The 57671-nt window shown below is 43.3% G+C and carries 42 protein-coding genes, 1 tRNA gene and 1 pseudogene (1 of these 44 running past the window's edge); 25 read left to right on the top strand and 19 right to left on the bottom strand.

Going from position 1 to position 57671, the window contains the following annotated elements; translation table 11 throughout:
* From ACYPWY_RS07585 to ACYPWY_RS07545, 9 genes are all read right to left on the bottom strand, one after another.
* Positions 1–782, bottom strand: partial view of a glycosyltransferase family 4 protein gene (locus tag ACYPWY_RS07585; RefSeq protein WP_459684835.1) — the 5' portion only. The gene continues 379 nt to the left of window position 1, outside the view; only the first 782 of its 1161 coding nucleotides appear in the window; the start codon lies at positions 780–782; the stop codon falls past the left edge of the window.
* Entirely contained in the window at positions 733–1935 is a 1203-nt protein-coding gene (locus ACYPWY_RS07580; protein WP_459684834.1) for a glycosyltransferase, read from the bottom strand. The genes ACYPWY_RS07585 and ACYPWY_RS07580 overlap by 50 nt, the downstream gene beginning before the upstream one ends.
* Entirely contained in the window at positions 1910–2872 is a 963-nt protein-coding gene (locus tag ACYPWY_RS07575; RefSeq protein ID WP_459684833.1) for a hypothetical protein, read from the bottom strand. Before ACYPWY_RS07575 ends, ACYPWY_RS07580 begins: the two co-directional genes overlap by 26 nt.
* 491 nt (positions 2873–3363) lie before the next feature.
* Positions 3364–4479, bottom strand: a complete 1116-nt coding sequence (locus ACYPWY_RS07570) for a glycosyltransferase (RefSeq protein ID WP_459684832.1) — start codon at positions 4477–4479, stop codon at positions 3364–3366.
* Positions 4442–5680 (bottom strand): oligosaccharide flippase family protein, encoded by a 1239-nt coding sequence (locus ACYPWY_RS07565; protein ID WP_459684831.1) that lies wholly within the window; start codon positions 5678–5680, stop codon positions 4442–4444. The genes ACYPWY_RS07570 and ACYPWY_RS07565 overlap by 38 nt, the downstream gene beginning before the upstream one ends.
* Before the next feature lies 1 nt (position 5681).
* A complete protein-coding gene (locus ACYPWY_RS07560; RefSeq protein WP_459684830.1) occupies positions 5682–6911 on the bottom strand; it encodes a nucleotide sugar dehydrogenase in 1230 nt (409 codons plus the stop codon).
* Positions 6912–6914: 3 nt separating this feature from the next.
* Entirely contained in the window at positions 6915–7922 is a 1008-nt protein-coding gene (locus tag ACYPWY_RS07555; protein WP_459684891.1) for an SDR family oxidoreductase, read from the bottom strand.
* A complete protein-coding gene (locus tag ACYPWY_RS07550) occupies positions 7882–10224 on the bottom strand; it encodes a GumC family protein (protein ID WP_459684829.1) in 2343 nt (780 codons plus the stop codon). Before ACYPWY_RS07550 ends, ACYPWY_RS07555 begins: the two co-directional genes overlap by 41 nt.
* Before the next feature lies 1 nt (position 10225).
* Positions 10226–11062, bottom strand: coding sequence for a polysaccharide biosynthesis/export family protein (locus ACYPWY_RS07545; RefSeq protein WP_459684828.1), 837 nt, complete (start codon positions 11060–11062; stop codon positions 10226–10228).
* A 165-nt stretch (positions 11063–11227) separates the two neighbouring features.
* Between ACYPWY_RS07545 and ACYPWY_RS07540 the strand changes: the two genes are divergently transcribed.
* A complete protein-coding gene (locus ACYPWY_RS07540) occupies positions 11228–11473 on the top strand; it encodes a winged helix-turn-helix domain-containing protein (RefSeq protein ID WP_459684890.1) in 246 nt (81 codons plus the stop codon).
* Positions 11474–11662: 189 nt separating this feature from the next.
* Here the strand turns inward: ACYPWY_RS07540 and ACYPWY_RS07535 are convergent.
* A tRNA-Met gene (locus tag ACYPWY_RS07535) sits at positions 11663–11736 on the bottom strand.
* A 184-nt stretch (positions 11737–11920) separates the two neighbouring features.
* Between ACYPWY_RS07535 and pheS the strand changes: the two genes are divergently transcribed.
* A complete protein-coding gene (gene pheS / locus ACYPWY_RS07530; protein ID WP_459684827.1) occupies positions 11921–12940 on the top strand; it encodes a phenylalanine--tRNA ligase subunit alpha in 1020 nt (339 codons plus the stop codon).
* Between the two features lie 437 nt (positions 12941–13377).
* Here pheS and ACYPWY_RS07525 read toward each other — a convergent pair whose 3' ends face one another.
* From ACYPWY_RS07525 to ACYPWY_RS07515, 3 genes are all read right to left on the bottom strand, one after another.
* Positions 13378–15315, bottom strand: coding sequence for an NAD(+) synthase (locus ACYPWY_RS07525; RefSeq protein ID WP_459684826.1), 1938 nt, complete (start codon positions 15313–15315; stop codon positions 13378–13380).
* Positions 15316–15527: 212 nt separating this feature from the next.
* Complete coding sequence (locus tag ACYPWY_RS07520) at positions 15528–15983, bottom strand: hypothetical protein (RefSeq protein ID WP_459684825.1); 456 nt, start codon at positions 15981–15983, stop codon at positions 15528–15530.
* Between the two features lie 90 nt (positions 15984–16073).
* Positions 16074–18239, bottom strand: coding sequence for a hypothetical protein (locus ACYPWY_RS07515; protein WP_459684824.1), 2166 nt, complete (start codon positions 18237–18239; stop codon positions 16074–16076).
* A gap of 165 nt (positions 18240–18404) precedes the next feature.
* On the opposite strand from ACYPWY_RS07515, the gene nikR reads away from it, so the two are divergent.
* Positions 18405–18827: a nickel-responsive transcriptional regulator NikR gene (nikR, locus tag ACYPWY_RS07510; protein ID WP_459684823.1), complete on the top strand. Its 423-nt coding sequence runs from the start codon at positions 18405–18407 to the stop codon at positions 18825–18827.
* Between the two features lie 57 nt (positions 18828–18884).
* Positions 18885–20792, top strand: a complete 1908-nt coding sequence (locus ACYPWY_RS07505; RefSeq protein ID WP_459684822.1) for a TonB-dependent receptor plug domain-containing protein — start codon at positions 18885–18887, stop codon at positions 20790–20792.
* Between the two features lie 148 nt (positions 20793–20940).
* On the opposite strand, the gene ACYPWY_RS07500 is transcribed toward ACYPWY_RS07505, so the two are convergent.
* The gene (locus tag ACYPWY_RS07500; protein ID WP_459684821.1) at positions 20941–21144 is read right to left on the bottom strand and encodes a hypothetical protein; all 204 of its coding nucleotides are present in this window, start codon (positions 21142–21144) and stop codon (positions 20941–20943) included.
* 213 nt (positions 21145–21357) lie between these two features.
* Between ACYPWY_RS07500 and ACYPWY_RS07495 the strand changes: the two genes are divergently transcribed.
* The 9 genes from ACYPWY_RS07495 to rny all read left to right on the top strand — a co-directional run bounded on the left by ACYPWY_RS07495 (position 21358) and on the right by rny (position 30624).
* Positions 21358–23007: a rhamnogalacturonan acetylesterase gene (locus tag ACYPWY_RS07495; protein WP_459684820.1), complete on the top strand. Its 1650-nt coding sequence runs from the start codon at positions 21358–21360 to the stop codon at positions 23005–23007.
* A 352-nt stretch (positions 23008–23359) separates the two neighbouring features.
* Complete coding sequence (locus ACYPWY_RS07490) at positions 23360–24283, top strand: S66 peptidase family protein (protein WP_459684819.1); 924 nt, start codon at positions 23360–23362, stop codon at positions 24281–24283.
* Positions 24284–24315: 32 nt separating this feature from the next.
* Entirely contained in the window at positions 24316–25803 is a 1488-nt protein-coding gene (locus ACYPWY_RS07485; RefSeq protein ID WP_459684818.1) for a potassium/proton antiporter, read from the top strand.
* A 94-nt stretch (positions 25804–25897) separates the two neighbouring features.
* The gene (locus ACYPWY_RS07480; protein WP_459684817.1) at positions 25898–26050 is read left to right on the top strand and encodes a hypothetical protein; all 153 of its coding nucleotides are present in this window, start codon (positions 25898–25900) and stop codon (positions 26048–26050) included.
* Complete coding sequence (locus tag ACYPWY_RS07475) at positions 26047–26472, top strand: type II toxin-antitoxin system VapC family toxin (RefSeq protein WP_459684816.1); 426 nt, start codon at positions 26047–26049, stop codon at positions 26470–26472. The genes ACYPWY_RS07480 and ACYPWY_RS07475 overlap by 4 nt, the downstream gene beginning before the upstream one ends.
* A gap of 405 nt (positions 26473–26877) precedes the next feature.
* A complete protein-coding gene (locus ACYPWY_RS07470; RefSeq protein WP_459684888.1) occupies positions 26878–27453 on the top strand; it encodes a superoxide dismutase in 576 nt (191 codons plus the stop codon).
* Positions 27454–28280: 827 nt separating this feature from the next.
* A complete protein-coding gene (locus ACYPWY_RS07465) occupies positions 28281–28598 on the top strand; it encodes a hypothetical protein (RefSeq protein WP_459684815.1) in 318 nt (105 codons plus the stop codon).
* Between the two features lie 15 nt (positions 28599–28613).
* Positions 28614–28916 (top strand): cell division protein ZapA, encoded by a 303-nt coding sequence (locus ACYPWY_RS07460; RefSeq protein ID WP_459684814.1) that lies wholly within the window; start codon positions 28614–28616, stop codon positions 28914–28916.
* A gap of 169 nt (positions 28917–29085) precedes the next feature.
* Positions 29086–30624 carry a ribonuclease Y gene (gene rny / locus ACYPWY_RS07455; protein ID WP_459684813.1) on the top strand — a complete coding sequence of 513 codons (1539 nt, stop codon included), beginning with the start codon at positions 29086–29088 and terminating at the stop codon, positions 30622–30624.
* 399 nt (positions 30625–31023) lie between these two features.
* Here rny and ACYPWY_RS07450 read toward each other — a convergent pair whose 3' ends face one another.
* Entirely contained in the window at positions 31024–35271 is a 4248-nt protein-coding gene (locus ACYPWY_RS07450; protein ID WP_459684812.1) for an acyl-CoA dehydratase activase-related protein, read from the bottom strand.
* Positions 35272–35705: 434 nt separating this feature from the next.
* Between ACYPWY_RS07450 and ACYPWY_RS07445 the strand changes: the two genes are divergently transcribed.
* Together ACYPWY_RS07445 and pth are read left to right on the top strand one after the other, a co-directional pair.
* Positions 35706–36284 (top strand): 50S ribosomal protein L25/general stress protein Ctc, encoded by a 579-nt coding sequence (locus ACYPWY_RS07445; RefSeq protein WP_459684811.1) that lies wholly within the window; start codon positions 35706–35708, stop codon positions 36282–36284.
* 20 nt (positions 36285–36304) lie between these two features.
* Positions 36305–36868, top strand: coding sequence for an aminoacyl-tRNA hydrolase (gene pth / locus ACYPWY_RS07440; RefSeq protein WP_459684810.1), 564 nt, complete (start codon positions 36305–36307; stop codon positions 36866–36868).
* Between the two features lie 475 nt (positions 36869–37343).
* Here pth and ACYPWY_RS07435 read toward each other — a convergent pair whose 3' ends face one another.
* Positions 37344–39773, bottom strand: a complete 2430-nt coding sequence (locus ACYPWY_RS07435; protein WP_459684809.1) for a glycosyl hydrolase family 95 catalytic domain-containing protein — start codon at positions 39771–39773, stop codon at positions 37344–37346.
* Positions 39774–39775: 2 nt separating this feature from the next.
* A complete protein-coding gene (locus ACYPWY_RS07430) occupies positions 39776–43237 on the bottom strand; it encodes a glycosyl hydrolase 2 galactose-binding domain-containing protein (protein WP_459684808.1) in 3462 nt (1153 codons plus the stop codon).
* Between the two features lie 199 nt (positions 43238–43436).
* Here ACYPWY_RS07430 and ACYPWY_RS07425 point away from each other — a divergent pair, with 199 nt between their 5' ends.
* From ACYPWY_RS07425 to ACYPWY_RS07405, 5 genes are all read left to right on the top strand, one after another.
* Positions 43437–44075: a nitroreductase family protein gene (locus tag ACYPWY_RS07425; RefSeq protein ID WP_459684807.1), complete on the top strand. Its 639-nt coding sequence runs from the start codon at positions 43437–43439 to the stop codon at positions 44073–44075.
* A 25-nt stretch (positions 44076–44100) separates the two neighbouring features.
* Positions 44101–44841: a lipoyl(octanoyl) transferase LipB gene (gene lipB, locus ACYPWY_RS07420; RefSeq protein WP_459684806.1), complete on the top strand. Its 741-nt coding sequence runs from the start codon at positions 44101–44103 to the stop codon at positions 44839–44841.
* Complete coding sequence (locus ACYPWY_RS07415) at positions 44832–45134, top strand: putative signal transducing protein (RefSeq protein WP_459684805.1); 303 nt, start codon at positions 44832–44834, stop codon at positions 45132–45134. The genes lipB and ACYPWY_RS07415 overlap by 10 nt, the downstream gene beginning before the upstream one ends.
* Before the next feature lie 3 nt (positions 45135–45137).
* On the top strand, positions 45138–47816 hold the full coding sequence (locus ACYPWY_RS07410; RefSeq protein WP_459684804.1) for a 4-alpha-glucanotransferase: 2679 nt from the start codon (positions 45138–45140) through the stop codon (positions 47814–47816).
* Positions 47817–48060: 244 nt separating this feature from the next.
* The gene (locus tag ACYPWY_RS07405) at positions 48061–50064 is read left to right on the top strand and encodes an alpha amylase C-terminal domain-containing protein (RefSeq protein ID WP_459684803.1); all 2004 of its coding nucleotides are present in this window, start codon (positions 48061–48063) and stop codon (positions 50062–50064) included.
* A gap of 159 nt (positions 50065–50223) precedes the next feature.
* Here ACYPWY_RS07405 and ACYPWY_RS07400 read toward each other — a convergent pair whose 3' ends face one another.
* Entirely contained in the window at positions 50224–50532 is a 309-nt protein-coding gene (locus tag ACYPWY_RS07400) for a hypothetical protein (protein WP_459684802.1), read from the bottom strand.
* Positions 50533–50572: 40 nt separating this feature from the next.
* On the opposite strand from ACYPWY_RS07400, the gene ACYPWY_RS07395 reads away from it, so the two are divergent.
* From ACYPWY_RS07395 to ACYPWY_RS07385, 3 genes are all read left to right on the top strand, one after another.
* Entirely contained in the window at positions 50573–50746 is a 174-nt protein-coding gene (locus ACYPWY_RS07395; RefSeq protein WP_459684801.1) for a hypothetical protein, read from the top strand.
* A 90-nt stretch (positions 50747–50836) separates the two neighbouring features.
* Entirely contained in the window at positions 50837–52321 is a 1485-nt protein-coding gene (locus ACYPWY_RS07390; protein ID WP_459684800.1) for a TolC family protein, read from the top strand.
* A complete protein-coding gene (locus ACYPWY_RS07385; protein WP_459684799.1) occupies positions 52321–55545 on the top strand; it encodes an efflux RND transporter permease subunit in 3225 nt (1074 codons plus the stop codon). Before ACYPWY_RS07390 ends, ACYPWY_RS07385 begins: the two co-directional genes overlap by 1 nt.
* 82 nt (positions 55546–55627) lie before the next feature.
* Here the strand turns inward: ACYPWY_RS07385 and ACYPWY_RS07380 are convergent, their stop codons facing one another.
* Complete coding sequence (locus tag ACYPWY_RS07380) at positions 55628–56353, bottom strand: DUF1573 domain-containing protein (protein ID WP_459684798.1); 726 nt, start codon at positions 56351–56353, stop codon at positions 55628–55630.
* Between the two features lie 627 nt (positions 56354–56980).
* Between ACYPWY_RS07380 and ACYPWY_RS07375 the strand changes: the two genes are divergently transcribed.
* Both ACYPWY_RS07375 and ACYPWY_RS07370 read left to right on the top strand, forming a co-directional pair.
* Positions 56981–57340, top strand: a complete 360-nt coding sequence (locus ACYPWY_RS07375; protein ID WP_459684797.1) for a helix-turn-helix domain-containing protein — start codon at positions 56981–56983, stop codon at positions 57338–57340.
* Positions 57303–57671 (top strand): annotated as a pseudogene (locus ACYPWY_RS07370) (hypothetical protein); the annotation flags it as partial. The gene ACYPWY_RS07375 and the pseudogene ACYPWY_RS07370, both read left to right, overlap by 38 nt.

Raw genomic sequence — 57671 nt, 5'->3', positions numbered from 1 at the left:
TGAGCCATCGCCTTCAAGGTAGTCTCTTTCAACGGATCCAAATCCGATTCCTGAGGGCCAACAAGCAACAGCTTTACATGGCGGTTCTCCTCCGTAAGATTATCGAAAGCTTCAACCAGTTCATTTATCCCCTTATCCGAAACCAGACGCCCAACGAAGACAAAAGTAAAATCCTCACCGGTTATTCCCAATTCATTCTTCAAGTTTTGCTTTTGTTCGGGGGAGAACAAAGACGGGTCGAAACAGGATGTGTTTATGCCATTTGAGCTGCCATTGGCCAGAACCTTCAATTTCCTTTCGGGACACAATTTTTCTTCAACAATAATATCCTTCAATCCATTTGAATTGGGATATACATGCGTGGCACACTTGTAAGTCATTTTTTCGACAAAATTGAGCAAGACCCTTTTCTTCCCTGTGGCTTCCAACAAAGGCAGACCGGCCACAGTATGCAACCTGTTTGGCACATTAGCCAATCGGGCAGCCAGCATACCCACCGTTCCGGCTTTGGGAGTATGGGTGTGCACAAAAAGAGGTTTCTCCCTCCTGAAAAGGCGGTACAATTTCCATACAGCGCACAAGTCCTTGACAGGTGTGATTTTCCGTGTCATTTCCACACAGAAAGTATCCACGCCATCCTTCTCGCCCACTTTTTTTAAACAGGTTTCATCCGAAGAAACGGCAATAATCCTGTAATGACTTTTCATAAAAGCCATTTGCCCATCAAGGAGTTTATCCAATGAGATGGGGATTGTTGTTATGCGGATGAGGCGAGATTTCATTTATGTCATTAATTACAGATTGAAAGAACGTTAATCTTTTCTTATTTAAATTTTCTTTTAAATATGGCAATGCTTTTTCTAAATTCTCAGAAGATGCTTCTCTTAATAAATCTCGATTCTCATAAAAATATAATATTTGTTTTGAAAGAGCCTTAAAATCTTTGGCTTTATGAAGATATTGTTGATCTAGAATATCAGGTATACCACCTACAGACGAAGCTAAAACAGGACAACCCACACTCATAGCTTCTAACATAGCTCTTGGTAAACCTTCAGTGAAAGAGGGTTGAACGTATAATGACATATGTTTTAAAAACTCAAATATTTCATCTCTCGCCTTTGAACCTATAAATTCGATATTATCAATAATAAATAATTTTTTAGCTTCTTCAATAATCCAGTTGCAATTACCCTTACCTATTAAATATATTTTTATATTTTTTTTCACGTGAGTTGGTAATATAGATATGGATTTCAATAAAATATCTTGTCCTTTGTATCTGGTATCAAAACCACCAATTAAAGCAATGCTAATTTTATCATCATTAAATCGATTAATATTAACATCTTCTCTTCTTAAAATCAGAGGGAGGATAACATTTGATATTGACTCAGTTTGTCCATGAGATGGATAATCAATTTGTAACTTTCTTTCAGTAACATATATGACATATCGAGATCTGTTTACTATTTTTTTATTTAAATAATCAAATACTGGAGCTGCTATTTTACCTAATAAAGATCCATGGAGCACTAATGCCTCTCTGGCATTTCCAACCAGTTCAATTACAAAAGGAATTTTGTTTCTGATAGCGATATAACCTGCTATGACACCTAAAATACTCGGTAATCTAATAATAACTAAATTATTTAGTAAAATTAATTCTTTTATTTGCTGGTTTATTTTTCTGAAATTTAGAAACAAATCTTTAATTGAAGAGTACCTATGAATTAAATAAAAGCTGACACGATCGTCTCCGGAAGATAAAACTTTTTTATCTTTCATATCATTACTTTTTCTTCCGATTACCTTTATATTTTGAAATGAAGATAAATAATTATTCCAGACCTCTGCAGGAAAACTTCCTCCACTATATACATTAAGATAGTCTTCATAAAATGGGTGGTCATGTATAAATAAAAGATTCATCATATTCTTTTTTTATTGGGGGAGTATTAACAATCTTATCTCTTATGAATAAAACTACAAGGCATATGGGTATTATTCTTTTTATAAAGAAAAACATTGTATTATCCAAATCGGAATTAAATATAATTATACTAAAATTAATAAGTAGTGGAACCAAAAATAAACGAAGATCATACTCCGAGATGCCTTCATTAAATTTTTTTATTCGAGTTATGATTATTGCAAACAATATAAAAACAATAGGAGATAGTAAAATTCCAAAATTTAGTATAGATTCTCCTAAAAGTCCATAAACACGTGAAGACTTAGAAAAACTAATTTGGGCATTATTGCCATACATGAGTTCTGTTCCTACACTTACCTTATCTATTTTTCGAGACCATTCCTTATCGATAGAAATAAATTTTAAAATATCACCTATATATGTAGAACCTAATTTTAGATTGTAATCTGTGTTTTTCTCATACAAATATATTAAGTAGGCTTGTATACTGTATCTAGATAAATCTCCACCTAAGACATCAGTTCCTTTTATATCTTGCTCTAAAGTATAGTTATTATCAAGTACAAATGCTCCTCTTGTATTTTTATATATTTTTCCAACATAGATGAATCCAAATGCGAGTAAGGCTATTATAACAATTTGTTTTTTTTCAAACTTCCTAATTGAAAGATGTATTAATAAAATGGCATGTATTAATGTCCATAATGTATTACTTCTGCTACCACGTAATCCTCCAAAATACAGGCATGAAATAAATAATAGAAATATGAATAAATAAATTATAATCCATTTATGATAAAATATATTATCTCTAGATTTTATAAAGAAAATTAAAATGAATAATAAAGGAAATAATTCTGAAATGATAAAGAATGCTCCATAACCAGAGAATCCTTCTTCTCCATAATTTCTAATATATCCTAATATGCCACCCATTGATATATACATATAGGTTTGAAGTATAAAACTAATAAGCATTAATATATAAATATATTTTAGTTTATGTGGACTAGTAACATATATATAGCTTGAATTATGAATATATGAAGACTTTCGTTCTATGATATTTCTTATAGTGAATAATATTAGAATACACAGTAAATATATTTCTGATAATTTATTGGCAAAGGGTGTCCAATCTTCTGGAACCTGGGTTATATATATTAACCATGAGCCTGAATAAAAATGAAAGAATGGAGCAAATACTGTTGTAAAGAATAAGAAAACATCCAAATATAGAAAAGGATTTATGAGCCATTTGTTCTGTTTTAATATAGCCTGTATATCTATAAGTAGAATAACGCATGAAATGAATACACAGATAGTATATAATTCTAATTGAATGATATTAAAGATAAATAGGATAATAAAAATTGGTAGAGATATAGATATAGACTTACCAATTTCCAATTGATTTATACTGCAATTCATTTATTTACGCATTGATTATATATGTTTTCGAGAGAAGCTACAGAATTTGTAATATTAAAAGGACTGTTGTACATTTTATCAACGATAGAATTGTAATCAATATTATTTTTGTTATCCAACATTTCCATTAATGAATTTGCCCATTTCTGAGAATTGTCTTTCAAAGATAGATTCCTAATATTTTCTTTGATTATAATAGCATCATGCGGTATTACATCCGATATTATACATTTTAACCCAGCCATTTGGGCTTCAAGTAAAACGATACCCAATCCTTCATACAAAGAAGGAAAAAGAAAAATATCGAAAATTTCGCTCATAAATAAATTTACATCATTTCGCCCTCCTAAGAATAAAACATTTTTTAAATTTAATGATCCAACTTTCTTCTTGATATCTTCTTGTAGCTTACCTTCTCCTATAAGCAACAAGTAAATGTTTGGATTTCCTTTACTTATATGAAAATAAATATCAATTAAAAAGTCATGGTTTTTCTGTTCACTAAAACTTCCAACATGTCCGATAAAAAATGCATTTTCGGGTAAATTGAACTCTTTAAGTATCTTACTTCGTGTATTATCTTCCTTTTTTTTAAAATTAGATAGGTTTATCCCATATTGTATTATTTCATGAGATTTATTTTTGAAAAGAGCTTTGCCTGCAGGCTCAGAGCATGCAACCCTTTTGGTTGCAAAAATATTGATAAGCATACGTTGAATCTCAATATAACATTTTCTATAAAAAGAGTTGCTATCTATTTTTGATGTATCATTATGGCTATGACTAATGCGGCATGAAACTCCAGCTAAAAAAGCGATGAAACAAATATATCCACTAAAAAAATGAGAATGTGCGTGCACAATATTATATTGCTCTGCTTTTAAAAATTTGTAAAAAGCCCTTGAAAACTTCCATATACCTTTATCTAATAGAATGGGATTCAGTTTAGAACCCATTTCTACAATTATTTCATCATATACACCTTCTCCTGGCCTATTCGTAACAAAGTCCATTTGAAAATTTTCTCTATCATAATGGAGAATGACATCTTTGAGCCATGTTTCTATTCCTCCTCTATCTAATCGACCTAGAACGTGAACAACTTTTATCATAATTTTTATATATAAAACAAGATGTAATTATAATTTGCATTGAGAATGCTAATATTGACGCATACACAACTCCATAGATACCATATTTATTTAGTAGAAAATAACAACCAACTATATTTGTAATCATTACCATCCCATTTATGAATGGTTGTATTTTAAATATTCTCATTGAAGTTAAGGTATATCCTAGAGCAGAAGCTGTGTATAGAAAAATTCCAGAAAACATGACGAGTGAAAATAGACCTGAATAATTAGCAATAGAATCTGAAAACATAATTTTTAAAAAATGATAACCTCCAATTAATGACATAATAGATAGAATGATTCCTACTCCTAAATTAACTCCAACATACTTTATGCATAATTTTTTAAAATCAATTGTTTTGTTTTCTGCATAATATCTACTCATACGTGGAGAAAATGATTGACCAACTGCTGCATTTACAAAATTTCCTAAAACTAAACAATAAGCTATTGTAGAATATATACCTTGCTTTTCTGTTCCTAAAAAATATTCAGTCATATATTTAGATATATTTGTGTTTAAAGATATTATACACATGACAATTCCAAGGGGGAGTGATTTGATAAATAGCGATTTTAATCTTAGATTTCGAAAATTAAATAAACTTTCTTTTTCGTAGAGCCTTTTACAGTTCAAATAGTCATTATAATATAAAACGAATAAGTTCAAAAATATAGCAATAGCTAAACCAATAGGTAATGATTTGAAAAAAAAGACACCTATGAAGATAGCCGTTGTTGCAGATATCCCTTTTAGAATAAGAGATTTTGCAACATTATGCATCTTTTCCATAAGTTGCTGTTGTGCATTAAATATTTCTGCAAATCCTTCAACTATTTTAAGTACTGCAATTAAAAATAGTATTTTAAATTCACTTTCTCTTATTAGAATATATCCTATTATAAAAATGACTCCTATTCCTAAAGAGATGAACCTGAGCATAAAATAGCTGGAAAAATTCCATTCTTTCTTTGAATCAGTAACAATTAATGATCTTAATTGAAAACTTAGAAAGAGAAATATCGGAGCTGTTATAGCTAAAGCTAATGTATATGAACCTAAAACTATAGGAGAACATAGTTTTGCAATAATAGAAAGTTGTATCCATTGCATAAATGCGTATAGACTGTTGCCTATAAACATCCATATAACATTAGTTTTTAAACTATTCTTCAATCTATTTTAATTTGTATATTATACTTTTTATCTCCATCCCCTCAAACTCCCGATGCCCAACAGCCAAAACCACAGCATCAAACTTCCCGCCAGGCATTTCAGTCAGAATATCCAAGCCGTATTCATGCTTCACTTCGGCGGGGTTTGCCCAGGGGTCGTAGATGGTGATGTTGGTGTCGTATTCTTTTAGTTCGCGGATGACGTCCACTACTTTGGTGTTGCGTACATCGGGGCAGTTCTCTTTAAATGTTATACCTAACACCAGTATGTTCGAGCCTTTTACCTGGATGCTTTGCTTTATCATTTTCTTTACCACCTCGCTGGCTACATATTCGCCCATGCTGTCGTTCATGCGTCTGCCGGCAAGAATAATTTCGGGATGATAGCCGTATTCCTGCGCTTTTTGGGCGAGGTAATAGGGGTCAACGCCGATGCAATGCCCGCCTACAAGTCCCGGTTTGAAGTGGAGGAAGTTCCACTTTGTGCCTGCTGCCGCCAACACATCGTTGGTGTTGATGCTCATGCGGTCGAATATTTTCTTTAGTTCGTTTACAAAGGCAATGTTAATATCGCGTTGCGAATTTTCGATAACTTTTGCTGCTTCTGCCACCCTAATGGTCGGAGCCAGATGCGTTCCGGCTTTAATAATTGATGAATAGAGCGCATTCACTTTTTCGCCTGTCTCGGGGGTTGAACCGGAAGTTACTTTCTTGATTTTTTCTACGGTATGCTCCTTGTCGCCGGGGTTTATCCGTTCGGGAGAATAACCGGCGTAGAAATCAACATTGTATTTCAATCCCGATGTTTTTTCTACCACCGGAATGCAATCTTCTTCGGTAGCGCCAGGATATACCGTTGATTCATAGATAACGACGTCTCCTTTGCCGATTACTTTTCCTACTGTCTCGCTGGCTTTCACCAAGGGGGTCAGGTCGGGACGGTTATTTTTATCCACCGGCGTTGGGACGGTTACTATATAATAGTTGCAATCTTTAATATCGTCCAGGTTGCAAGTGCAGAATAATCCGGTGTTATCACCGGCTTCTTTTTTCAATACAGCCCGAAGTATGTCGGCCTCTACTTCCAAGGTATGGTCGTTACCCGACATCAACTCATTTACACGGGCTTTGTTTACATCAAAACCCACAACGGCGTACTTTGTTGCAAACAGCCGGGCAAGTGGCAATCCCACATAACCTAAGCCAACGATAGCAATCTTTATTTTATCCATTTTCTATTTTAAGTTATTCCAATACCAATTTACAGCCTCTTGCAATCCCTTCTTCATACTGTATTGAGGGTCATAATTCAACAAGGCTTTCGCTTTATCTACACTGGCCAACGAATGCGGAATATCCCCCACCCTGTTCGGCCCATGAATAATTTCTACCTTTCCAATCTCAGGGTCGTACGCGCTCAGGTATTCTTTCAAATAACCAACCAGTTGATTCAGTGTAGTCCGCTCACCAAAGGCTGTGTTATACACGGTGTTCAACGCCGCTTTGTTCGCTGTCGTAAGAGCGAGCAGATTCATCTGAACCACATTTTTTATATAGGTGAAATCCCTCGAATACTCCCCGTCTCCGTTTATGACGGGCGATTCGTGATTTATCAGTTTCTTCACAAACAAGGGGATGACGGCTGCATAAGCGCCATTGGGGTCTTGCCGCTGTCCGAATACATTGAAGTAGCGCAATCCTATACATTCCATCCCGTATGTGCGTGAAAATACGTCCGCATAAAGTTCATTTACATATTTTGTTATGGCATAGGGCGACAGCGGTTTCCCTATCACATCTTCCACTTTGGGCAAGGATGCCGAATCGCCGTAAGTGGAGGAACTGGCGGCATAGATAAAGCGTTTCACTTTTGCTTCTTTGGCTGCAACAAGCATGTTCAGGAAACCCGAAACATTGACATCATTGCTGGTTACCGGGTCTTTTATCGAACGGGGAACAGAGCCTAAAGCCGCTTCGTGCAAAACATAATCAATTCCTTCTACTGCTTTCAGGCAATCCTCGTAGTTGCGTATATCGCCAACAACCAATCGGAAGTTTTTGTGGCTGAGCAAAGGTATTATATTCTCTACTTTTCCGGTCGAGAAATTATCCAGACACACCACCTCGCAATTGTGCTTAAGCAATTCCTCGCAAAGATTAGAGCCGATAAATCCGGCGCCTCCCGTAACCAGTATTTTCGTATTATTTAGATTTATTTCCATAAACATATCCTCCATATCCATACTTTCCATAACCATACCCGCCGTATCCGTACTCATAGCCGCCTCCCGAACGGGAATCGTTGAGTACCAGATACATATTTATTAGTTTCCCTTCTTCTTTCTGTGCGTTTATAAAATCGACCGCCGCTTTGTTAGTAACACCCTCCCTCACTACATACAGGCTTACATCAGCCGATTCATCCATCAGGTAGGTGTCGGACACCAAACCTACGGGCGCCGTGTCAACTATTACAAAATCGTATTCATTTTTCGCTTCCTCCAGAAATTCTTTCAGGCGCGGACTCATCAATAATTCGTTTGGATTGGGAGGAATTGTTCCTGCTGTCATTAGTTGCAGGTTATCGTGCAAGTCCGAATTATTTACATAATTCTTCCAGCTATCTTCCGCTACTAAATAATCGCTCAAGCCCTTCACTGCAGTTGTTTTTATGTATTCAGCCAATCTCGGATTCCGTATATCGCCACCTATCAAAAGCGCTTTTTTCCCCGACAAGGCGAAGCTAACTGCCAAATTTATACTGATAAAGGTTTTCCCTTCGCCCGATGCCGAAGAGGTTACCAAAATCAGTTTATTCCCTTTGTTTTTTAATACCCAGTTGAGGCTGTTCCTCAACGAGCGAAATGCTTCTGCTATTCTCGATTTGCTATCCGTTTGAACAATCACCGGATCTTTATCTTCGTTTCTGGAAATCTGACCTATGACAGAAACATCGGACAAGGCCTCCAGTTCTTTTTTGTTTTTGATTTGTGTCTTGAACAAATTCATGACATAAATAACAACTATGGGCAACAAAAAGCCTAAAATCAGCGAAGCCAAAAGAATTACCTGGGATTTTGGCGCTATGGGTAAGGTTTTTTCTTGTGGCGAAACTATAATGCGCGCCTTATTTGCTGTTGATGCAATTGTGAGGTTTGTTTCCTCTCTTTTTTGCATCAGAAACAAAAACAGGTTTTGCTTGATGGCTTGTTCGCGTTCTTTTGCTATAAGTCCCCTTTCCAGTTCGGGCGCTGACGAAATCCGCGACTTGGTATGGGATGCCTGGGTCAACAAATCTTTTTTGGTTACATTGTACGTTTGCTTTACATTCTTTAGCGAGCTTGATATGCTGCTGTGTATATTGTTGAGGTCTTCGGTCAGCTTTATACGGATGGGGTTTTCCTCACCCATACCTTTCAGTTGCACTTCGGAGGCGAGCAGTTTAGTGTTGTACTCGTTTATTATCTGTATAAGGCCTGCATCCGATATGCCGATATTGGGTATAACTGCATACCTGTTTGCCGGATCGTTTACAAAGCGTTCAACCCACAAAATAATGTTCAGTTGGGTTTCAACATCCATCAATTTCTGTTCGTTCTCCCCGGCTTGTTGTATAAACATTTGACCCTCTACGCTCAGATTCGCAATTCGATTCTTTTGCTTAAAGCTTACTACATCGGCCTCAGCGCTACCCAGTTCTACGGATATATCTTTAAGCCGGTCGTTGATAAAAATGGCCGTATTGTAAGCTATCTCGTTTTTCACTTTAACGTCCAACTCGTTGTACTGCTTCACCAGTTCCCTGAGTACCGCCGCTCCTTTTCTCGTATTATTGCCGGTAATACTTACATTCAACACCGATGATGATTTAGTGGTTGGAGACACCAATAATTCACTGCACAGCGATAAAGCCGTTGAGTTTATGTTGTTTACCTGAACATGGTACTTTTCTCCGTCAATAACATTCTTTCCTGTCAATTGGATGTTGAGAATCACATCCTCATCCAATTTTAGTTCAGCAGGCAGGGACTGCAATTTTTCATCTATATCCTTGTTTTCGTATGTGCCTTTTACTTCATATTCGGTTCCTTCTTGCTGTATGTAGAAACCGGCATGACCAATTTTTGCTTTATCAGCCGATTCAAGACCGACATAAAACGGCGATTCGCCATAGAGTTCATATTTCCTGAACCGGTTTGTTACATAATAGGTCGTTTGCAGGTTCAACGAATCGGCTACCGACTGCATTAAATCGGGGGAAGACAGTATGGCAATCTCATTCTCTATATTGCTCGTAGTCGATTGTAATCCAAGCGCTTCCAAATCGAATGAGGCAATACCGCCACCTTTACTTTTATCTTCATTCAATAAAATTGACAGAGAGGTTTTGTATTGTTTTTGTGTTACAAGAATAATTGCTGCTCCAGCAAAAAGACATACGGCAACAGATACAATAAACCATTTCCAGTAACGCAAATAATCGAATACAATATCGGTTGCAGAGCTTGTATCATTCACTTTTTTCGGGTTGTTAACTTTTTCCATTTTAACGAGTTAAGATAGCTATTACAGAAATTACAATGGATATAGCCGACAGGCTTATCGATTCAAAAGTACCGAAGTTTGAGTTATTCCCCTTCGCTCTGTTTGTTTCTACATACAACTTATCATTTTGTTGCAGGTAAAAAAGTTCCTTATTTTGTAGCAGGTTTTCGTCCTGCATATCTATTCTATGTGTAGTTATTTCGCCATTCTCGAGCGTTCTGACCAATAACACGTTGTTTCTTTTACCATAAATGGTCATATCACCGGCCGCGGCCAAGGCATCCAATATAGTCATTTGTCCGTTTGCCGAGTTGTAAATACCAGGCCTGACAACCTCGCCCAAAACAGAAACTCCAAAATTAACGAAGCGAACATTCACAACAGGTTTTTCGGACAAGTAGCGCGGATAGATGAGTGAAACCAAATGTTCCTGAGCTTCTTTGGGTGTCATTCCGCTTAATTTCAGTTCGCCCAATACAGGGAAGTTTATTTTCCCGTCCTTATCTACCAAATAGTTCTGTAAACTTCCACTTCCGCCGCTAGATGAACTTACCGTAGTTTGGACTGCGGTATTTACGGCGCTGGGAACAAGCGGCAGATTGAAATCTGTTGCCGCCCCGGCAGCAGTAGAGTTGACCGTAATGCTCAATATATCATTGGGCATTATTTTGGCTTCATGCACCTGAGCTATTTCTGATAACGTTTCGGGAGAGGTTGTTGAAGCATTCTTAAGATATGGGAGTTGCTTATATCCGTTACACGAGCCAAATACAACAATCATAACCAAGGCTAGAAACACCTGTATAAGGATCTCTTGTGTAGTACTGTTAGATTTCATATAAATAAAAAAGGAATATATCTAGTTTCGCTACAAAAGTACTTATAAATGGCTTGTTAACTTTGTTAATAAAAATTAACTGGGGGGGGGGGGTACTAATATTCCTTAATTCGGCAATATTTAACTTAAAAGAGGAAGTTTTTACAAGAAAACCAGCCAGATAAAATAAAAATTCTTATCCGTGAGGGTGTAAATGGCGGTGTAAATGACGGTGTAAATGACATTGTTAATATCCTGCTAAATGTTTCTGGATTAAATGCAGTTGAAATTGCATCTCGAATTAATAAAAGCTTGAGAACTGTTGAACGCCATCTTCGGTTACTGCGAAAAAAGGAAATTGTTGAATTTCGAGGTGCATCGAAAACAGGCGGTTATCATTTGACCGATAAAGCCAAAGAAAAATTGAAATAACATGCCCCGCCGCCCTTGATTTGCTTCGGGAACACGGTTATCCGACTTCCAAAGCGAAGATGTACAAACTTACATCTTCCGGTAAAATTCCTTTTAAAACCTACGGAAAAAACTCGTCTTTTCATGCAAATTACATGCAAACAAAAAAACAAAAGGCTCGCAACATCTTGCAAGCCTCTTGTTTTCAAGTAGCGGGACCGGGACTTGAACCCGGGACCTCATGATTATGAATCATGCGCTCTAACCAGCTGAGCTATCCCGCCATCTCTCGTTTAGCGGTTGCAAAAGTAGAAGATTATTTTCTATAATCCAAATCTTAGTTAAACAAAAACAGGCATTAATTATCAAATAAACGGTATGTCTATTCATTTTTCGGGCATTGCATGTTATTTTAGGAAAGAAAAATGTATTTTTGCAGCTGAAAACAAATGATAAAGTATCGGTACGATGATTAATAGAATAAACAAGCTACTGGCCGAAATAGAGAGCCTCAAGGTTGAAAAAGCCGAAGATATAGAGGCTTTGCGCATCAAATACCTGAGTAAGAAAGGGGAGATTTCTTCTTTGATGAACGATTTCAGGGATGTTGCTTCCGAGCAGAAAAGGGAACTGGGGATAAAACTGAACCAGCTCAAGGAAAAAGCGCAGGAACGCATCAACGAACTGAAAGATGCATTCGAGAACACCAATTCCTCGGAAGATTTTATCGACCTGACCCGCACGGCATATCCTGTGCAGCTGGGTACTCGTCATCCCTTGTCGCTGGTGAAGAAGGAAATCTGCGATATTTTCCGCCGGCTCGGCTTCTCTATTGCCGAGGGGCCCGAAATAGAAGACGACTGGCACGTATTTTCGTCGCTCAACTTTGCCGAAGATCATCCGGCGCGAGATATGCAGGACACATTCTTCATCGCACGCAATCCCGAAATACTGTTGCGCACGCATACCTCATCGGTTCAAACCCGCATCATGGAAAAACAGCAGCCTCCGATACGCATCATTTGCCCCGGTCGCGTGTATCGCAACGAAGCCATTTCGTACCGCGCCCATTGTTTCTTCCATCAGGTAGAAGCGCTGTATATCGACAAAAACGTATCTTTTGCCGACCTGAAGCAAGTACTCATGTTTTTTGCCAAGGAACTTTTCGGCGCCGACACCAAAATACGCCTGCGCCCCTCCTACTTCCCATTTACCGAGCCTAGCGCCGAAATGGATATTTCGTGCAACATCTGCGGTGGCAAAGGTTGTCCGTTCTGCAAGCACACAGGTTGGGTCGAAATTCTGGGTTGCGGCATGGTTGACCCCAATGTGCTGGAAAACTGCGGCATCGACAGCAAAGTATATACCGGATACGCTCTGGGAATGGGAATTGAACGCATAACCAACCTCAAATACCGGGTAAAAGACCTGCGCATGTTCTCCGAAAACGATGTACGCTTCCTGAAGCAATTTGAGAATGCTCAGTGAAACAATGTGCTGATGTGTTGATGTGCTAATGTGCTGATGAGAATAATAAGGGGCTGTCTCAAAAGAACGCGAATTACGCAGATTACACAAATTTACGCAAATAAACCACTATATCTTTTTCTTATCTAATTGAATTTCAACAATAAATGAATTACGATAATTCGCGTAATCTGCGTAATTCGCGTTCAAAAATACTTTCGAGACAGCCCCTGTTTTGTACCCTTATTTTGTCATTGCGGGCTTGACCCGCAATCTCCCGAGTATGGAACAAAATTTAGGAGACTCTACTCGCGCTTGGGGGATTGCGGGTCAAGCCCGCAATGACAAAAATAAAAATGGTCGCGGCACGCCACGACCCTACATTATTCTCATTGGCACATTATTTTCATCAACACACCAGCACATCAGCACATTATTTTCATCAGCACATCAACACATCAGTCCAGTTGTTTCAACCAAAGCGCATAACATGCATCGCTTACCATCCGCCAATCGCCTCTTGGCGAGAGGTTTATTGAACCTACTTTGGGGCCGTCGGGCATACACGAGCGTTTGAATTGCTGGGTGAAAAACCTGCGGTAGAATACTTTCAGCCATTTCAGAATAACTTCATCCGAAAATTCGCCCCGGAAGGCGTGTTTGGCCAGATAATATACTTTCTTCGGTTCAAAGCCAAAACGCATTATATTGTATAGGAAAAAATCGTGCAGAATATAGGGGCCAACCGTATCTTCCGTCTTTTGTGCTATCTCCCCGTTTTCGGTGGCCGGTAGCAGTTCGGGACTGATGGGCGTATCAATTATATCCTGCAAAACGGCTTTGGAATTTTCATCCATTTGTGTGTCGGCAACCCACTTCACCAAGGTTTTTACCAAGGTTTTCGGTATGCCCGAATTGACGGCGTACATCGACATGTGATCGCCGTTGTAGGTGCACCATCCCAGTGCGAGTTCCGATAAATCGCCCGTACCGATGACTAAGCCGTTCACCTTATTGGCATAATCCATCAGTATCTGTGTCCGCTCGCGCGCCTGCGAATTTTCGTATGTAATATCGTGGATGGCGTCATCCTGTTCAATATCCTTGAAGTGCTGCGCCACCGCATCCCTTATCGGAATATCTTTGACCGTTACTCCCAACGAGCGCATCAAGGCAATGGCATTGTTGTAGGTGCGTCCGGTAGTACCGAATCCGGGCATGGTGATGCCTGTGATATTTTCCTTCGGAATACGCAGCTTATCGAATGTTTTGGCAAGCGCCAGCAGCGCCAAGGTAGAATCCAATCCGCCCGAAACGCCAATCACCGCCGAACAGCCATTGACATGCAACAAGCGTTTGGCCAAGCCCCCAACCTGAATAGCGAAAATCTCCGAGCAGCGTTCGTTCAATTCTTCAGGCGACGGGACAAAAGGCGTAGGGTTCACCCATCTGTTCAGCGGAAATTCATCCGGCTTTTTATCCTTTTCGGGCACAGCTAATTTAATAATCCGGTAGCTGGCCTTCCCCCATTTATCGTACTCGGAGGTGGTAAACGATTTGTTTTTTATCCGGTCGTTCCTCAACCGGTCAACGTCCACATCGGCAACAGTCAACTGGCTTTCAAACGAGAAGCGTTCTCCTTCGGCCAAAATCTGTCCATACTCCGCAATCAGGCTACTGCCCGAGAAAACAAGGTCGGTAGTCGATTCGCCATTACCGGCAGAGGCATAAACATAACCGGCTATACAGCGCGCCGATTGCTGGCTGACCAAATTTTTCCGATAGAGGTGCTTACCTGTCGTTTCGTTGCTGGCCGACAAGTTGAAAATAACTTCGGCGCCATAAAGCGAATGGATACCGGAGGGCGGAACAGGCGTCCAAAGGTCTTCGCACAATTCGATGGCAAACTTCAGGTCGGGAGTTTGAAAAATAATATCAATGCCCACCGGAACAGTTTGTCCGCACAATTCAACGGTATTCTGGTTGAGTTCCCTCGACGAACTAAACCAGCGTTTATCGTAAAACTCGCCGTAATTGGGCAGAAATGTTTTAGGCACAACACCTGCTATTTTACCCCCCTGAACAACAACCGCCACATTATACAGGTTACTGCCAATCTCGAGAGGCATACCCACCATTGCGACAATATCCCAAGCCGATGACTTTTGGCGTATCCTGTCCAGCGACAACAAGGCCTCATCAAGCAACAGGCGTTGATGAAACAAATCTTCGGCAGTATAGGAAGTGATACAAGTTTCGGGGAAAACAACGACTGAAACGTTTTTTTTCTCCGCTTCCGCTATAAGCTTTATTATCTCATCCGTATTGTAGTCGCAATCGGCCACCTTAACACGGGGTATTGCCGAGGCAACCCGTACAAATCCGTAATTATTCATTTTCCGGTTTTTATCAAAATAAGGAACTATCTAAATGATAGTGTAGCTAAAACCTTTTTTTTCTAAGTTTGTCATTGCGGGCTTGACCCGCAATCTCCTAACAAAGGCAGAATGTTTGAACCTCTGTTAGGAGATCCCGTGTCAAGCACGGGATGACACGTCTCTACACTCTCATTTAAACGGTTTTCTAGGACAAATGTAGGAAATTTTATTTATTCCTCAACATCAGCCTCCGTTGATGGAGCAACCGGAGCCGAACTGTTATACATTTCGGGAGTAACGGTTATTTCCGTAATCAGTTCGCCGGCTTTATTTTTATAGCTATGCACAATAGTCGGGTCCAGCAGCTTTAAAGCCTTTGACGATTCCTGATTCATCAACTGTTTCATCTGAGCGACAATCATGATTTCCAACTGTTCCTTAAATTCAGTCAAATCGCCCAAATCTGCTGCTTCCGTATCTACGGTATAATTGTACTTCAATGTTTTGTCGGGGACAAATTCGCAACTTGTAAGAGTTGTCATGTAATCCACCGACATGGGGCAGGCTTTGTTTACTTCCTCGGCTGTTTGCTTAATAAGTAGCGATTTTCCCTTATCACAACTTGTAAATAACAATGTCATTGAAACAATGAACAACGATAATGACGCTAATTTTAATACTTTCATGTCTTTTTGTATAATTGGTGAATAAATATAATTAAAAGCCCCTCCAACCTCCCCGTAGGGGAGGCTTTAGATCCCCCCTACGGGGATGGGTTACGGCATCGGACATAATCCTTCGGCGCGTACCACCCATTTGCCGTTCTTCGGGAAACCCGGGGCGGCGCCTTCGGGCGCTCCATCCCAACCTCCGGCCATCAATCCGATAGCGTTGAGGAATGAACTGTTTACCGGCATATAAGCCGGGCATCCATCGGGCTCTGCCGGACGCCGAACGTAACCTTGCGGCATAAAACGGGCTTTGGGCGCTGCGTTGGTAACAATATCCACCGCCGTTTCATTCTCGCCAAGACGGGCAGCCGTATTGGCAGCCTGTCCCATTGCCCAGCTCACCCAACGGTCGAGGCCGTTCGGACTGCGCCGGTTTACTTCGTCGAATGTTGCACGCATAATACCAACGTCTATCAGAGGCGTTTCAGGTACATAACCAAGCGCGTATATCATGGAAGAAGGAACGCCTCCCTGTTTTTTATAAATATCCGGTTCGGTTTCCAATTCAACGTACTTCCCTTCCACCACCGTGGGTTTGGAGAGTTTTTTCAGAATGTCCGCCCAACGTGCATCGGGTTCCATGCCAAGGCGAATGCGCCATTCCTGCGCTGTTTGCAAACCATAGTACCAAAGCGCCAGTTCAAAAGTCGGGTTCCATGTTTCACTCTCCGATGAATTTTCGGACGAAGCTTTGAGTGGAGGCCCCAGCACATAGCGGTCGTTCGCCTTATCATAAGTGGCATACGACGACAAAAACTTGCCCGATTCCAGCACCATGTCTTTGTATTGCGCCAATGTTTCTTTTGTGGGTTTTGCCCGGTAAACAAGTTCACAAAGATAAATAGGATTGGGAAAATTCCAAATAATAAAGGGATTGATTCCACCCGGTGTCGGTCGGCCATCAATACCGGCCATTTTTGGCCAGCGGGCGCCTTCCCAACCTGTACTCTTCGCATCGGCCAAGGCCAACGGAAGTATTTTTTGATACCACGAAAGTCCTTTCTCGAGCAATTCGGCATGTCCAAACTGGTAAAAATGAGCAGAGTGAATCAAGTAAACCTCGGCATTGTGCTTGCCATACCAGGTAGGCGTAACAAGTCCACACTCCGAAGGCGGAAAACTACCTGCGTAATTAACCTTGAGCAAGTATTGCGATTGAACAATACGGCGTTCCAACTCAAGCGCACGCGGATCGGCGCTGAGCGACAGGTCAACCACCCCACCCTTTGTCCAATAATCCTTCCAGCCCTCTATGCTGGCCGTGCGAGTGTCCTCAAAAGAGGGTAATTTGTCCTCAGCAACTGCTTCAGGCGAAAATTCGCAGGAAAAACTCAGCAACCGGGTTTTACCGGCTTCGGCACGCAAGCGAAAATCGTGAGGAGCCACCTTCAGCAAATTGGCATTCCCGTTCCAGCCAATGGATACACTGTAAGCCGACGAATCAATCCGGCGCGAAAGAATCGCCGAATTCTTCGTTTGTTTGGCAACAACAGTCGTATGCGCTTCCGGCTGATCCCAAATGAGCGGCGGCCGGTTTTTCACGCTGGCCTTGTAGGCATACGGAAAATGAAACCGAACCTCCAGCTTTCCCGTCAGAAGCAATTCGGAGCGAACGGCTACCGAAACCAGGCTGCGATTGGGATGGGCAACGGTTTTCACCTCAACAGGCGTTCCATCGAGCGCATAATAACTCGACACTATCCCCGTCCACATATCGAGGCTTTGGTCGATTTCCACAATATCGTCCGGGCCGAGTTCGCGTCCATCATAAATAAAGGACAATTGACCCAGTGCGGCAGGATGCGGATTAATCCGGTAATACTGTCCGGCAGGCGTTTTTTCCTGAGCGGCAAAAGGGATTTTCCGTCCGTGAAAATCGTACAACTTCATCGTTTCCTCGAAGCGGTATCCCTCGGTATTGGGGAACGAGTGCCAGGCCCAAGCCGAAAGCGTTTCGGTGGGAATTCCTTTTTCCCAATACAATTGTTCGAAACATTGCAGGCCGGTTGCGCCCACCGTAAAGGCAAAATCGCCGTTTCCCACAGTCAATGCGCTTTCGGGGTCGAGCGAGGTAACATGTACCGAATGACGGCGAACAAGCGCTTCCCTGTCGATAGGTTTATCGCCGGGAGCCCCCCAAAGTCCGCAAGATAAAGAACTGCAAGCCAGCAACAGAAGGGTTGCAGTTGTTGATAAAAAAAATTTACTCATAGTTTTTTTTCAAGATGTTAGATTAATGTACCTGTTTCAAAGGTTTCGCCCTATAAAAAAGCTAGCCACAATATTAAGGTTTTTGTGCGAGAAATACAACTAATAAGGCATTTAAAAATAAAATTATACCTATATTTGTGCACGATTTTGTAAAAAAGTAACACCATGCCTGTATCACGTTTTGGCGTATCGTTGGAGAATGACCTGTTGGAGGCCTTGGACAATTATGTGTTAGTGAACAACTTTCCGAATCGTTCGCAGGCTGTCAGGCAGCTGATAGAGCGCAACATTGTGGAAAAAAAGTGGCAGTGCAACAACATTGTTGCAGGCGCTATTATTTTGGTATATAACCCCAACAAGCGCGATTTAATTGCTAAAATTGCCGGTATCCAACAAGATTATTGCCAGGATATTTTATCGGTGCAGCACTTTTTTATCTCCGAAACAATATGCTTCGACATTGTTGCCGTAAGAGGGAAATCGTACCGGTTGACCGAATTATCGGATAAATTAATTACCCGGAAAGGAATGCTGCACGGCAAGTTGATTATGACCCGGGCCGATGACGAATACCTGAACAACCGGTAATTATTTTTTTAACCATACAGTAACATGATTTTATAAATTCATAACACGATAATTTTTATGCATAAGAAACATTTATCTACCGTTGCTCTTCTGTTTGCCTGTTCGTTAGTAGCTAATGCACAGAGAGATACCCTTATCCTGAACGAGGTAGTAGTTACAGGCGCACGCACCGGAGTGAACCGGAACAATGTGCCCATGACCATTTCGGTTGTCAGCCGCGCCGAGATAGAAGAAAGCAGCGAATCGGCCTTGCTGCCGGTTTTGTCGGAACGGATTCCCGGCATGTTTATTACCGAGCGTGGCGTAACCGGCTTCGGCGTATCGTCGGGCGCATCGGGCGGTATCAGTATGCGCGGAGTTGGCGGTTCTCCCACCACCGAGGTATTGGTTTTGATAGATGGGCATCCACAATACATGGGGCTTATGGGGCACCACCTGCCCGATGCCTACGTGGCTTCGGATGTGGAAAAAGTGGAGGTGATACGTGGCCCCGGGTCTATCTTGTACGGGAGCAATGCCATGGGCGGCGTTATCAACATTATTACCCGCAAACAAAATCGTGATGGTTGGAATGCCAACGGACGGCTGATGTACGGGTCGCACAACACGCAGAAATACATGGCCAATGCCGGTCTGAGAAAAGGCAAATACGATGGTTTTGTCTCTATCAACCACGACCAAACAGACGGACACCGCGACAATTCGGATTTCAAAATCACGAATGGCTATGCACGGTCGGGCTATAATTTTTCGGAGAATATCAGGCTGTGGGGCGATGTGAGCATTGCATCCTACAAAGCCCTGAATCCGGGAACAATCAGCGCACCGGTGATTGATAATATTGCCGACATTCTTCGAGGAGTTGCTTCCGCCACACTCGAAAACCGGTCTGGACAGAATGACGGCGCATTAAAACTGTTCTATAACTGGGGCGAACACAAAATAAATGAGGGCTATCTAAAAAATGGCGGTTCTCCGCTACCTACTCGCTTCCACTCAAATGACCGGAATTTTGGAGCGCTGCTGTACCAGAACTTCCGGCCTTTCGAGGGGAATATTATTACTGCCGGGGTTGATTTTAAAAGCTTCGGCGGACGAGTGCTGACTGAATTTGTGAACGGAAGTCCCGATTTAACGGTTGTCGATACCACAATTTATGAAATTGCCGGATACCTGATAGTGCAGCAAACTTTATTTGAAAAACTGACCCTGAACGGCGGTTTGCGCCTCGACCACAACGAAGTAGCCGGCAGCGAATGGATTCCGCAAATAGGATTTGCCTACCGCCCGTGCAGCAATACAGTCGTAAAAGGCTCGGTGGCAAAAGGATTCCGCAATCCAACCATCAAGGATTTGTATTTGTTTCCACCGCACAATCCCAATCTAAAATCCGAACGCATGGTTAATTATGAATTGTCGGTTGAACAGAAGTTTCTTGACGGACGCTTATCAGCCGAATTCACCGGATTTATTGCCGATGGCAGCAACCTGATTGTAGTACAACCACCGCAGCCTCCCACGATACTGCATCCGCTGAACGTCAACACCGGCGACTTTCTCAACCGCGGAATTGAATTGGCTGTTAATTGGCACGCGACAAAAAACCTTTACCTGCACGGCAATTATTCCTACCTCGATACGGACAAAGCCCTGCTGTATGCGCCCAAGCACAAGGCATTTTTTTCGGCAAGCTATCATTTGCAAAAATGGAATATGAGCGCCGGTTACCAATTCGTTGACGAGGTGTATTCGTCCATAACAGCCGCTACGCCCATAGCGCCCGCCACATCAACAAAGAGTACATACGGCTTGCTGAATGCCAAGGTTTCTTATCGCCCTGTCAACTACCTCGATTTCTTTGTAAAAGGCGAAAACCTGACTGATAAGAAATACGAAATCATGAGCGGATACCCCATGCCGGGCTTTACGGTGCTGGGCGGAGTTAATATATCGCTAGCCCGGTAAATTGTCTTAGTTTGAATCAGCACACGGAAAACGCGGAAATAACGGAATAACACGGAATTTAGCTTTTATATCAAAAAGTAGGGGCGCGGCGTGCCGCGACCACTCCTCACTCCCAACTACTGTTTTTTGCGGGCTTGACTGAAAAGTTTTACTGCTTATGCCTTTCGGTAAAGTTGCTGATATGGGCAGGAGATTCCTCCCTTTGGTCGGAATGACGGTCTCCTTTTGGGGAGAGGGGATGAGGAAGTGGCGGCTTTGCCGCCACTTCCTCATCCCTTAAACCACTAACAGGCGAGTCATTCCGACCAAAGGGAGGAATCTCATCCGTAATAGTGGTTCTAAAAATTTTCATGCGTTTGCCATGGGCTCCGACCCGCAATGACAGAAATAAAAATAGTCGCGGCACGCCACGACCCTACTTTTGAACCTGTTTGTAGGGGCGCGATTAATCGCGCCCCTACGAAACCTGAAACTTTTTTTCAAAAAAACTTTAGTAAGACAGATAAACTATTTACATTTGTACGACATACACTAATTATTGTTACTTTGTTTAATTTTACAGTACATGAAAAAAACTATTTTTTGTTTATTATTTGCATCTGCACTGATTTGCCCTGCTGCTGATGCACAGAACACAACCGGGCAAAAGAAACAAACACAGGTAGTACCTCGCCCGTTGGAAGACGAGAACAAGGTGGTGGACAACACGCTCGACAGTCTGAATATTGTGATGACTGCCCGACCGGTAGCCGGTTCGTCTCGAAAGGGCGATAATCCTGTTTTGTTTTTAGTCGGCAATTCGACCATGCGTACCGGAACGAAAGGCAATGGCGATAACGGCCAATGGGGATGGGGATATTATGCCGGCGATTTCTTCGATCAGGATAAAATTACGGTCGAAAATCACGCATTGGGCGGTTTGAGCAGCCGGACATTTTACGAAAGTTTTTGGCAACCTGTGCTTGAGGGCATTCGCCCGGGCGATTGGGTGATTGTGGAACTGGGACATAACGACAGCGGCCCATACGATACGGGTCGTGCGCGCGCTTCCATTCCCGGCATCAGCAAAGATTCGATTGTTGTTACCGTTCAGGAAACAGGCGTGAAGCGGATTGTGTTTTCTTATGGCGAATACATGCGCAAATTTATACGGGAAACAAAGGCGAAAGGCGCGCATCCCATACTGATGTCTATCACTCCGCGCAATTCGTTCAATGCCGAAACAAAGAAGTTTAACCGTTCGACTACTCACGGCGTTTGGGCGAAACAAATTGCCGATGAAATGGGCGTTCCGTTTATCGACCTCAACGATATTAGCGCCTCGAAGTATGACGTTTTTGGGCCGGAAAAGGTGAAATATATGTTCTACCTTGATGGCATTCATACCAGCGCTTTTGGTGCATACGTCAATGCCGAATCGGCTGCATCGGGCATCCGCAGTTACCAGGGATTGGCGCTGACCTCGTTCCTGAAACCGGCAAAAGCGCCTTATGACAGCCCGAAGAGGGTTGGGAACAAGCCCGTGCTTTTCACCATCGGCGATTCTACGGTACGAAATGCCGATAAAAACGATGACGACATGTGGGGATGGGGAAGTGTGATTCAACGCTTCTTCGACGAAAATAAAATAACGGTGGATAATCAGGCGATGGCCGGCAGAAGCACCCGCACTTTTTTGGATGAAGGTCGTTGGGATAAGGTATATGAAGCGCTTCGCCCGGGCGATTTTGTGCTGATTCAGTTTGGACACAACGATGGCGGCCCTGCCAATACCAAACCTGCACGCGGCGTACTGAACGGTACGGGCGAGGAAAGTGTGGTGCTGCGGATGGAAGCGACCGGCAAAAATCAGGTGATTTATACTTTTGGCTGGTATCTCCGCAAATTTATCAGGGATGCCAAGGAAAAAGGCGCTATACCGATTGTTCTCAGCCATATTCCACGTAATCAATGGACGGATAACGGCAAAATTATACGCAACACAACGACCTACGGCATCTGGACAAAAGAAGCTGCCCGTCAGACAGATGCGTATTATATCGACCTGAACGCCATTTCAGCCGCCAAACTCGACAAGCTGGATAAGGATACGGTATCGACTTACTTTAAGAACGACCACACACATACATCCCTGAAAGGTGCGTTGCTCAATGCACAAAGTATAGTAGATGGATTAAAAACCTCCACTATTCCGCTGAAGGATTATTTGAAGTAAAATCAAACTATTTTTTCGGTCGCGGCGTGTCGCGACCGAAAAAATAATGTAGGGGCGAAACATTTTCGCCCTTTTTCTGTGTCTGTCATTGCGGGCTCCGACCCGCAATCTCCCAAGCATGGGCGCCCATGCCATACCCGCCCAATACACAGAGAACGCGAATTACGCAGATTACGCAAATAAACCACTATATCTTTTTCTTATTTAATTGAAGTTCAACAATAAATAAATTGCAATAATTCGCGTAATCTGCGTTCAAAAATACTTTCGAGACAGTTCCCTACAATATTGAACCAATTTCTGCACAATAATTTAATCAAAAATTCATACCTTTGTTAAATTATTGGGAAGTATGGTTCAATATCTTATTCCACAGCCTTTAAAGGAAGGCGATAAAGCTGTAATAGTATCTCCTTCGGGCAATATAGATAGTTTGTATATTGATAAGGCAAAGTCTGTTCTCGAAGAATGGGGCTTGCGCGTAGAGGTGGCGGCGTATGCGCGTGGCCACAACGGACGTTTTGCCGGAACGGTTGAGCAACGCTTAGCGGATATTCAAACGGCAATGGATGATGCCGGTAATCGCCTGATATTTTGTTCGCGGGGTGGTTACGGCGTGGTGCATTTGCTGGAGGGTTTGGATTTCCGGAAGTTGAAGGCATCTCCCAAATGGCTTGTTGGATATAGCGATATAACAGCGCTGCATCAGGCATTTTTGTGTCATGGAATGGCATCGTTACATGCTCCGATGTGCAGGCATTTATCCGAAAATGAAGGCGATAAATCTTCAATGTATCTGAAAGAGATACTTTTCGGACAGATTCCCCGTTACGTGGTCGAAAGTCATCCGCTGAACCTTGAAGGTGTTGCCGACGGTACTTTGTTTGGCGGTAATCTGGCAGTCTTTTGCAGCCTTTTGTCAACCAATCAGTTGACGATTCCTTCGGATGGCATTTTGTTTATAGAGGACATTGGCGAACGCGCCTATCAAATCGACCGGATGATGTGGACACTAAAACTGTCCGGCATTTTCGACCGGATAAAGGGCCTGGTAGTAGGTAGCTTTACCGATTGCGCCGAAGACCCGCTGATGTACCGCCCTGTTTACGAATCAATCAGAAGCGTTGTAGAAAAGCGGCCTATTCCTGTAGCCTTCGGGTTTCCGGTTGGGCATACCAAGGATAATTATCCAATGCTACATGGCGGAAGCACGAAGTTGGTTGTAACAGATAATAAAGTAGAATTAATTCTCAATTCTCAATTTTCAATTGCCTAAGGGCGAACGTTGTTTCTCAATTAAAAAGAACTATGGGTGTCGAATTTTTTCTTTTGTTATTGTCATTGTTGTTTTTTATAAGCATCTCGGTAGGGAAAATAGGCGGGCGTTTTGGCGTTCCGGCCTTGTTGCTTTTTATTGCAGTCGGAATGGCTTTTGGTAGCGGTGGTATCGGCATTATTCAGTTCAACGACCTGAAAGTAGCCGAAACAATTGGCACGGTTGCATTGTGCATCATCCTTTTTTCGGGTGGCCTGCAAACCAAAATGGAAGATATTAAGCCGGTTATTGCACAAAGTATTGTGTTGGCAACGGTCGGCGTGCTGATAACGGCATTCGTAATGGGTTTCTTTGTCTGGTGGCTTTGCGGACAAATGATTCCGGCTGCCGGCATAGGCTTAATGACAGCCTTGTTGTTTGCATCTTGCTTGTCATCAACCGACTCGGCTTCGGTTTTTGCCATACTGGGTTCAAAAGGTGTCAGACTAAAAAATAACCTGACCCCAACCCTTGAGGCAGAAAGTGGAAGCAACGACCCGATGGCTTATGTACTGACAATTACATTTATAAGTATAATACAAGAAAGTACGGATGATTTTCTTCTCCTGCCCGTAATAGGTTCAATATTATTGCAATTGATTCTCGGTACGATTGCCGGATACGGAATAGGTAAGCTTGCTGCCTACGTGCTGAATAAAGTCAGGATTGGCAATGAGGCTTATTATCCGATTCTGTTGCTGACCTTTTGTTTGTTTATTTTTTCGTTCACACACTTTATATATGGCAACGGTTATCTGGCTATCTATGTTTCGGGCTTTGTCATCGGAAATTCAAAATTTGCCAATAAGCGTTCGTCTATCCGGTTTTTCGATGCCTTGTCGTGGCTCAGTCAGATTTCGGTGTTCCTGATGCTCGGATTACTTGTGAATCCGCAGGAATTATTGCCGATAGCGGCGATAGGACTTGTTGTCGGCTTCTTCCTTATTTTTATAGCCCGTCCGTTGTCCGTGTTTTTGTGCCTTATCCCATTCCGGAAAATAAGCTTTAAAGATAAAGTATTTATTTCCTGGGTTGGATTGCGCGGAGCGGTGCCGATTATTTTCGCCATCTATCCGTTGACGGCAGAGGTTCCTCACGCTCATTTTATTTTCAATGTGGTGTTTTTCATCACCCTGCTCTCGTTATTGCTGCAAGGAACGTTGATAAATACGGTTGCCCGCTGGCTGGGACTGGTCAATGAAACGAAAACAAGGAAGAAATCGAACGAGTTTGAACTCGAAATGTCGGAGGACATAGGCTCCGTTACTTCCGAAATGGTGTTGGAAGAAGATGCGTTGGCGCATGGCAGCCGGTTGATGGACTTACCCTTACCGGCAGAAGCCCTGGTTGTTATGGTAAAACGCGGAGAGGATTATTTTATACCGAAAGGCAAAACCGAAATGCGAAAAGGCGATAAACTGCTCATAGTCGCCGATAACAAAAAGACGCTGGAAAAGACTTATAAATCGTTGCACGGGTAGGAAGAAAGGAGGTATTCTCACTCTATCAGAATTTAAAGACTATTTTGAAATTCCCGAAGAATAACTTATCTTTGTATAAGTAGAACATACAGCTATGGAAAAAGTAAAAGAACAAAAAGTAAGAGCCAAGAAGGTAAAAGAAAAATACCAAAATCAGAATGATTTGCCTCCGGGTAGATTAACTGACTTCATTAAAAAATTTCCTGATGGTATTATTAGAGTATTGGATGAATCTGTGTTCGTATGAAACGTTATTATATAGATACTAATATCTTGATAATGTTACTTGATTCTCAGCCTAATAAACGATTATCTCGTCGCGTCTATGATATATTGAATGATTACGGAACTGTTATTTTTGCGAGTTCTGTTGTAATCATGGAGATTTTTTATTTGTTCAAGCGTGGCAAAATAGATGAATTACGTAAATATAAGTCATTTGAAGATTTACTTAAGGACATTAATCGACTCATAGAGGAAGTCGTTTATTTTGATAAGCCTCATATGGATTTATTTTATTCCATCGACTTGTTAGATAAGGATTTAGATTATAATGACTTGATGATACTTACTCAAGCTATCAAAGAAAAAACTCCTCTTATTACTAATGACCATCACTTTGAACCTTACGAGGATACCTACAAATTGAAACTTATTCCAAACTATTAAAAGCCCCTCCAACCTCCCCGCAGGGGCAGGGCAAACGCATGAAAAATTTTACTGCTTATGCCTTTCTGTAAAGTTGCTGATATGAGCAGGAGATTCTTTCCTTTGGTCGGAATCTCATCCGTAACAGTAGTACTAAAATTTTATATAAAATTGAACCCGAAACCTTCATCTATCAGCTCTTAGAAAGAATCTATTAAGATTTCGCATAAAATCTAAAACATATTCGCGTTTGGAACGTTTAATAAATAAAGAGTAGATAATCAAAATCACACATTTATGAACAGAAAAAGAATTATATTGGCAATCGTATCGGTCTCTTTCCTTTCTGTAGGGCCGATATTGGCTCTGGACAACAGCAAAGAATCCAACAATAATAATAGTACTAACAATAAAAACGAACGAATCATGAAATTTGAATTACCTCAACTGCCCTACGCAGCAGACGCATTAGAACCGGTTATCAGCAAACAAACCATCGACCTCCATTACGGAAAGCATTTACAGACCTACGTTACCAACCTGAATAAACTGGTAGAAGGTACAAAATTTGAAAATGCCGCACTCGAAACCATCGTGAAAGAAAGCGAGGGCGCCATCTTCAACAACGCCGGTCAAACCCTGAACCACAACCTGTACTTCCTGTCGTTCAGCCCCAAAGGCGGTGGCGAACCAACAGGTAAATTGGCCGAAGCCATCAACAAACAATGGGGCTCGTTTGAAGCATTCAAGGCCGAATTTACCGCTGCCGGAGTAGGTTTATTCGGTTCGGGCTGGGTATGGCTGGCCAAAGATGCCAGCGGCAAACTCAGCATCGAAAAAGAAGCCAATGCCGGCAACCCCGTAACAAAAGGCCTGACCCCAATACTCGGTTTTGACGTATGGGAACACGCCTATTACGTTGATTACCAAAACCGCCGGGCCGATCACCTGGCCGAAATATGGAAGATTTTGGACTGGGAAGTGATTGGAAAACGGTATTAAAAACAGCCCCCTAATCCCCCGAGGGGGAGTTTCTATAAAAAAGCAACCTTTTGGGTTGCTTTTTTTGTTCGGGTAAGATTTTCTACATTCAATGTTCTAATTTCACGTCAACCTTCAAAAAAATATTTCCAAACGGGTACAACTTCAATATCTCCTGATAGCTGTTCCTGATTGTAGGTAATAATTGTTTTCCGAATTACTTTTAGCTCCTATATACAGTAAATATTCTAATTGCAGTTAGTAAAACCATGTATTTTCGCTAACTTTATGTTACAAAGATACGCAAAGACACAAAGCTACAAAGTCGCTGCTTTCATTCCGTTAGGAATGATTCGCTCGGTAGAAAAAATCAGCGCAGTATAGCCTCACACATTCCGTAGGAATGTATCCTGTTGGCTATTTGGGGATGCATTCCTACGGAATGCGGGATAATTTGGCATCATACTGTTTTCTACCGAGCGGTAATCCCTAACGGGATTCTTTGTTTTTTAATTGAGTGTAAGCTATTTACAGTCAACATATTTTTAAGGATGGTACTTTTTTTCCAATAAATGCCGATTTATGCCACCCCAGCTGTAAGCCCAGCATAAAGATATGTTGCCCCTTTCAGGGCGCAAAATGATGTGCTGATGTGAATAATGAAATTGTTGTCGCTTTGCGCCATCAACACATTGGCTCTCTTTCTCAACGCGCTGTGTTGGGCTGGGTTATTTAAGGCTTTCAGCCTTGGTCTCCCAATTGATTTTGGATAGCCTTAACAATCTGTAACAAAAAGCCGAATTATTAGTCTTTATAATTTTGTTTATTCATAATCTATCCTTACTTTTGTGAAGAGTTTTATATTGTTTATGGCAGGCACTCAGGAGAAATTACTCGCTGAATTTGAGGACAGGATGAAGCAACTGATTGCTCTTTGCGATCTCCTGAAGCATCAAAATGTTGCTTTGCGGGATGAGGTGAACGAAAAGAACAAAATCATCGCGTCTTTGAGTCAGGAAGCCGGACAATTAAAAACACAGTACGATAACCTGCGATTTGCGAAAGCCTTTGCATCGGGTAGCAAAGATGATATGCAAAATGCAAAGCAGCGGTTATCACGATTAGTGCATGATGTCGATAAATGTATTGCATTGTTGAAAATATAGTAGTGAAAACAAGCAATGGCAATAAATGAGCACATAGAGTTTACAGTACAGCTTGCGGGAAGACCATATACACTGAAAGTCAAAAGAGACGAGGAGGGGCATATCCGTAATGCGGTAAAAGTAATAGACCGGAAAATAAATCAGTATAGAAATCATTTTTCGGGTGCCGAACAAAAGGAATTGGAAGAGTTGGATTATGTAAATATGACGTCTATTCAGGCAATGTCTGAAAATGTCGTCCTTGAGTTGAAGAATAAAATGTTTGAAGATAAAATCAAGGCGCTGACGCATGAGCTTGATGAATATTTGAAAAGCTAAGGTTCTTATTTTTGCATAAGAAATAATTTTTATAAAAGACATTACGCATTAATCAACAGGCCGGAGTTTGTAACAAGCCTATTGATTGGTGCGCTTTTTTTATAGTAATATCGTAACTAAAAACAAATATAAATCAATTAATCAGAGAATAATAACATACAATAAAAATATGGAAATAACAGGAATAATAATAGCAATTGTAAGCTTTGTGGCCGGAGTCGCGCTTACATGGATTGCGCTATCGGCAGTATCGAAATCGAAATACCAGAGGATAGTGAAGGACGCTGAAAAAGAAGCGGAAGTAATAAAGAAAAACAAGCTGCTCGAAGTGAAAGAGCAAGCGCTCCAGATGAAGTCGGAATTTGAAAAGGAAGTAAATTCCAGAAATTCTAAACTGCAATCGTTCGAGGCCAAGTTCAAACAACGCGAACAAAGTCTGAATCAGAGACAGGAAGAGTTGCAACGCCGTAAAAACGAGGTAGAAGCAGTAAAGGAAAATCTGGATACCCAACTCGAAATAGTTGACAAGAAAAAACAAGACCTCGAAAGACTGCACAAACAAGAAATCGACCGCCTGGAAGCCCTGTCGGGTTTGTCGGCGGAAGAGTTGAAAGAGAAGCTAGTCGAAGCCTTGAAGGATGAAGCGCAAACCGGCGCTCAGTCCTACATCAACGAGATAATGGAAGAGGCGAAGATGACAGCCAATAAAGAGGCGAAGAAAATTGTCATTCAATCAATTCAGCGTGTTGCCACCGAAACCGCTATCGAAAATGCAGTTACGGTATTCCACATCGAATCGGATGAAATAAAAGGACGCATTATCGGTCGCGAAGGCCGTAATATCAGGGCATTGGAAGCAGCCACAGGCGTCGAAATCATTGTGGACGATACACCCGAAGCCATTGTACTTTCGGGCTTTGACCCCGTAAGACGCGAGATAGCCCGTTTGGCATTGCACCAGTTGGTAGCAGACGGACGTATCCATCCCGCCCGCATAGAAGAGGTGGTAACAAAAGTGCGCAAGCAAATTGAAGAAGAAATTATAGAAACAGGGAAACGTACCACCATCGACCTAGGTGTACACGGTTTGCATCCCGAGTTGATTCGCCTGGTAGGTAAAATGAAATACCGTTCGTCTTACGGACAAAACCTCTTGCAACATGCGCGTGAAACGGCCAATCTGTGTGCTGTTATGGCAGCAGAACTGGGCTTGAACGTGAAAAAAGCGAAACGCGCCGGATTACTTCACGACATAGGTAAAGTGCCCGACGACGAACCGGAATTGCCACATGCACTGCTGGGGCTGAAACTTGCCGAAAAATACAAAGAGAAACCCGATATTTGCAACGCGATAGGCGCTCACCACGACGAGGTTGAAATGACCAGCTTGCTCGCTCCTATCGTTCAGGTATGTGATGCCATTTCCGGCGCACGTCCGGGCGCCCGCCGGGAAATTGTGGAAGCCTACATCAAACGCCTCAACGACCTCGAACAACTGGCGCTGTCGTACCCGGGCGTATTGAAAACCTACGCTATTCAGGCCGGACGCGAGTTGCGCGTTATTGTTGGCGCCGATAAAATTAGCGATTTGGAAACCGAAACCTTGTCGAATGAAATAGCCAAGAAAATTCAGGATGAAATGACCTATCCGGGACAGGTGAAAATAACTGTTATCCGCGAAACCCGTGCGGTAAGTTTTGCCAAGTAAGGCTTAAATAGAGATAATAACGAAAGCGTTTGTCGCGTTAGCACGCCGATGACGCAGATTCAACAGATAAACGCAGATTATTAATTATCTTAATAATCTGCGTTTATTAATTAAATGTAGGGTCGTGGCGTGCCGCGACCAATACTCCTCACCCCCAGCCCCTCTCCACCTTGGAGAGGGGAGTTTGTCATTGGCACAAGTTGCAAACTTGCGCCAAACGAGGGGGATGACAACTATTCAGCACAGAAGACACAAAACATAGGAACGCAAATTACGCGGATTACGCAAATTTTCGCAATTTATATATTGTTTAAAATCAGTCAATTCATAAAATTATTTGCGCGAATTCGCGTAATCTGCGTAATTTGCGTTCAAAAATACGTTTAACACAGCCCCTACTTATTGTATCATAAAATGTAACCTGTTTTGGATATTTACATCGGCAATACCGCCGTCAATATCGAGGTACAACAGGTTCATATCGGGATAGACGCCTTTTAGTCGTTTTTCGATGCCTTTAGCTACAATGTGATTGGCAATGCAGCCGAAAGGTTGGATGCAGACTACTTTATTTATTCCTTTGCGGGCATAGTGGGCAACTTCTCCGGCAACCAGCCAGCCCTCGCCAAACTGGTTGGAAAGGTCGATGATTTCGGAGGCGGCTTCTGCCTTTGCATAAATTGATTCGGAAGGGGTATAGAAGCGGAAGTCTCTCATTATTTTTTCCACTTTCCTTATTTTCCGGTTCAGATAACCCCAAATCAGGGGTTTCAACGATTTTTCAAACAAACTGGTTTCTACCAGCCCATTTTTTGTGTTGACTTCCTTGTTTACAAAGAATTGCATCATGAAATCGACAATGGGCGGCGTAACCACTTCAACCTCTTTCGACCTCAGCCAATCGGATATAAAGGCCTGTCCATAGTTGTTGTATTTGATGTATATTTCGCCAATCAGCCCCACTTTTGTCAGTTCACGGTCGTGTATCGGGATGTTGTTGAAATCGGCCACCGCTTCTTTCAGCAAACGGAGAAGGGTTTTGTGGTCGTTCGCTTTCACGGCATCAATGCCCCGTTCGATATAAAAATCGAACACTTCCTGCGCCGAACCTTTTTTCTTTTCCCTCACGCTGATTGATGAATGCATCTGCTGCAACGAATCGCCGTAAAGTATTATGTAGCAGGCGATTTTCATGATCTTTTTCCACTCCAGCTTAAATTCCGACTGCTCATTCTGGTAGGTTGTTCCCGACGAAAGAGCCACGATTGGAATGTCATTGAACCCGGCCACATTCAGGGCGTATTTTATTTGCCCCAAATAGTTTGTGGCACGGCATTGCCCTCCTGTTTGCGTCATTCCCAGCACTATATCCTGCAAGTCGTAGTTGCCCGATTGCAGGGCTTGTATAATATCGCCGATGACGAGGGTCGCCGGATAGCAAACTTCGTTATTGCTGTACATCAGGCCTAAATCGGCTGATATTTTATTTGTCTTCGGCAGGTTTTCGGCTTTGTAGCCTAACAGTCCGGCCAAAGTAGGCACAAAGGGCGACAGAAAATCGGCGAACCAAGGAATCAACAATGTTTTCTTCCGGTCTTCTTTCCGGTAAACGCGCGTATAGCCCTGGTAGGATTTGGGTTCCTTGAACTCGCTTTTGCTCAAGGCCTTCAACGATTCCACCAGCGACCGGAGGCGCAACCTGATTGAGCCCGGACTGGCGATTTCATCAATGCGAATCACCGTGATATTTTTACCGGCATCCTTCAATATGCCACGGGTTTCGTCCATGAAGAACGAATCGGGGCCGCAACCGAACGAATTTAGTTGTATCAATTGTACATTCTGCGGCATTCGGGCTACTTCCATAGCGGCTTGCACCACCCTGTTGGGATACGACCATTGCGAAACAATATTCAGTTTGCTAAAGCCTTCGCTTTCGGGTTTGCGGAATACATCGTCCGTGAGTACAATCGCGCCCAAATCGGATAATATCTGCCCTACTTTTTGGTGGATAAGCGGGTCGGTGTGATAGGGTCTTCCGGCTACCACAAACACCATCTCGTTGTCTTCGATGGCTTTATCCAGTATTTCTTTCTGGCCCTCTCCCAGTTGTTTTTTTATTTCGCGTTTTGCCGACAAGGCTTTTTCAAAGGCATTCTCAAATGTGTTACGCGATACGCCTAAGCCCGACAGGTAATGGTATGCTGCTTTTTTCAGCGACCGTTCGTTGCTGAACGTAATAACCGGCTTATCGAAAGGAACGCCGTATTTTTCTTCGGGGTCGATAGCGCTTCGTATAACTTCGGGATAACCGCTCACCACCGGACAGTTAAACGAATCGGACGAATTGCCGAATTCTTTTTCTTCTTTTGGTATGATTGGGTAAAATATCCGGTCAACCTTTTGGTCGATAAGCGATAGTATGTGCCCGTGGGCAAGTTTTGCCGGAAAACAGATATTATCCGACATCACGCTCCCGATGCCCTTTTGATAGAGGCTGAACGTGGATTCGGGCGATAAGCGCACATTGAATCCCGATTCGGAGAGGAGGGTATGCCAAAACGGATAGTTGTCGAACATATTCAGGACGCGGGGTATTCCGATTGTTTTCCCTTTTTGGATATTATCGGGATTTATTTCTGTGTTGAAAAGAATCTCGTTTTTATCGTCGAAGGCATTGTATCCGGCTTTGCGCGAATGATTGTTGGCGTTGAAGAATATCTTTTCGCACTTGTTACCCGCATAGCTAACGTTGCCATTGTTGAACTTAAACCTCAATACCGTACAATTATTCGTACAGCCTTTGCACTGCAATTCGCGGCTGTCTATCAATTCCACATCCGGCAGGTTTTGTTCGCCGGCAAAGCTGGTTTGCGACTGGTATTTCTGCTGCAATTTCTTGGCATACAAGGCCGCGCCCAAGGCGCCCATCAATTCGGGATGGTCGGTAGAACTCACCGATTTGCAGGAGAGCAGTTCCAGTGCGCGGTAAACGGCATCGTTGCGAAATGTTCCGCCCTGAACGACTATATGATCGCCCAAATCGTTGAGATTGGATATTTTAAGTACTTTGAACAAGCAATTCTTGACCACCGAGTAAGCCAATCCGGCGGCAATATCGTCCATACCGGCATTCTCTCGAAGCGACTGTTTCACTTTCGAGTTCATAAACACGGTGCAGCGCGAACCCAAATCGCAGGGGTATTTCGACAGGCAGGCATTTTTCGAAAACTCGTCGAGGCTCATGCTCATGGTCGATGCAAAATTTTGCAGGAACGACCCGCATCCAGCCGAACAAGCCTCGTTCAGCTCTATGTTTGAGATAACGCCATTTTCGGTAAAAATAGACTTAATATCCTGTCCGCCAATGTCGAGGATAAACGAAACATTCGGATCGACATACTGTGCGCCCGAAAGATGCGCCATGGTTTCCACTATGCCATAATCGAGGTTCAGCGCCGATTTAATAAGGTCTTCGCCGTATCCGGTGGCAGCGGATGACACGAAATTGTATGAGATGTTTTCCGCTTTGGCCTTGTCGAAGAATTGCCTCAATCCTTCGATGGCTTTTTTCAGCGGATTGCCCTCGTTGCTGTCGTAAAATTTGTAGAGAATATTGGCTTCGGTGTCCATCACAACAATTTTGGTGGTGGTAGAACCGGAGTCTATGCCGAGGAAACAATCGACAGTTTTATTCGCTTCGGGCTGTTTGAATGAAAGATGTTTTATTTTCCGTTCCTTCTTCCAGGCCTTGTATTTCTGTTCGCTCTCGAACAGGGACGAAAGCGAATTTTTTTGTATCTGTACCGATTGCGACAGGCTTTCGATAAGCGCTGCCGGCGAAGTTAACACCGTGTTCTCGTCCCGATAAAGGGCGGCGCCCCATGCCGGAAAGTATTCGCCGTTTTCGGGCACAATAAGGTCGGATTCTTCTATTTTCAGTACATTTTTAAATGCCTCTCTCAATGCCGGTATAAAAGTCAGCGGGCCGCCGATGCAGAGAATTTTGGGCAGTATATCGTAACCCCGCGCCAGCGAAGTCATTGTTTGCAACGCCACCGCATGAAGTATGGAGGCCGAAATATCGGCAATAGGAATATTGCGGCTGATAAGATTCTGAACGTCCGTCTTGGCAAAAACGCCACAACGCGAGGCAATAGGATAGATTTTTTCGTATTTCAGCGCTTGCTCTCCCAGCTCTTCGATGGAGATATGCATCAGGTTGGCCATTTGGTCGATAAAAGCGCCTGTTCCGCCCGCACAACTGCCGTTCATCCGGATGTCGGGATGCCTGTTTTGCTTGAAGAAAACCATTTTTGCATCCTCGCCGCCCAAGTCAATCAGCGTACGAGTCGAAGGGTAAATATCATTCACTACCTCCACGGCAGCCACCACTTCCTGTATGAAGGAAGTTTTAGTACGTTCGGCAATACCCATCCCTGCCGAGCCTGTAATATTGATAAAAAACTCGACATCCGGGAACAGGTTGATAACTTTCTCAACCTCCTCTACAAAAGTTTGTTGTATGTTAGCCTGATGCCTTCTGTATGCTTTGTAAACAGTTTGGCAAGATTCATCAAGGATTACAATTTTAATGGTAGTCGATCCGGCGTCAACTCCCATTCTATATTGCATCTTATTTTGCATAACGATTCTTAGAATTATATGCGACAAAGATACTCAAAAAAGTTCAAAGTTCAAGGTCTCAGGTTCAAAGTTCAAAGTTCAAGGTTTCAGGTTCAGAGTAGGGTCGTGGCGTGTCGCGACCGCGCAGAAAGCTTGGGTGTAGGGGCGAACCTGCGTATTCGCCCCCAAATTGTTTGTAGGGGCGTATCGAATACGCCCATATTCGTATGTATGCAAATTACATATTTGTCGCAGCCCATTCGCGGCAGCGGGCGTATGCCATGCGCCCCTACATTATCATATTGGCACATTATTCACATTGACAGATTTTCTCTTTAAAATTATTTTCACTTCCGATTTTTTTACCTACCTTTGCACCGCTTTTGAAAGCCCGTGTGATGGGAGATAAGGAAGCATAAATCCTTAGTTTTGAGTAACACAATTAAAAATTAAAAATGAAAACATTTGAATTAAAAGGCGCTAAAAGAGATGGCGTTGGAAAAAAAGCAGCAAAAGCTTTCCGTAAAGAAGGCTTGATTCCTGCTGTTATTTATGGTGGGGAAACTACCGAAGCTATCCATTTTACTGTAAGTCAGGCCGATGTCCGTAAACTGATTTACACGCCGGAAATATTCCTTGTGAACCTTACAATTGGCAAGGAAAACGTTAAAGCAATATTGAAAGATATTCAGTTTCATGCTGTAACAGATGAAATTCTTCATATCGACTTCTTGCATGTGTTTGAAGATAAACCAATCATTATTGAAGTTCCTGTTGAACTTGAAGGACTTGCCGAAGGGGTGAAAGCCGGGGGTAAATTGTCGTTGGACGTGCGCAAACTGAAAGTAAGGGCTTTCTACAAAGATATTCCCGAAAAATTGCGTATCAGCATCGCTCATTTGTCGCTTGGAAAATCTATACAGGTTGGCGAATTGAGCTTCGACAAGCTCGAATTGCTGAACGCGAAAAATGCTGTGGTATGCCGCGTACAATTGACCCGTGCCGCAAGAGGGCTTGCAGCTAAAGCTAACTAATCAAAAGATTATTGGTTTGAATGAAATACTTGATTGCCGGTTTGGGTAATATTGGTTACGAATACGAATATTCCCGCCACAACATAGGATTCAGAGTATTGGACGCTTTAGCTAAAGCGTCCAATATTGTTTTTAGTGACAAACGCTATGGCGCTGTGGCCGAAATGAAGCTAAAAGGACAGACACTTATTCTGCTCAAACCTTCTACTTTCATGAACCGGAGCGGTAATGCGGTGCGCTATTGGTTGCAGCAGGAAAACATACCGCTCGAAAACCTGTTGGTGGTTGTCGATGATTTGGCCCTGCCATTCGGCGCCTTACGCCTTAAAGGGAAGGGGAGCGATGCCGGGCACAACGGCTTAAAGGATATTCAGACGCTGTTGAACACGCAAAACTACGCCCGCCTGCGCTTCGGCATAGGAAACGACTACCCAAAGGGCCTGCAAGCCGACTATGTATTGGGCAATTTTTGGAAAGAAGAAGAAGAACTTTTGCCCGAACGCCTCGAAGTATGTGCCGAAATTATTAAAACCTTTTGCCTCGCCGGATTGCAGAATGCAATGAACCAGTATAATAACAAATGAGAATAATGAGTTTGGGCAGAATTATAGACGATGCGTGGTTATCATCTTCTCGTCAGCAGGATTTGTAATCTGGTGGCGGTTAGGCATATAAGGATTTTCGATTCGATTGAAAAATGATTTTCGGCTTATTTAATTGATTGTTAATATTGCCCCCACTGGCAACGTCCTGATGAGAGAAAACCACAATTTTCCAAACTGGCGCTACCCTGATTTTTATGACATTTATTGTCCGAGTAGCCAAAATATGAGCAATTCGGAACATAACCACCGCGACTTCCGTTGGAAGAGCCAGAATCGTTAGAACCGGAACTGCTTCTCCTTGGTTGCCGCTGCTTCGTCCAGCGATCTGTCATTATCGAAGCGCCTTTTGTTGTCCCGGTTCTAGTCTCCGTTTCGTCTATGTAGTCGCGTAAGTCAAGTTAGGTTTCAGCAGCAAAATCATGTATTTAGTCCCGCAGGGGACTAAACATCCTTCTCACCACCCAATCTCAATAGCTATATTTTTCCCTTTCGGTAGAGTAACCGTTCTGGCTATATTGCCTAGCAACGATTTTTCTACCGTTGTTTTGGCGTTGATGCGCTTGATTCCCTGGCGTTCAATCAGTGTGATGCTTTGGTCTATATCCGATTTCAGGATACATTTCAGGCTTTTCTTGTTTAAGTCCCAGCTCAAATTTTCGACCGTAACTCTGTTTCTTCCTTTTATGCCCGATACCGAACCTTTGCTCAACTCTTCGGGTAAAGAGGGCAACAGTTCCAGCACCCCCGGATTGGAATGCACCAGCATATCCATCATCAGGCCCGGAACGGTATTGCAAACATCGGCGCAATATACGCCAAATTTATTATTGTGCGACGACATCAGGCTATTGTAATAATAGTCGTCCGACATCAGATAGTGCAATTTGTTATATACCGCTCTCGAGTTTTTCAATCCCGATGCAACAAATGCGCTCACCAGATAGCCATGACCTGCATTTTCGTACTTGTTCTTGTCTTTTCGTTCCAGCGTATTGGCTATGGCATTGAATATGGCGGTGTTGTTTTCTTTCGTAATTTCGCGGTAAGGCCACATCATCAGCAGGTGGCTCGAATGGCGGTGGCTGTAACTGTCTTTCAGCCCCGGCCAAGCCCATTCTTGCAATCCGCCATCGGAATTTATCATGTAGGGCGGGAGTTTATCCAGTATTTTCGACCATTTTTCAACGCCCGCTCCTGCTCCCTGTTCCAATGACAGGATGTTGCTGGCTTCAATCAAGGCCGTCAGAATAAATTTTGCCCCCGAAATATCAAAGTTGGAATTATTCACCAGCGAAGCGCCTACACCCGGCGATTGTATTTCGGGCGAAACGGAACCGGCAAAAATATACTTCCCCTGTGCATCGGTATAAACCAAAAAATCCTCGTAAAAATGTCCCATTTCTTTCAGCAGCGGATAAAGCCTGTTCCGCAGAAAATCGGTGTCTCCTGTTACCAGATAATGCTCCCAGAAAGGATACAGCAGCCATGCCTCTTCTCCCGTAGCATATTGGTAGGGATAAAAGTCGCTTATCTTGGCCATCAATCCCGATGTGATTCCGGGGGTGTTACCCGAAGCCAACAATCCCCGGCAACCCAATAACTTCTGTGCATTTATGCGGAAGTCATTGGCCCACACCTCGTTCAAGTGAAAATAGCCTTCCATTGCTTCGGGCATATTGCCCACATTTCCGCCGCTCACCTGAATATTCAGGTTGGCATCCAGATGGTAGTAGCCACCCCAACCGGCATTGGTGTCTCCGGTCCAAATACCCAGCAAATCGGGTGGCGTTTGGTCGCTGCTGGACGATAGAAACGAATACCTGCCCGAATCGAAAATGCGTTCCCACAAGGCCAGTACCGGAAGCTTGGTTTCCTTTTGCTTGGCCAATAGCTCCTCATTACTAAGCGCACGCTCTGCTGCACTCGCACCAAAATCCAGATTTACCCTGTTATAGATTTTTGTGTGAGTTGCCAGTTGACCGGCCAGCAATTTCTTGTAATCCGCCGGATAGTTTTTCAAATCGCGTTGAACTTCCTGCTTGTTCCACTGCTGTTCGCAATCCCGGTAGTATTTTTCGGCACGTGTTATCATTATAACCGAATTGGCGTCTTTAATGTGCAACACATCTCCCTCAATGCTTTTCGTTCCACCCACAACTTCCACTCTGATAACGCCTTCGTAGCCTGCGCCACCGGTGTTAGCCGGATATTTTGCCCTGAAAACAAGGTAATCCCTTGTGGTTTCTTTCTCGAACTGCATACTTTTGGCTAGCAGCATGTCTTTTTCAACACCCAACTCAATGCTGCAAGTCAGTTTGCCTTTCGATGGAGCTGTGAGGGACTGTACAATAATATTGTCCTTTCGCGATACGAAAGATTTTCGTTCCCAGTTGCCTCGGTTGTCTTTCCATTTCACACTTATCTCGCCGGTTTCAAAATTGCAGACGCGCGAATAATTCGTTATTTCGCCATCCTGCGGGATGTTTATCGCCATCTTGAATCCGGGGTGGCGATTGCCTTCTCCTCCGTCTTTCCATTCGGAAGTTCTAACAGCTATTTCGTTCGCCTCCTTGAATCGCCCCTGAGCGCAAAACTTCTTTATCGAATCAAGATCGGCCTTACTCACCTGGGCAAAAGAGCGGTCGTGCGTTTTTGCCATGCTGAATTCCCGGTTGTTATAAATCACTGTCTCGTTCAAGGGATTACCGAAGACCAGAATCCCGATTTTTCCATTGCCCGAAACAAATGCATCCTGCCAATTCTTATAGTTCGTGGGATAAGTATAAGATAGGCCAATCCGCGCCGTTTTATTAGCGGCGGAGGAATTTTGCGCAATGCCCCAGAAACACAGGGCGCATACTATAAAAACCACTATTTTTCTCATTCTTATTTTATTTTCTCTGTTTGTTTATTAAATCCTTCAATATAAAATTCCGCTTTGCCCCCTTTTATGTACTTCGAGTTGAACTCAATCGTTATATCTTTGGATTCTCCGGGCATAAGCGAGAAGTAATTATCCTCGTAATAAACGGGCAAAACCAGTTCTTTTGTAGCTGAATTTACCGCTTTAATCCGTATCATAAGAGCCGGAACGTTCCCCGTATTATCTACGGTTACTTTATAACCTTTATTGTAAGCTAATGTAGTCGAAAGCTTGGCTTCGGGAATACCGGCCAGACCGGCATAATCGTATTTCTTGCTTGCATTTATCCAGGTAAAGTTATCGGCGAGTTGTTTCCCTGCCGCATCCTGCACCTTGGTTTTGATAAATACGATGCCCGAAAGTTCTTCCACCGGCGCTTTGAATAGCTCTTCCCTTGTATCGGCAGGCATCGACTTTTCGGCAACCTGCGATTTAACGAGCTTTCCGTTTATGTCGTATATCTCCAATGTAACGCGCAGGTCTTTTTTGTCTTCTCCGGTTGTGTTGCACAAAACAATGCCGTTAGTTTCCTGATTATAAATAGCATTCACCGGCTGATTGCCTTTTTTGATGCCAAAATAACCGGCGTTTGTATCGTAATAGTAATCGTAGGTTTGCCAAACCATTGATGGCCATGCCGATTGGCTCATCCACATCAGCATACCGTTGCTTCGGTTGGTATATACCGCCTCGAACATGGCTTTATGGCTTTCGTAATTCACCATTTGCGCCCGGGATACAAACGAAGCTAAATCGGTAAATTCGCCGTAACGCTTTGTTTTATTGATGAAAGACCCGCCTCCTTGCGCGCCTCCCAGCGTAAAATCGTGGATTCCCCAAACATCGTCAATTGGCCACAGGTGATCGGGCGGAATCATGCGCTGCAAACTCTCGATAGAGGGCATATTAACCATACCACGCTCGCTGTGAAGCGTTTGTCCCGTATTTTTGAAATACCATTCGGTATCTTGCGCCGAATACGGACCAAAACCGCTAACCGTTTCGGCAGCAGAATGCGGAATATAATGACGGGTACCATCCAATTCGGTGGTATATTTCAAGAAAGCGGCATCCAGCGTTTTGGGCGGCATCCCTTCGTTCCGTCCGCAATACAAGGCAATTGCGGCATGATGGCGGTTGCGTTTAATTTTATCTATGGTATTGGTCAAGAACAAGGCTTCATCGTCGGGATTAGGCCCATCACCCGGGTTGGCCAACCAAAAATCGTCCCAAATCAGCACGCCATATTTATCGCAGGCACGGTAAAATGCCTCGTTGCCGGTCATCCCCACCCAGTTGCGTATCATGGTAAGGTTAGCCTCGGCATGTAGGCGTACTTTTATATCGTAATCATCCTCTGTTGCCGCCAGATTCGAGTCGTCCATGCCCCAGTTGCCGCCCCGGCACACAATGCGCACGCCGTTGCAGTAAATAGTCATGGGTTTTTCCACATCGTAAGAATACTCACGCACGCCAAACTTAAATTCTTTGTGGTCGGATTCCTTGCCATCAATGTAGGCGGTCAGTTTGGCTGTGTATAGCGGCTGTTTGCCGTAAGTGTTCGGCCACCACAGCTCGGGATTGTTCAGTACCAGCTTGGAAGTAACATCCACTTCGCGGGTTTCGTCTCCGTTTAGCGTGAATGCCTGGCTTTCAAAGACGATATTTCCCGGTTGAATAATTCCCTTAACAACGACCGTTGAAGCAGTTTTATTGGCATTATGCAACTCGGTTTTCACAGTTAGCTTTGCTTTGGAAAAATCCTTGTGCTCTACATCCAAATCGGTAATAATCCAAGGATTCATAATTTGTACATCCTGTGTATAAGATAGATACACATCGTTGTAAATACCTGTATTGCGCCCGCGGATAGTTGGTACCCAATCCCAACCCACGCTGGCATGAATGGTTGGATTATCTGCGCCCAACGCGCCGCCATTTTTACCCGGAGAATCAAAATTTTGCAAGGTTACATCTCCCGGGGTGTCGTTTTTATGAATCAGGACGGCCAGATAATTATCGCCTCCATAATTGGCCAAATTTGTTATATCGAATTTTCCACGTATAAATGCGCCGTCGATGCGCCCCAGGTAATTCCCGTTGAGAAACACTTCGGCTTTCCAGTTGATGGCATCAAAGTTCAACCAAGTGAGTTTGCCTTTTTGCGCCGATGGTATTTTGAATTGGTTCCTGTACCAAAAATCGGCGGTAAAAAAACTGTCGGATATTAACAACTGTTGGTCGCCGTAATTGGGGTCGGGAATAGCTCCTGCCAGCAAATAAGAGCGCAAAACGGTACCGGGCGCCTTGGCAGGCAGCCACTTGTTATCGTCAAAAGCTTTCTGTGAAAGAACTTTTCCATCCTGCGTACCAACTTCCGAAGCGCGTTGCAATCGCCAGTTGCCATCCCGCAAGTACTGCTTATTGTCGATAACAGCCGGGGACTGTGGCTCATTTTTATATTCCAATTTATTTGAGCCATACACTTCCATTTCGACAAGCGCATAAGCTCCACCGCTGGCCGCCTGGCACAATAGCCGGACATAGTTGGCTTCTTTTTTAACTGCACAAGATTCTATTCCGCCTTTTCCATTTGCTTGGGTATAAACTGTTTGCCAGTCTTTTGCATTGTTCGATAGCTGGATTTTATACTCCGCTGCCCAACTTGTTTTTGCCCAATAAAGCTTTACTTCATCTATCTTGCTAAAAGTTCCCAGGTCAACATAAATCCATTCTTCGTTGGCGGTTTTACTAATCCAACGGCTATCCAGGGCTTTTCCGGCAGCAGGTCTGTCAATTACCGATTTGCCCTCTTTGTCGAATAAGTTCCAGTCGGTTACCTGTGTGCGTTCGTCGCCGCCGTTTGTTTTTATGTTTAGCCGGTAAAACTTGTAGGCTGTCGTGTTCTCAAATTTATATTTTTTAGGTTCAAAGCGCCTTTCAAATTTTTCATCCGAACGGGAATCCAATACAACAAAATCTGATCCGTTATTCGAGCCTTCCACCGTCCAATCTTTTGGGTCGCGCGGAGGAGAATCATTACCCGATGTGATTGAATAAGACGTAACTGTGTACGATTTTTGGTTGGGAAATTGAATCTGCACCCATGCCGACTTGTTGAATGTCAGCCATTTGGTTCGGCTCTTGTCGTCAAACAAAAAATTAGGCGTTTCGCCCTGGGGGCTGCTTCCGTACTGGTCGGTGAATATGGGGGAGACGTAGGTGTCTTCCGTAAATATTCCATCCGTAGCCAAATGACCTGTGGCATCAAAATTAACCGCGCTCGACTGATAAACCGCCCGTCGAAAAGCGATATTTCGTTTGGCCGCAAAAACACTGCAACTTACTCCGGCAAGCAGCAGTATAGTTAACAAAAAAACAGGGGAAAATGTGGGTTTGTTACAATTGTAAAATCTTAGTTGCATAAAATCGTTGGTATTAAAATTAAAAAAATCAGGTTCTTTTTCCTTTCAGAATGCTAAGTACGGAAATTGTATTAATGGACGTATTAGTTTTGTATTAATGTGGTGTTAAATTTCGATTAAAACGGATATTTATTTAAAAGCTAAGCGTTTTTTATGTAAGTTTGAACGTAATTTGTAGTTTCACTAAAAAAAGAAAGAGATGCAGACAAAAAGCGTAAAAAATCCGGTCAACCAGCTGTTGCTCGACCGCCATTCGGTGAGGAAATATGACAGCTCGGTAAAAATAGGCAGGGAGGAACTGAAGAACATCCTGCACGATGCCATAACGGCGCCCTCGTCGCTGAATTTGCAACCTTGGCGTTTTGTTGTTATCGATACGCCCGAAGGAAAAGAGCTGATAAAACCCTATATGATGTTCAATCAGCTGCAATGGGAAACTTCGGCGGCTATTATTGCCGTTTTTGGCGACAAGCAAAATATTTCCTATACCGAAAAAATCCTCGAATCGTCGGTAGAAAACGGCTTGATGACGGAAGAGGACAAGCAAAAACGCTTCGATAAAATACAATCTTTTGCCGGAGTATATACCGAGGAAAAAATAAAAGAGGTGATACAGTTCGATTGCGGCCTTGTTTCGATGCAACTCATGCTTGCCGCCAAAGCTTATGGCTACGACACCAATGCCATCGGCGGTTACCGGAAAAAAGAACTGACCGAAGCCCTCGGTTTGGATACGAACCGTTATTTGCCCGTTATACTGATTGCGATAGGTAAAACGGCGGAACCAAGCGTCAACACCATTCGTTTTTCGGTGGATGAAATAACGCAATGGAAGTAATACCGGAAATCTGTTCTCCCGAAATATGCAACAGGCAATAATATACAAGGACTTAGGCCTAAAACCCTACGCTGAGGCATGGGATTATCAACTGCGCTTGTTCAATGAGAATATTGCTGCCAAAGCCGAAAACAGGCCGACACAAAATACCTTGTTGCTGTGTGAGCATCCGCATGTAATCACTATCGGACGAAACGGAAAGGAAAAAAACCTGCTTTTTTCGGAAGAATACCTGAGAGACAAAGGCGTAACTCTTTTTAAAACCGACAGGGGAGGAGACATAACCTATCATGGGCCGGGGCAATTGGTGGCCTATCCTGTTTTTGATTTGGAAACCCTGCATATTGGCTTGAAGCAATATGTCAACAAATTGGAGGAAGTGATGATTCGGTTTCTTGACCAATACAACCTGAAAGCCTTACGAAGCGAGGGCGCCACAGGTGTCTGGCTGGATGATGGGACGAAAGGGCCGCGTAAAATAGGCGCTATCGGGGTGCGGAGCAGCCGGTATATTACCATGCACGGTTTTGCCCTGAATATCACAACCGACCTCTCGTATTTTTCGCTGATTAATCCCTGCGGCTTTACCGACAGAGGCGTAACCTCCCTGGCCAATGAAACCGGACAAGCGCCGGGCATGAACGAAGCAAAGGAAAAAATAAGTAAATTGTTTAATGATGTACTAGCCCCCCCACCCCCCGTAGGGGGGATTCGGAATTCCCCCGAACGGGGGGTGGATGGGCTTAATTTTGAATTATGGAATTGATTACGATTAAAACATTTGAAACTATAACCAGTCTGGGTATAGTGAAAAGCTATCTCGAATCGGAAGACATCGAATGCTTTGTGAAGGACGAGTTTATGGGAACCGTCTATGCCGGAATGGGTGTGAGTAGCTTATCTATTAAGCTTCAGGTAAGGGATTCGGATGTGGAAAAGGCCATACAGTTATTGATAGAAGGCGGTTATGCCCGTCCCGAGGACTACGAAGTTGACAAAACCATGCTTCGATTAAGCAAGTATTACGAACGGATTGTTGATTTTTTTAAGAGGAAATAATAGATGACAATCAACTTCAATATAGACTACTATACGCTTTGGGGCGAAAGCCTGTACATTTGCGGTTCCATCCCCCAATTAGGGGCGTGGAACGAGGAAAAAGCCCTTGCACTAAGTTGCCGGAACTCATCCGGCTGGTCGGCGCCGTTGGAAATAGAAGACGGACAGGCATTTGACTATTACTACTTTATAAAAAAGGACGATTCGGTAGTCCGCAGGGAATGGGGAGCTCCCCGCTCTGTTTCGCCGGATAAAGTAGCGGTTTTGGACTTGCTGGATGCCTGGCACGAGCAACCACAGCAGGAATTCCTTTATACATCGGCTTTCTCCGACAGTTTTTTTGCCCACAAACCTGCACAAAACAAAAAGCGCTTTAATCAGTCGATTCTACTGAATGTTGTATGCCCATACATCGAAAAAAATCAGGAATTGATTTTATGCGGTGCAACGGAGATTCTGGGCAATTGGGAGGCAGGCAGAGCTTTGCACCTGAACTTTTTGGGCAATAGTAGTTGGCAGCTAAGCATTGATGCGACTACTTTTTACACGCCTTTGGAATATAAATTGGCTATCGCCGATAAAAAATCGAAGGAGGTTGTGTATTGGGAAAACGGCGATAACAGGCTATTGAACCCCTTGTCCGACAGGTTGAACGAAAAAATTACCCGGAATATAGAACTTGTTTTCCGCCATAATCCGCTGTATTGGAAGGCGGCGGGCGTGGCCATTCCCGTATTTTCGTTGCGTTCGGAAGCCGGTTTTGGGATAGGCGAATTTTCCGATTTGATGAAGATGGTGGATTGGGCGGCGAAGACCGGGCAGAAAATTATTCAGGTGTTGCCGGTGAATGATACCACGATTTCGCACACCTGGATGGACTCCTATCCCTACAATGCCATTTCGATTTATGCCCTGCATCCCCTGTATCTGGGGCTGAAGGATTTTCCGCTGAAGAATAAAAAATTACTCGGTAATTATTTGCGAAAAGCGCAGAAGCTAAACGCATTGGCGTGTTTGGACTACGAAGCTGTCGCCGGTTTGAAGCGTGCTTACTTCAACGATCTTTTTGATGAGGCAGGGCAGGAAACGCTTTCAACCGCCGGATTCAGCGCTTTTTACGCGCTCAACAACGATTGGCTGTTTCCGTATGCCTGTTTTTCTTTTTTGAGGGATAAGTTTGGTACTGCGGCCTATTCCGAGTGGAAGGACTTTGCCGGATACGATAAAGATAAACTGGAAACGCTTATCAAAACGGACGCTTCGGCAAAGCGGGCAGTTGAGATGAGCTATTTTATTCAGTACCTGCTACATATCCAACTTTCGGGGCTGAAAAACTATGCCCACAGCAAAGGGGTTATCCTCAAGGGAGATATACCTATCGGGATAAGCCGGAACAGTGTGGAGGCATGGGTCGAACCGCATTTATTCAGGCTCGATTCGCAGACCGGGGCTCCTCCCGATGATTTCTCCGTAACCGGTCAAAACTGGGGCTTCCCCACCTACAACTGGGACGAGATGGCGAAGGACGGCTACCGGTGGTGGATCAGGCGTTTTCGCAAAATGGGCGATTATTTCGATGCTTACCGGATTGATCATATCCTGGGATTTTTCAGGATATGGGAAATTCCGCTGCATTCGGTGCAGGGGCTGTTGGGCTGTTTTAGTCCCGCGCTTCCGTTCACCCTGGATGAAATGGAGAGTACTGGATTTGTTTTCGACGAACAACGGATGATAGTCCCCCATATCCACGCCAATAACATCCCCCAACTATTCGGCGAATATACGCAGGAGGTGATTGACATTTACCTGACGGCCATAGATAGCTCCCAGTTCCGCTTGAAGGATTTTTGCGATACACAACTGAAAATCAAGAGTTTGTTTGACGGAAAGGACGATGAGAAAAGCAATATTATAAGAGAGGGGCTTTATTCTCTTTGCAACGAAGTGCTGTTTATCCGCGATAAAAAAGAGCCGGATAAGTTTCATCCGCGCATTTCCGCTCAAAATTCTTTCTCTTTTTTGCAGTTGGATGAGCCTTCAAAAATAGCCTTTAACCGGCTTTACGAACATTTCTTCTACTACCGGCACAACCAATTCTGGAAAGAACAGGCCATGCAGAAACTGCCCGTGCTTATTTCCTCGACCCGTATGCTGGTCTGCGGCGAAGACTTGGGGATGATTCCTCAGAGTGTGCCGGAGGTGATGGACGAACTGCAAATATTGAGCCTCGAAATTCAACGGATGCCGAAACGGTTTGGGTTGCTGTTCGAGGATTTAAGCACAATCCCCTATCTTTCGGTTTGTACGGCTTCTACGCACGATATGTCCACCATCAGGGGCTGGTGGAAGGAAAATCCGGCACAAACACAGCGCTATTACAACGAAGTTTTACAGCTTCGGGGAACAGCCCCCGAAGATTGCAACGCCGAATTATGTCGCGAAATTGTTTCGTTGCACCTGAAATCGGCTGCCATGCTGGTTATTCTGCCTTTGCAGGATTGGTTGTCGATGGATGCCGGATTGAGGAGGAAGAAGGCCGAAGATGAACGTATAAACATCCCCGCCATCCCCCGTCATTACTGGAAATACAGGATGCATCTGACGCTGGAACAGCTCTTGGGCGCCAAAGATCTGAATAATTCTATTGCCTCAATACTAGCTTCTTCGGAAAGGAATATTTGAAGAATTGCTAATTTGATTGTTTTTCTCTTTTATTATTCTTAGCTTTACGACAATTAAGTTCAAGGTTTAAAGTTTAAGGTTCAAAGTTCTTAATCACAGAGTGTGGTCGCGGTATGCCACGACCCTACTTAGGAACTGAGAATTGAGAGTTAAGAATTGAGAATTGTGTAGGGGCGGGTTTGAAACCCGCCCGTACGGAACCTTGAACTTTGAACTTTAAACTTTAAACTTAAAGAAAAGATATATGCTCAACCTGATAAAAAACGACCCTTGGCTCGAGCCTTATGCAGAGGCGATAGAAGGAAGGTATCACTATGTGCTTTCCAAAGAAAAAGAACTGACCCAAAACGGAGCGAGTACCCTTGGCGATTTTGCCTCGGGTTATTTGTATTTTGGACTGCATAAAACTGTTGGCTCGTGGATATTCAGAGACTGGGCGCCCAATGCTACCGAAATATACCTGATAGGGACATTCAACGGCTGGCAGAAAAGCGAAGACTATAAGCTATCCCGCATTGAGAACGGAAACTGGGAGATAGAACTTCCCTTGGATGCCCTGCAGCACGGCGACCTGTTCAAGTTGCTCGTATGCTGGGGTTCCGGCAGCGGCGAACGCGTTCCGGCCTGGAGCAGACGGGTGGTGCAGGACGAAAACACCAAGATATTCAGCGCTCAGGTATGGGACCCTGAAAAACCATACGTATTCAAGAAAAAGAAGTTTAAACCCGATACTTCCCCCCTGTTGATATACGAATGCCATATTGGTATGGCGGGCGAAGAAGAGAGGGTAGGTACATACGCCGAATTCCGCCTAAATATTCTGCCGCGCATAAAAGCGGATGGATACAACGCCATACAAATCATGGCCATACAGGAGCATCCGTATTACGGTTCTTTTGGCTACCATGTCTCCAGCTTTTTTGCTGCATCTTCGCGCTTCGGCACTCCCGATGAGCTGAAGCATTTGATTGACGATGCCCACAGGATGGGTATTGCCGTTATCATGGATCTTGTGCATTCTCATGCCGTGAAAAACGAAGTGGAAGGTTTGGGGCGTTTTGATGGTTCTCTGAATCAATATTTTCATGAGGGCGAACGGCGCGAACACCGCTTATGGGATTCGCTGTGCTTTAATTATGGGCGGAATGAGGTGATTCATTTCCTGCTTTCAAACTGTAAGTTCTGGCTTGAGGAGTATAAATTCGATGGATTCCGTTTCGACGGGGTAACGTCCATGTTGTATTATAGTCATGGTATGGGCGAAAACTTCGGCAATTACGGCGATTATTACAATGCCGGACAGGATGGCGATGCCATTGCCTACCTCACATTGGCCAATAAAGTGATTCATCAGGTCAATCCCGAGGCCATTACCATTGCCGAGGAAGTGAGCGGAATGCCGGGCCTGGCCGCAAAATCCGAAGACGGCGGATACGGTTTCAACTACCGCATGGCCATGAATATCCCCGACTACTGGATTAAAACAATCAAAGAAAAAAGAGACGAGGACTGGCTTCCGTCCGCGCTATTCTGGGAATTGACCAACCGCCGTAGCGACGAAAAAACAATCTCTTATGCCGAAAGCCACGACCAGGCTTTGGTTGGCGATAAAACTATTATATTCAGGCTGATAGATTCGGATATGTACTGGTTTATGTCGAAGCTTTACGAAAGTTCTTTCAAAACCGACAGGGGAATTGCTTTGCATAAAATGATACGATTGGCTACCGCAACTACCATCAACGGCGGCTACCTCAACTTCATGGGGAACGAGTTCGGGCATCCCGAATGGATAGATTTTCCGCGCGAGGGAAACGGCTGGTCGCATAAATACGCCCGTCGCCAATGGAGCCTTGTCGATAATCACGACCTGAAGTACCATTACCTCGGCGATTTCGACAGAGATATGCTTGCGCTCATCAAAACCGTGCCACATTTTGAACAAACTCCGGTAGTGAAGTTGTGGGACAAGGACGATGATCAGGTGCTGGCCTATATGCGTAAGGGTCTGCTGTTTGTGTTCAACTTCAATCCCCATAAATCCTTTACCGGTTACGGCTTTCTGGCTCCCGAAGGCGAATACCAGATTGTGCTGAATACCGATTCGCTCATCTATGGCGGAAACGGCATTATAGACGAATCGGCGCCACATTTCACCCAACCCGATCCGCTATATCAGCCCGATAAAAAAGGCTGGCTTAAACTGTATATTCCAGCACGCTCGGCTATTGTGTTGAGGGGTAAGTGAATTTTATTGTTTTATGGGATATGTGGGGTTACAACTATTTTGCCCCTACTTGTTTGTCATTGCGGGCTCCGACCCGCAATCTCCCAGTAAACAAATATTTCCTACGTGGAACTCCGTGGTAAAACAATTCCGTGGTAAAAAATCAATTAATAAACTTAATCAGTCGGCTCTCATTACCGCAACGGAATTGCATAATATATAGGCGCCCGGGGCCGGAATCGAAAACGGAACATTGGGGCTACGGCTTTCAAATGACGAAACCGGTTGTCCCAATGCATTATATACTTTGATGTACTTGTTTTCTACCCCGGTGTAGCCCGATTTCAAAACGAAGTTGCCGACGCCGATTTTTACGATTGAGGCTTTCGCTATGTTGCTTTCATCTATTCTTTGTGTGGTGTCCAGTTCCAAGTTCAGGCTCCGTAAACCCCAGCCGTATTCTCCTGATCTTGTTATTGACGCCTCCACTTTATGTATACCGGCAGGAATAGTTTACAACATTGATAGCTTGCCCATAACGCTGGACGAACAGGAACAGCCCTATTTTTTTATTCTCAATGGCAATCTGAGTATGCGGAATGTTTTTATTCCAACTAAAGAAGACAGCAATTACACAGCCGATTACCTTGACTGTTTAGGACATAAATACTGGCACAGTTCGCATGAAAATCACAAGCATTAAGAAACTGTTTCAAATTACATAAAGATTTCGCTATTTTCAGTATATTTACAGCGTTTTAATTGCGAAATATTTTAATCTGTGCCTGAAAATATGAACTCAAAGATATTACTGGTAAGCGCTTTTTCTTTTTTCCATGTCTTTTCTTTAAAGGCACAGCCGCTGAAATTAAGCCTGCAGGAGAGCATCGAAATAGCCAGCGACAGTTCGCTTCAAGCTTTCAGCTCAAGAAACCTGTATATGGCAAGGTATTGGGAGTACCGGACATTCAAGGCAGGCCGGTTGCCCTCGCTCAGCCTGAAAACAACTCCCATAGCCTACGACAGGCGGTTCCTATCCCGTTACGATTCGGGCAGCAACACAGATATTTACCGGCAGCAACAATCGCTGAGGTCATCCGGCAACATGTCTATAAGCCAGAATTTCGATTTAACAGGCGGAACATTCTTTATCGATTCGGAACTGGGCTATTTGCGGAATTTTGGCGATAATACCTATTCACAATACACCACCGTCCCCATCAGGATAGGCTATTCTCAGGCGCTTTTCGGATTCAACAGCTTTAAGTGGGAAAAAAAGATAGAACCATTGAAGTTTGAAAAAGCAAAACGGCAATTCATCTATTCCAAAGAAGAAATATCGGAATCGGTTATCCAATATTTTTTCAGTTTGGCCATGGCGCAGAAAGAGTACGATTTAGCGCTGGAAAATGTGGCCTCAACCGACACGCTGTACCGCATCGGGCAGGAACGCCACAAGATAGCCTCCATTTCTCAGGCCGACCTGCTAACGCTTAGGCTGGATGCCGTTAATGCAAGAAACAGCTTGAAGAATAGCGAAATCGGTTTGAAACGGGCCATGTTCGGCTTTGTTTCTTACCTGAATATGGACAAGGAAACGCAAATCCGCCTCGAACTGCCCGACCGTCCTCATGCGCTTGCCATCCAGGTGGAGGAAGCCTTGCAGCAAGCCAAGGAAAACAACCCCGATTATCTGGCTTACAGACAGGAGATGCTGGAAGCCGAGAGGGAAGTTGACCGTACAAAAAAGAGTTCCAATTTCAGCGCCAGCTTTTCGGCAAGTGTCGGATTCAACCAAACGGGAAGTACGCTTTCATCGGCATACCAAAATTCCTTGCCTCAAGATATTGTAAGCGTTGGACTTACCATACCGCTAGTGGACTGGGGGGTGAGAAAAGGCAAAGCCAATATGGCCAAAAACAACCTGAACGTAACCAAAATATCCATCCAGCAGAAAGTGATGAAACTGGAGCAGGATGTGATGATGACAGTCAACGACTTCAACATTCAGCAGGACTTGATTGCCAGCGCCGAAGAAGCCATGGAACTGGCAAACATGGCATACAACAGCACCAAGCAACGGTTTATAATAGGAAAAGCCGATATAAACAGCCTGACCCTTTCGTTGAACAGGCAAAATTCGGCGCAGAAAAATTACATCTCCGCCCTGCAGAATTACTGGCTGAGCTATTATAAAATACGGAAACTCACCTTGTTCGATTTTGAGAAAAAAGAATCGCTTTCATTCCTGTTCGATGAAATAATGAGTATCCGCTGATGGCGCAAAAATTTAAAATATCCAGCTTCTCCATCATCCTTACTTTTGTCTGCCTGACAATTGTGGGCCTGGCTTTTATACCCCGCCTGCCTGTCAAACTGGCTCCATCACAAGTCCTTCCCCAAGTCAATATCAGTTTTACGATGCCGGGCAGTTCGCCGCTTGTTGTGGAGATGGAAGCCACGTCAAAACTCGAAGCGATGTTCAACAGGATGAAAGGCATTCAAAAAATAAGTTCATCCTCCGGCAACGGGACAGGCAACATTACTCTCAGCCTCGACAAACACGCCGATATAGATGCCGTTCGTTTTGAAGTTTCAACGATTGTCAGGCAAACATGGGCGCAACTTCCCAAAGAAGTAAATTACCCCTCCATTTCGTTGAGCCGTTCCGACAATGAATCCACGAAGCCTTTTCTCAATTATACCATTATCTCACCGGCTTCCCCCATATCCATTCAGCAATTTACCGAAGACCGGATAAAAAACAGCCTGTCGCAGATTGAGGGCGTTTACCAAATCAATATCAGCGGAGCCAATCCCTTGGAATGGCAGCTTGAATACGACTACCATCATTTGGAAAGCCTGGGAATCACTACCGGAGACATCCGGTCGGCAATTGACATGTACTTGAAAAAGGAATTTCTGGGAATCGCCTCAACCGTATCCGCCAATGGAGAAAAGCAATGGATACGCTTGGCGCTTGCCTCCAACTTTCAGCAAGCCGACAAGGTCGTTTTAGATAATATCGAAATTAAAAACATAAACGGGAAAATCATTTACCTCAAAGATATTGTAACCATCAGCAGGGCAGAATCCCAACCCAACAGCTATTACCGGATAAACGGGAAAAACACCATTTACATGTCTGTGATTGCCGATGAAACGGCCAACCAGCTGGAATTGGGAAACACCATCAAGGGAAAGCTAAATGAACTTCAGGCGGGCTTTCCGGCAGGTTATGAAATCCAGTTGAGTTACGATGCTACGGATTACATTAAAGACGAATTGAACAAGATTTATTTCAGGTCGGGATTGACAATTCTTATCCTTTTACTTTTTGTGCTGTTCGCCTACCGCAGTCTTAAATACAGCTTGCTAATCACGCTCTCCTTGTTTATCAATCTGGTCATTGCCGTAATCTTTTACTATATCTTCCAACTGGAGATTCAGTTGTATTCTCTGGCTGGAATTACCATATCCCTTACATTGGTGATTGACAATACGATTGTGATGTCCGACCAGATAATCCACCGGAAGAATAAGCAAGCCTTTCTTGCCATCCTCACGGCAACCATAACGACCATCGCCGCCTTGTCAATTATATTCTTTCTGGATGAAAAAACACGCTTGAACCTGAAAGATTTTGCCGCCGTTCTTATCATTAACCTCTCCATATCCCTGCTGATAGCTTTATTCCTCATTCCGGCTTTAATTGACAAGCTAAAAATAGGAGACAAACCGGCGAGAAGATTCCCCAAAATAAGATTCCTTCGTTTACCTGAGCGGATTAAAAAGAGAATCAGACCCAAACGAATGACAGTTTATTTCTACCGGTTTTATGCCGCTTTTTGTCGCTTTACATGGCGAAGGCGCATTATTGTTGTATTGCTGGTTATGCTGTTATTCGGTTTTCCGGTATTCCTGTTACCCGATAAACTGGAGGGTGAAAGCCGTTTCGATAATTTGTACAATGAAACTTTGGGGTCAAGCAACTACAAGGAAAACATCAAGCAATACGTTGATATGGCTTTGGGAGGAACTTGGCGACTTTTTGCACAGAAAGTCTATGAAGGCTCTTATTTTACCGACAGAGGCGAGGAGACTTCGTTGTTTGTTACAGCTACCCTGCCACACGGAGCAACCGTTCCACAACTGAACGGCCTGATTCAGAAAATGGAAGCGTATATCGCTCAATACGCCGAAGTTATGCAGTTCGAGACCAGTATAATGGGGGCAAACAGGGCCAGTATCAGTATCCGCTTTACCAAAGAGCATCAGCAAAGCAATTTTCCCCACATACTCAAATCCAACCTTGTCAGTAAATCCCTCGAATTGGGAGGAGGCAGCTGGGCGGTTTATGGCGTTGGCGATGGATTTAGCAACGATGTAAAAGAGCAGGCAGGCTCTTACCGTGTCGAGATGTTTGGATTTAACTACGATGAACTGCTTTATTGGGCGGAAGATTTTAAGGCCAAACTGTTGAAACACAGGCGGATAAAAGATGTAACCATCGGTTCGGAATTTAGCTGGTACAAAACCGATTACATGGAATTTACATTCGATATAAATAAAGAACGGCTGGCACAGGAAGGAATACAACCCATGCAACTTTTCTCAGCCATAAAACCCATCTTTGAAAAAAGAGTGTATGCCGGTCAGCTTCTACAACCTGCCGGATTGGAGCAAATTGTATTGAATGCCAGGCAATCGAAAGAGTACAATGTATGGGATATGAACCATATACCGGTCAGGCTGGGCGAAAAAGAGTTTAAACTGTCGGAACTGGTTAGCATAGAAAAACGCCAAGCCCCGCAAAAGATTGCCAAAGAAAACCAGCAATACCGCCTGTGCTTGCAGTATGAATACATCGGCGCTTACCAGCAAGGCAACAGTGTGCTGGAAAAAAACGTAGAAGAATTTCAGGCGCAATTACCCATTGGCTATACTGTAAAAAACAGCAATAACAACTCACGGGGCTGGGGAAAAGAACAAACCAGCCAGTATTGGCTATTGGCGCTTGTGTTTGTTATCATTTACTTTTGTTCCGGCATCCTGTTCAATTCGTTGAAGCAGCCGTTTTATGTGATTTTCATCATTCCCATTTCATTTGTGGGTATTTTCCTGACATTTTACTGGTTTAAGCTGAACTTTGACCAGGGCGGATTTGCCGCATTCATACTCCTTTCCGGCCTGACGGTAAATGCCAATATCTATATTCTGAATGAGTATAACAACATTCTGAAAAGCCGGAAGATAAATCCGTTGAAGGCATACATAAAAGCATGGAATGCCAAAATAAGGCCTATCCTGCTTACAATAATCTCAACCATACTGGGATTTATCCCGTTTATGGCAGGCTACAAGGAGGGTTTCTGGTTCCCCTTGGCAGCAGGTACTATCGGCGGGTTAATCGTGTCTTTTATCGCTACTTTTTGTTTCTTACCTTTGTTTATGGGAGTGGGGAGGAGGAAGAAAAACCGTACTATATTTCAAAAGAGATAGAAATAGACGGTGATTGTTTTCTGGAAATAGCCGGTGGATATACTTTGATTTCGGTAGGTTACAGCCCGCTCGCCATTGATATTTATTCAATGACATTAGCTTTGAAAATTAATCGTATTGGATGCTTGGATTGATTATGAGACACCATGATTATTTTTGAATTATAACCAGATGTTTCTGGAGTAAATAATACAATCAACTCAGATGATTCATTTTCTTTCAATGCGGCCTTATCCCATTGAGGAATTGTACAACCACAAGAAGAATTAACGTTTTCAATGACTAAGGGTATTGAGGAAGTATTGGTGTATTTAAAACTAATTTTTTGAGTTTTATATTTCTTTATTGTCCCTAAATCGACCAAGCTTTCATTGAATATTTCAGAACCTAAATATTTATTATTCAGCAGATAATAAATATCTGCATAATATTTCTTTGATATTGCAGGAAATTCCTTTGAAGGGAAGAAGACATGTTTAGCATGAAAATTTGTACTCATTAAAAACAAATACGGATTGCCATATTCTTCCATTGAATTAGGTAATAAGTCCAAACTCTCTCCAAATGGAAGAAAATAAATGGGGAATTGAATATTATATTTTTCTTTAGCCAGTTTAAGCGCCCGAGAAGTACTGTAACTTGCAAGACCAACCACGTTGTTCCGAATATTCGATTTGTCTATTAATTCAATTTCTGATTTTATACATACCTCACAATTGCGTTCACTAAACCTGATAACTAATGATGGCTTTTTAAAAATGCTATCAATTGTGTGAATGTTTCCGTCTATATCTTTTAGGTATATCATTATGTGTAGGAAAGTCTTATAAATCAGCACTTTGTGCTTTCATTTCTTCGTATGGGGTACGATTTAGAGCGTTTGCAGAGGTCTTTTTTGACTACGCTTGTCCTGCCTATGTCTGCATAAAACTACGGCACAAAATTACAACTATTTTTTCAATCAAACAAGAAAAACGCACAAAAAATCATATCTGAATATCAATTATTTAAGTGAGGTGCAAGGTGCAAGCGCATATTTATATATATGCGCTTGCACCTTGCACCTCAAAATGACCTGTACTGTCGCCGCTTCCCACTTTAAATCTTCCATTTTCATTTTTTTTTGAGGCAATATTTAACCTCCGGAATTTTTTTTGCCTCGTTTTTACTGCATTTCAACGTTAAAATTCTTCATTTTCGGCATAATATGCTTATTTACAGCTATCTGTGAGCAAACGAAAAAAGTTTAGAGAAAAACGCCCGTTTTGTCTTCTTCGTGTATTTCTTCAATCATTCAACTTGCTGTTTATTATACTGTTACAAATTTTAAAATCTGCCTGACAAGCCAATTTTGCACTTTCCTTTCTAAAGTTTAGAAATGGACTTTTGCCGTCTTCCGACCTTTGCAGCGGAATTTAATTTAATGTAATTTAATATGGAAGTAATAACAGTAGAATCACAGGCATTCAAGGATTTAACGGCAAAAATCAACACGATTGCCAAATTCGTCGCCGCCATTCAGAGCAAGGCGGAGGAAGAGCCGGAAGACGGCTGGGTGGACAGTTACGAAGTCTGCACCTTTTTGAAAATCAGCGGACGCACGTTGCAGCGTTTGCGCTCCTCACACTCAATCAATTACTCGCAAATTCGTGGGAAAGTCTTTTACCGTATCAGCGAAATCCAGCGTCTGTTACAGGACAATGTTATCCGCCGAAGCGATGAACATTTGCAGGATTTAATCAAAAACCACCAACTGTATGTTGAACAAAGACGAAATCTTAAAACGGACAAATAGCGGTTTGGATGTGTTCAAACACTGCATTGCGGGGCAATGGCGGGTCGGTCGCAATTTTTTCAATCCGCTTTACGAAGACAGGAAAGCCTCGTGCAATATCTATTATGACCGCCGCAGTCAAGCCTATAAGATGAAGGACTTCGGCAACGATGCTTTCAGCGGCGACTGCTTTGATATTGTCGGCAAAATCAAGGGCTTGGATTGCAATAATTCAAAGGATTTTATCGAAATCCTGCAAACAATTAACCGCGACTTGTCGCTGGGTATTGACGAAAACGATACTTCTTTTGTCGTTTCGGTTTCAACTCCCGACAGCAAGCCGAAAAAACAG

The sequence above is a fragment of the Viscerimonas tarda genome (assembly GCF_054601255.1).
Note: the sequence above shows the minus strand (reverse complement) of the source record. Positions and strands in the feature narration are given on the sequence as shown.

Coding starts and splice junctions, on each gene's coding strand:
- ACYPWY_RS07580 (WP_459684834.1), bottom strand. CDS start 1,935: ATGATGAATCTTTTATTTATACATGACCACCCATTTTATGAAGACTAT.
- ACYPWY_RS07575 (WP_459684833.1), bottom strand. CDS start 2,872: ATGGGTGGCATATTAGGATATATTAGAAATTATGGAGAAGAAGGATTC.
- ACYPWY_RS07570 (WP_459684832.1), bottom strand. CDS start 4,479: ATGATAAAAGTTGTTCACGTTCTAGGTCGATTAGATAGAGGAGGAATA.
- ACYPWY_RS07560 (WP_459684830.1), bottom strand. CDS start 6,911: ATGGATAAAATAAAGATTGCTATCGTTGGCTTAGGTTATGTGGGATTG.
- ACYPWY_RS07555 (WP_459684891.1), bottom strand. CDS start 7,922: ATGGATATGGAGGATATGTTTATGGAAATAAATCTAAATAATACGAAA.
- ACYPWY_RS07550 (WP_459684829.1), bottom strand. CDS start 10,224: ATGGAAAAAGTTAACAACCCGAAAAAAGTGAATGATACAAGCTCTGCA.
- ACYPWY_RS07545 (WP_459684828.1), bottom strand. CDS start 11,062: ATGAAATCTAACAGTACTACACAAGAGATCCTTATACAGGTGTTTCTA.
- pheS (WP_459684827.1), top strand. CDS start 11,921: ATGATTAATAGAATAAACAAGCTACTGGCCGAAATAGAGAGCCTCAAG.
- ACYPWY_RS07525 (WP_459684826.1), bottom strand. CDS start 15,315: ATGAATAATTACGGATTTGTACGGGTTGCCTCGGCAATACCCCGTGTT.
- ACYPWY_RS07520 (WP_459684825.1), bottom strand. CDS start 15,983: ATGAAAGTATTAAAATTAGCGTCATTATCGTTGTTCATTGTTTCAATG.
- ACYPWY_RS07515 (WP_459684824.1), bottom strand. CDS start 18,239: ATGAGTAAATTTTTTTTATCAACAACTGCAACCCTTCTGTTGCTGGCT.
- nikR (WP_459684823.1), top strand. CDS start 18,405: ATGCCTGTATCACGTTTTGGCGTATCGTTGGAGAATGACCTGTTGGAG.
- ACYPWY_RS07505 (WP_459684822.1), top strand. CDS start 18,885: ATGCATAAGAAACATTTATCTACCGTTGCTCTTCTGTTTGCCTGTTCG.
- ACYPWY_RS07500 (WP_459684821.1), bottom strand. CDS start 21,144: ATGAAAATTTTTAGAACCACTATTACGGATGAGATTCCTCCCTTTGGT.
- ACYPWY_RS07495 (WP_459684820.1), top strand. CDS start 21,358: ATGAAAAAAACTATTTTTTGTTTATTATTTGCATCTGCACTGATTTGC.
- ACYPWY_RS07490 (WP_459684819.1), top strand. CDS start 23,360: ATGGTTCAATATCTTATTCCACAGCCTTTAAAGGAAGGCGATAAAGCT.
- ACYPWY_RS07485 (WP_459684818.1), top strand. CDS start 24,316: ATGGGTGTCGAATTTTTTCTTTTGTTATTGTCATTGTTGTTTTTTATA.
- ACYPWY_RS07480 (WP_459684817.1), top strand. CDS start 25,898: ATGGAAAAAGTAAAAGAACAAAAAGTAAGAGCCAAGAAGGTAAAAGAA.
- ACYPWY_RS07475 (WP_459684816.1), top strand. CDS start 26,047: ATGAAACGTTATTATATAGATACTAATATCTTGATAATGTTACTTGAT.
- ACYPWY_RS07470 (WP_459684888.1), top strand. CDS start 26,878: ATGAAATTTGAATTACCTCAACTGCCCTACGCAGCAGACGCATTAGAA.
- ACYPWY_RS07460 (WP_459684814.1), top strand. CDS start 28,614: ATGGCAATAAATGAGCACATAGAGTTTACAGTACAGCTTGCGGGAAGA.
- rny (WP_459684813.1), top strand. CDS start 29,086: ATGGAAATAACAGGAATAATAATAGCAATTGTAAGCTTTGTGGCCGGA.
- ACYPWY_RS07450 (WP_459684812.1), bottom strand. CDS start 35,271: ATGCAAAATAAGATGCAATATAGAATGGGAGTTGACGCCGGATCGACT.
- ACYPWY_RS07445 (WP_459684811.1), top strand. CDS start 35,706: ATGAAAACATTTGAATTAAAAGGCGCTAAAAGAGATGGCGTTGGAAAA.
- pth (WP_459684810.1), top strand. CDS start 36,305: ATGAAATACTTGATTGCCGGTTTGGGTAATATTGGTTACGAATACGAA.
- ACYPWY_RS07435 (WP_459684809.1), bottom strand. CDS start 39,773: ATGAGAAAAATAGTGGTTTTTATAGTATGCGCCCTGTGTTTCTGGGGC.
- ACYPWY_RS07430 (WP_459684808.1), bottom strand. CDS start 43,237: ATGCAACTAAGATTTTACAATTGTAACAAACCCACATTTTCCCCTGTT.
- ACYPWY_RS07425 (WP_459684807.1), top strand. CDS start 43,437: ATGCAGACAAAAAGCGTAAAAAATCCGGTCAACCAGCTGTTGCTCGAC.
- lipB (WP_459684806.1), top strand. CDS start 44,101: ATGCAACAGGCAATAATATACAAGGACTTAGGCCTAAAACCCTACGCT.
- ACYPWY_RS07415 (WP_459684805.1), top strand. CDS start 44,832: ATGGAATTGATTACGATTAAAACATTTGAAACTATAACCAGTCTGGGT.
- ACYPWY_RS07410 (WP_459684804.1), top strand. CDS start 45,138: ATGACAATCAACTTCAATATAGACTACTATACGCTTTGGGGCGAAAGC.
- ACYPWY_RS07405 (WP_459684803.1), top strand. CDS start 48,061: ATGCTCAACCTGATAAAAAACGACCCTTGGCTCGAGCCTTATGCAGAG.
- ACYPWY_RS07390 (WP_459684800.1), top strand. CDS start 50,837: ATGAACTCAAAGATATTACTGGTAAGCGCTTTTTCTTTTTTCCATGTC.
- ACYPWY_RS07385 (WP_459684799.1), top strand. CDS start 52,321: ATGGCGCAAAAATTTAAAATATCCAGCTTCTCCATCATCCTTACTTTT.
- ACYPWY_RS07380 (WP_459684798.1), bottom strand. CDS start 56,353: ATGATATACCTAAAAGATATAGACGGAAACATTCACACAATTGATAGC.
- ACYPWY_RS07375 (WP_459684797.1), top strand. CDS start 56,981: ATGGAAGTAATAACAGTAGAATCACAGGCATTCAAGGATTTAACGGCA.